Here is a 44,603-nt window from a genome sequence, read left to right on the forward strand (position 1 = left end):
GATTTCAATCATCTTGCCATTTATTTTTCGCATCAAAGGTATATGGCCGTAATTTTTGCTATCAATACTGGCGAGTGCGCTAGCCGGGTAAGCTTCACCCGTAAAGACCATATTGGCGGGAATAGGTAGTATCACCGCCATATCCCTAATGTCTTTGTCTAGTGCATTGGTATAAGTTGCTTTGTATTGAACGATGGTGCCAGTGGGTGCGGTGCGTATCGGTATATAGCTGGTTTGACCTTCAGCATCCTTCATCACTTTGGTTGCTGTTAGTGTCATCTTTAATGCATTATTAGCCTGAGCAGTATTTAATAAAAATATCGATGCTAAACTTGTTAATACAGCACCACGTAAAATATCAAAACCTTTCATATCGTGTTCCTTGCATAACATACATTGTTACTATTCATACAATCCCGTTTTGTGCATCTTAATATAGGTATTTGTAGTTCAGCAATAGGGCGCTAGTCTAGGGCATGTCCTTAATTCAATCGATAGTTATCTAAATGGGTTAAAAATAGCTAAATCTTGCCAAACGGCGTCAAATAGCTGACTAATATCTCGATATTATCTGCGCTATTTTCCTTGTTTGACGGCAATTTATCTCATTTTTATCACCATTTCTAAAATGAGGACACGCCCTAGTAAGGATAAGCGTTTTTGAGTGTAACAAAAAAAATATAAAAATCTATAATGAATAAGATAGGTTGCGTGTTGAGGTCACCGAATGGCAGAGTTTCGATTTGATACAGTCTAAATTTAGACACTTTATCAATGACTTTATTCTAACCAAATTTATTGAGAGAAGTGTTGCTCTTGTTAGCGATTAAGCACTCTATTTGTATTCAAATGCAATGTAGTTTTAATGTAGGACTTGTGGAACTCAGACATGGACAAATTAAAAGTATTTATTGCAGCAGTGCATTGTTGATTATGAAGAAGTAAAGATTTACTAAGGCATATAAGCAGCCAAACCAGTATTACTTTATGACTATATCTTAGGTGTTGTCGAGTAGGTAGCAGTTGCAGGCAGGTTCAAAGAGTTAGCTTTTGCATTAATAGTGACTAATATAGCCATAATAAAAATAGCAGCAGTTGTGATGGCAAACATGAGCGTAGAGCCGGAGTAATATTTGCAGCCACGAATTTGACTTTTTTGCATTTAACTTCCTGAAATAATATTCACTGTAACAACAGTTCTGCTATATAAAAGACGAAATTTATTATATCTGTATGATAAGGATTTTATGGTTTAGCCCATAGCTAAAAAAGATGAAAGGTGTGATTAAGCGATAAAATGTCATGCTGTAAAACAGTTAACAGTAGTAAGACCAAAGACATGTTATTTTAGTAAATATTTACTTAGCAACTAATCATTATTTATTTAAAAAATACTTGTCATATTACCATTTCTCTACAGCTATAAACATCTATGTCAGAAGAGCCTATAATGAAGAGTTATTATCATCTGATAATTGACTGTAGAGGCCAAAGGCAACTTTGCCTTTATTATCTAGCTGTTCCATTTATAAGGAATAAGAGACACTGCTGTTTTCTTTTTGATTGGTTATGTTGGGCAGCTATCTATTATGCAGCGACTATGTTTATGAAGCCGTTAAATACAGCCCTATAAACCTAACCTGTGAAATGTCATTTCTTAAAATTAACAAGGAAGTCATTGAGCAAACGATTTATGTAAGACAGTATTGATTGATACTTGATTTAATAACTCCCTGCCACTATGCAGGGCTGACTGATAAAAAAGGACAATAAGATGAACTATTATAAGGATGCTGATAGCACCGAAACACAGGAATGGCTGCAAGCCTTTGAGTCTGTACTCAAACATGCGGACAAAGATCGTGCTCAGTTTTTGCTAAAAGCTCTATACAACATGGCGGTTCAAGAAGGACTGCCATTCAATCGTTTGGATACCGCTTATATAAATACGATCGCGGTCGAAGATGAAGCGATGTATCCTGGTGATTTGACCATTGAGCGTAAAATTCGTGCTTTGATTCGTTACAATGCATTGGCCATGGTGATGCGTGCGAACAAAAATGATGATGACTTGGGTGGTCATTTGGCGACATTTGCCTCTAGTGCAACGCTTTATGAAACTGGTTTTAACCATTTCTTCCGTGCGGCTAGTGATCATTTCGGTGGTGATATGATTTATTACCAAGGTCACTCAGCGCCAGGTATCTATGCTCGCTCTTATTTAGAAGGTCGCTTGACTGAAGATCAGCTCGATAATTTCCGTCGTGAAGTCGGTGGTAAAGGTTTATCAAGCTATCCTCATCCATATTTAATGCCGGATTATTGGCAGTTCCCAACGGTATCGATGGGACTTGGTCCAATCATGTCTATTTATCACGCCCATGTACATCGTTATATGGAAAACCGTGGGCTGTTGGAAAAAGAAGGCCGTAAAATTTGGACATTCTTAGGCGATGGTGAAACTGATGAGCCAGAAAGCTTAGGAGCGATCTCTCTTGCTGGCCGTGAGAAACTGGATAACTTAATTTGGGTCGTCAACTGTAATTTGCAGCGTCTTGATGGTCCGGTACGTGGTAATGGGAAAATCATCCAAGAGCTAGAATCTGTATTCCGCGGTGCAGGTTGGCGAGTAATTAAAGTTATTTGGGGTGGTAAGTGGGACAGTCTACTAGCCAATGACCATACAGGTGTGTTGAAACAGCGTATGGAAGAAGTGGTTGATGGTGAGTATCAGTTATATGAAGCCCGTACGCCTGAATTTACTCGCAAGCACTTTTTCAACAAGTACCCAGAGCTAGAAGAAATGGCTAATGCGTTATCTGATGAAGATATATCACGCCTAAACCGTGGTGGTCATGATCCAATGAAGGTATATGCTGCCTTTAGTGAAGCTATGAAAACCAAAGGTCAGCCAACCGTTGTCTTGGTCAAAACTGTGAAAGGTTACGGCTTATCTACTCAAACACAAGCTGTCAATAAGTCACATCAGATTAAGAAACTGGATCAAGAAGCTTTGATGTATTTCCGTGATCGTTTTGATCTGCCATTTACCGACGAACAGCTAGAGACTCTACCATTCTACCGCCCTGAAGAAGGTTCAGCGGAGATGAAGTATCTCAAAGGTCGTCGAGAAGCATTGGGTGGTCACTTGCCTAATCGCCGTAGTGGCCATATTCCATTGAATATCCCTGAGCTATCGATTTTTGATCGAGTACTAAAAGGTAGTAATGGCAAAGAACAATCCACCACGATGATGTTTGTACGTTTATTGTCAGCAATGCTAAAGAATAAAGACATTCAAGATCGTGTTGTACCAATCGTACCTGATGAAGCACGTACTTTTGGTTTGGAAGGTATGTTCCGTCAATTAGGCATTTACTCAGCTGTTGGTCAAAAGTATACGCCTGAAGATAGCGAAGCGTTAATGGGCTACAAAGAAGCTATTGATGGTCACATGTTAGAAGAAGGCATCAATGAAGCAGGCGCCATGAGTACTTGGATTGCATTGGCAACCAGTTACTCTGTAAACGCATTACCGATGATTCCGATGTATATTTATTACTCCATGTTCGGTTTCCAACGTGTGGGTGATTTGGCTTGGGCAGCAGGTGATTGTCAAGCACAAGGTTTCTTGTTAGGGGCTACGGCTGGTCGTACAACGCTGAATGGCGAAGGCTTACAGCATCAAGATGGCCACTCACAAATTCTATTCAATGTCGTACCAAACTGTGTCAGCTATGATCCTTGCTTTGGTTATGAGCTAGCAGTCGTTATGCATGATGGGCTACGCCGTATGTATGGTGAAGGCGAACGCGTTTATTATTACTTGACGTTGATGAACGAAAACTACGAGCAACCTGCTATGCCAGAAGGTGCTGAAGAAGGTATCAAACGTGGTATGTACCTGCTTGAAGATAATGGCTCAACGCAAGTACAGCTATTGGGCTCTGGTGTTATCTTACGCGAAGTACAAAAAGCGTCACAGATTCTAAAAGATGAGTTCAATATCACCTCCAATGTTTGGAGTGTGACTAGCTTCAACGAGCTGACTCGTGACGGCATGGTTTGTGATGATTGCAACCGTCTACATCCAATGGAAGAAGAGAAAGTGCCTTGGGTTACAGAGCAGTTGGCACCGCACGAAGGTATCGTGGTTGCAGCGACCGATTATATGCGCAACTATTCTGAGCAAATCCGTGCTTGGTTGCCAGACAACCGTCCTTATACCACTTTGGGTACTGATGGTTATGGTCGTTCTGATACGCGTGAAAACCTACGCAGCTTCTTCAACGTTGATGCTGCACACATTGTGGTGGCAACGCTGAAACGTCTAGCTGATGAAGGTGAAGTTGAGATGCGTTTGGTGAAAGACGCGATTTCAAGCTTAGACATTGATGTGGATCATCCACCTGCATGGCAACAACAGTCTTATTATGATCATTCTCCAGATGCACCAGCACCAGGTAATGTAAACCCAAATCCGGTACCTGAGTTTATCGCTGAAGACGATGATGAAATCAGTAATGAAAATCAAGCGGATGCAAATTTACCGAATAATGGTGATGTCAAAGAATAATAATCATAAGACAAGGAGATAACCCATGGATATTAAAGCCCCAGATTTGGGTGTTGATAGCGCTGAAGTCAGCGAAATTATGGTAGAAGTTGGTGATGTTATCGCAAAAGATGACAACATCGTGTTATTAGAATCAGACAAGGCATCGGTAGAAGTACCAAGCTCTGCTGCTGGCAAAGTCACCAAAATTAGTATTGCTGTTGGTGACCAAGTTAGTGAAGGCATGGTACTGATAGAGCTTGAGAGTGATGAAGGTACTGCCGAAACAGCAGCGGTAACCAGTAGTGACTCTTCTAGCGATGAGCCTGCTGAAAGTGAACGCGCTCCAGAAAGCCAAGCGGTTGAAGAGAGTCAGACTGAGGAAGCTGATGACAGCAGTAGTGATGAGCCTGCAGCAGCGGCTACTTATGCCTTGCCAGATTTAGGTGTGGATGAGGCACAAGTTGCTGAAATCATGGTTAGTGTTGGCGATACTGTTAATGCAGATGAATCGATTTTATTGATTGAATCTGATAAAGCTTCAGTCGAAGTGCCTGCACCTGTGTCAGGTACGGTCGAGAAGATTTTGGTTCAAGCTGGTGACATGGTTGCCAACGGTCAAGATTTCATTGTGATTGTAGGTAATGCACCTGCTGCTAAAAAAGCCAGTACAGAGACCTCTAAACCAAAAGCGCCTACATCAGAGCAACCAAAAGCTGAGAAAGCAGCGGCTGATACTGTTGCAAGCGAACCAAAGCAAGCAACAAAATCGTCAACGCCTACTACAGCTGCTAGCAATAAAAATGACAAGCTGACAGAAGCCCAAGTAAATGAAAAGCTAGTCGATGTCTATGCAGGTCCAGCTGTACGTAAGCTGGCACGTCAGTTAGGTGTGGATATCACGAAAGTGAGCGGTTCGGCACTGAATGATCGTATTCTAAAAGAAGATTTGTTTGCGCATGTTAAAGAAAGTCTAAGCACTCAAAAAGCTGCACCTGCCAGCGGAAATGTGGCTACTTCAAGCCTGCCAACATTACCAGACATGAGTAATACCGAGATTTGGGGTGAAACATCGACGCAAGATCTTAGCCGTCTACAGAAGGTCTCGATACCTCAGCTCAATTACAACACATTGTTGCCGCAAGTAACACAGTTTGATTTGTCTGACATCACTGAGACCGAAAAGCTACGTGGTGAACTAAAAGGTGGTATGAAAGCAGAAGGTATTGGCTTCACTATTTTAGCCTTTGTGGTCAAAGCGACTGCTTATGCGTTAACCCAACATCCACGCTTTAACAGTCACTTAAGTGATGACAACACTCAAGTTATCTTGCGTAAAAGTGTCAATATGGGTATCGCAGTGGCAACAGATGATGGTCTCATTGTACCTGTTATTAAAAATGTACAAGACAAGGGTCTGAAGCAAATTGCTATTGAGATTGGCGAGCTGGCAGTTAAAGCTCGTGATAAGAAGCTCAGCACCAAGGATTTACAAGGGGCGAGTTTTACCATATCGAGCCAAGGCAACTTAGGCGGTACAGCATTTACACCATTGGTAAACTGGCCACAAGTAGGTATATTAGGGGTGTCAGAAGCGAGTATGCAGCCACGTTGGGATGCTAAGAAGCAAAGCTTTGAGCCACGCTTGATGCTACCGTTATCACTGTCTTATGATCACCGTGTGATTAATGGGGCAGATGCTGCAGTATTTACGCGTTATATTGCAACGTTACTGGCGGATCCACGTCGTATTTTGCTATAAACTTAACGATATAATAGTACTGGTTCAAGAAAGGCTATCTACGGATAGCCTTTTCTATTGATACAACTCTCATTCTATTAGGGCGTGTTGAACATTGGGAATAAAACGATGGCAAAAAAATAGCAAACGGTTAGTCTTTAAGTTCTCACACAAAAAAGACATCGTTTGCTATGCCTCGTACAATGCTCAAAGATCAACACTGGACAAGACTAAGACCTATATTACTAGAACTTAATATCTATGACAAAGGGAATCTTAGACAAACAGTCGAAGGCGTATTATATCGTATGCGTGTTGGCTGTCCTTGGCGTGATCTGCCACCTTGCTTTGGTAAGCCTAATACCGTCTACAAGGCTTATCAGCGCTGGTTTCGCAGCAATAAACTGATTGCACTGTTTGCTTTATTAATGAAAGACTCAGACTGTGAATGGGTATTTATCGATGGCACACACATTAAAGCGCATCAGCACAGTAATGGTAGCAATGAGGTGGAACAAGCCATTAGTAAAAGTGTGGCAGGACGTGCCACCAAGATTCATTTAGCGGTTGATGCTCATGGCAACCCTATTACTTTTATCTTATCAGATGGTACGACTCACGATGTAAAGGTGGCTCCAGACTTAGTTGATAAGATTAATTTAAGTGGTACAGACATGCTATGTGCCGATAAGGGCTATGATTCTGATCCGCTGCGAGCGCATATTGAACAAGCGGGTTGCTTCAATAATATTCCTCGAAAACAGAACACTAAGTCCACCAATAACCATATGGACTGGCACTTGTACAAGGCTCGACACTTAGTAGAAAATGCTTTTGCTAAGTTAAAAAACTACAGGGCGGTTGCAACTAGATTTGATAAGCTCAAGCAAAGTTATGAGAATACGGTGGCTCTCGCTTGTGCCTATCTTTGGCTGAAACTTTGAATGTTCAACACGCCCTAAATGATAAATAAAAAAGCCAGCTATTAAGCTGGCTTTTTTATTTATGAAATATTTAGTACATTAGAAGCTTTTCACGTAAGCAACACCATATACCCAAGGGCTGATGTCTACTTCGCCAAGGTCATCACCATTTAGACTGACATCTGATTCGATGTCGATATAGCGTGCATCAATACGGAAGGCATCTGTTGACGTTAATGGGAAGTCAACACCGATATGACCAGCAACACCTACACTATCATCAATATCTAAATCAGCTGAATCACCAGTATAGAGCTTTTCTTTAAAGAACGTAGTGTAGTTAACACCAACCCCAACAAAAGGTTTGATGTTCATCGGCATATTGTCATAGTCGAAGTGATATTGTAAAGATAGAGTTGGAGGTAAGTGTTGAGTTTCGCCTTCAATTTTGTCGCCATCAGCAGTTGTCAAGGTAATATCATGATTGAAAGGAATTGCTGCCAATAATTCAACGCCAACATTATTAGCGACAAAGTACTCACCAGTAAGTGTTGGGCGCGCATCGCCGCCAACATCAACAGAGAGTGCACCATCTGCAAGAGTACCATTGTCACTCTTAGGGTCTACATAGTGTGCACCGGCAGCGACAGACCAAGTACCAGCAGGTACAGCAAAAGCAGTGGTCATCGTAAGTGCAGTAGCAGCGGCTAAAACTAGGGATTGTAGTTTCATCGTTTGGTTCCTCAATGTGAGAGATGATTATGGGTCAGTTTCTAATGAGGGATAACATTAGTCACCGATACACAATGTTATGATTATTGATTAACCTGTAACATTATAGGTCTATTATAATACAAATCCACTTTAACTGTAAGGTTTTAAACGTGTATTCAATTCTTTTATTTCATAAGCTACAATAAGAATTGTTTATGCATCATTTGTTGAATAAATGATTATGGTACAAAAATAGGCGTAATATATTATGATCGGCTATTGTAGTAATTCTCCTTTGCGCTGTAAACATGCGCGTTCTATGACAATGTTGAATCGTATAGATTCTTGTTGTCCAGAGTGCAATTTATTTCTACTGCCTGCACAAGATGTCAGTCAGCAACTACATGCTGATGAGCAGTTCTTACAATTCGCTATTATGGCCATTGTTTTTATATTATTTACGGTAGTTTATATTTATTATTTAGACTTTGTATAACAATTTACCGTATTGTCTAATCAGTATTGATTTTCACTACGGGCAGTACTCTTAGAGCGCTATACTGTTCAGTATATTACTAATATAAGACCGGTGTTTCACCGCATAGGGATGGCATGCTACTTCAATATATACGGCGCTTACGTATTTTTGTTTATAATATTTTGCAGAATGATGAGCATGATACGCGCTTTAGTCGTTATGTTGATTATTTTTTGATATTTCTCATCATGACCAATGTGGCCGCAGTTATTGCAGAGTCAGTTGATACTTGGTATTACCCTTATCAAGACTATTTTACATGGTTTGAAAATTTTTCAATTGTGGTATTTTCTATTGAATATCTACTGCGTTTGTGGAGCGTTGCTGAAGTTAAGCCAGATGATACGACTTGGCGACAGCGATGGAATTGGCTAAAAAGTCCGTCTGCAATGATTGATTTGATTGCTATTATTCCTGCATTTTTGAATTTCTTTGTCTCTATTGATTTACGTTTCTTACGTATTCTGCGTTTATTTCGTATTCTCAAACTCACGCGCTATTTTGCTTCTTTACGTATTTTGTTAGTGGTTATCAGTAAAGAAAAAGGCTCGTTCCAAGCAGTTATCTTTATTTTGATTATTATGATCGTAACCGCATCTAGTGGTATTTATTTGGTAGAAAACCATGCCCAGCCAGAAGAGTTTGAGTCGATACCCAAAGCAATGTGGTGGGCGGTAGTTACGCTAACAACAGTGGGGTATGGTGATGTCACGCCAATTACTAATGCTGGTAAAATACTGGGTGCAGTCATTACTATATTAGGTGTGGGTCTAGCGGCACTACCTGCCGGTATTCTCGCGACCGGTCTAGCCGATGAACTTGCTCAACGCCGTGAAGAGCTTGAACAGCATTTTCGGGAGCAATTAATCGATAGTGATTTTGATTTGGTACAGAATCAGATGATGATTGATAAAATTCGTCGCAAGTTAGGGTTGGATAAAGAGCAAGCGCAAAATATTGTCTTGCAAGTATTACGTGAACAAGCATTGGAGCGCCGTGAAAAAGCAGTGGAAGTACGACAAAAGAATTTTTGCCCGCATTGTGGTGAACCATTGTAAAGCATTGGCTCTCGGAGATAGTCTTCTTTTTGCCATTTTATTGTTAAAGATAGAGGCTTAGAATGACTAAGCTGACTATTTTGGCAGCAAGTGGTCTAATAACAGTTTTTATCAGTGCTATGCTCGCATGCTCAACACCCCATAAATGAATGTAATACCATTACCTGTATTTTGGATGTTTGATGTTATAAGCCCTGTGATGGAAGTGCACGTGCTAGCTCATATGCTACTTCTTGTGCGGCAGTTGCTAGGTTTTCGGCAGGCAGTGGTAAGTTTTGTAATGTTAAATGCCAGTCTTCTACTTCTCGACGTAAATGCGCTACCCAAAGTGTGGTGCAGTCACGCGGTAGTTTTTTTAGGTTAACTTCAAAACAGTGATTACCTTCATCATCGCTCAAATGAATTTCGCCTTTCTGAACTCTAGAAAATGGATTACCATGGTAAGAGTTGGCAAGCATAGCGATATGAGTGATATGAGCTGGAATTTTATTTAAATACAGTCTGATTTGCTCCTGATCCAGGGGTGCTAAGTACATGGCTTGTTCGCCGCGATCTTTACCGTTCAGGCTATCACCCTGATGTTTAACTGATTCAGCTGTATCACGTAATTGTTTGAACCAAACGATGTCACTAATATTACAGTTCTTGTCATACAGTACGCATGCTAAATCAATATCAATCGCACTTTGGTTTTTTTTAAAGCGCTTAAACATCCCTTTCGGCTCAATTTTTGTAAATTCATAGTTTAGCGCAAAAAACAAAGTTCCCGAATCTAAGCCCAGTCCTCTTAAACTGTCTGACAGTAATGGTGATGGGGCAGTGATTGACATAATAGTCCTTATTCGTTTCTAATTTTTTAAATGATCGTAAAATCTGCATATTGGTAAAATTTTTGACAATATGAATATCGGCTGTTACTTGTTATCGAGAGACTTGTCTAATACGGCTTGATATAACAGCTTAGGCTTAGCGTTTAGTAAACCACTACCAAAACCACGTAACCACCAAACCAGCTGCGAGGTTAGGTTAACTGTTGCTTGAATAGTTAGCGTATTATCATCCAATATGACGATTTGATCGTCACTGAGCTTGCTTTCAGTAAGGCTCTTGCCTGCTTGCTTAGTGAATTGTAGCTCGATAGCGGTGTTTTTCCCATGGTCAGGTAACTCACCGAATAATGGATGACTAAAGCCCATACCACCTGCATCTAGATAAGTATCGAGTTGAAATTTATCAGGCGTTTTTGCGGCGCTTTCAAGTATCTCAACGCTAGAGAAACGGTGTAAGGCAAAGGTGCGAATGACCACTTTAGGATCGTCGATACGAGTCGCTAGCAAATAGATAATGACGCCACGTTGGATGATGGCGATGGGATTGAGTGTGTATTCGCTCGATTGAGATTTATCGCTGCGTGTATAGCAGGCTTTAATCTGTAATTGATAAAATAGGGCGTGATAAATATTGTCTTTGCTATCCAAATCAATATGCGGCGCGATGAGTGGTTGAGTGGCAGGTTCGATACGCACTCTGTCTATCCACGAATGAGTGACTTTACTGTTCTTGAGCTGGCGACGTGCTAAGTCAAACCATGGAAAAAGCTCATCTAAAATCACAGGCGGTAGCAGCTGGGTTAGATTTGCTTCAACCATGTTAAAAGCAACTGCTTGTGATAAGTTCATGTGCGGCAAGCTTTGTAATGGTGCGTCATCACACCAGCGCCAGCCTTGCGGATTGGCATTGTTTTTTTCGATAGGAAAACGTTTTGCTAGGGCATTTAAATCACGCTGTACGGTACGTAGGCTGATATCGAAACCTGCCATGATAAGCTGCTCGTAAATATGTGTGGTGCCGACCCAACGATTACGCTGTAGCTGTGACAATACTTGCCATTGCCGAGCAGTCGTCGCTGCGCCATGTCGATTATCACTATTATCTGCTGAGACACTATTTTGCTCAGTCGCTAGCATTTTGGCTTGCTCATTAGATTTTGTCTGAGTTTGAATATGGTCGGCGTCAGTCGGATGTACAGTCATTAGGAGGTAGCCTTTATGAAGTATCGAGTCAGTTTTTATTTGTCAATTTTATACGTCAATGGTGGGGTAGTAACCCTGTATCATCGCAGAAAATCCCCGTAGCGTCTAGCAACTGAGATGATTCAATAATTTTTCTGTATCGTCACTCCACTATAAAAGTATTACAGCGTTAACTTCGTTTGAAGTATCACCTCTACACTCGGTTGCCTTATATTACTTTCAAATTGAATCGACTGTATATGAACTTATATAGCATCAAGCATCAAGCATCAAGCATCAAGCATCATTATCGTGAGTGCTCGGTTCTTTATTGATATCTGCTTCACTATCAATGGTTAAGTTTTCATTTTTTTTGTTCTCATTGCTATCGTTTTCATTTTCATTTTTAAGTTTGTCTTTTTTGCGCTTGTCCGTTTCTTTTTGACGTTTGGCTTTCTGTTTTTTCTTGTCTTTCTTTTTTACTTTTTTATCTTCAATGCCTTCGTAGTCATCTTGGTTGTCGTCCCATAGCATCAAACGCTCTAAGATTTTGCCAAACAATGTGCCTTTGCGATAGCGTCCTTTTTTGTTCATAGTATCGATAGGTAAGCCAGTCATCAGTGTCAATGCTTCACTTAATGTATGGACGCCATAAATGTGAAACATACCAGCCTTGACCGCAGCAATAATATCATCACGCAGCATGAGCTGTTTGACGTTGGCCATGGGAATGACCACACCTTGCTGACCATTGAGCTCTTGCTCTCGGCAAGCATCGAAAAAACCAGCTATTTTAGAGTTGATACCGCCAACCGCTTGGACTTCGCCCAACTGATTCATGGATCCGGTAATAGCAAAAGATTGATCAATAGGGACGTTTGCTAAGGCAGACAATAGCGCACAGCCTTCACTGACAGTTGCACTATCGCCATCGATATGGGCGTAGCTTTGTTCAAAAGCGAGTGAGGCACTAAAGTTCAGTGCATGATGCTGACTAAATAATGCCCGTAAATAGCTGGTCATAATCAGCATGCCTTTGGCGTGTAAGCTCCCACCCAAATCTACGTCACGCTCAATATCGAGAATTTCACCAGTACCGATGTTTGGTTGGATAACCGCAGTCAGACGGGCTGGCATGCCGAATTCACTATCAGCATAGCTGACTACGGTGAGTGCATTGACTTGTCCGATAGCGTTGCCTTGTGTTTGAATCAGTTGCTGACCATTTTTGAGTTCATCCCAATATAAGTCACGTAAGTATCCTGAACGTTCGTCCATATCATCGATGGCTTGAGTGACATGATAGGCCTCGACGATATTGTTACCGCTCAAACGTGCATGGCGGTTAGATTCATGTAGTAGCTTAATCAATAAATCACTATGTAGACTGAGTCGGTCTTGGTCTTCGGCCTGTAAGCTTAAATGCTCAAGTAGGGCAGCTTGTGCACTACGATCAAACGGATAAAGATTTGCATAGTCAATGATATCAGCCATTTTTGCCACTAGAGCCAATTCGTGCTCACTGGTACGAACCACATCATCATGAAAGTCGGCGCGAACTTTGAATACGGCATCAAACTCAGGTTCAAGTTCTAATAGTTCATAATATAAGTCGGCTTCGCCCAATAAAATTACCTTGATATCAAGGTCAATGGGTGCAGGCGCTAATGATAAACTCCCTGTTAAGGTAAGCATTTGCTCTAGGCTAGAGAGTTTTATTTTTCGTGACTGTAACGCGCGTTTGAGACCTTGCCAAGCATAAGGATGCTCTAGCAAGTGACTGGCTTCTAATAGTAGATAACCACCATTGGCACGATGTAAAGCACCAGCTCTAATCATACTGACATCAGTGGTTACTGTGCCTAATTGGGTGATTTGCTCAACATGACCCAGTAAATTCAAGTGCGTTGGCAAATCCTCAAAAATGACGGGTGCACCACTATCTGGCGTATGACTAACAATAACATTGACTGCGTAACGACTTGGTGTCGTGGTCAAAACTGCTTTTACAAACTCTTCATCATCACCATTAACGATACGCTCTACATGGGTCACCATATCGGTAAATACTGATTTTAGATAGTCAACGATCAGCGGTTGGTTGGCAAACTGTTTATAAATAGGAGTGAATAAAGGCTGTAGTGTGCGGCGTGCGATATTGCGATGTAGTGTTTCTATAGCATCGTTGGCCTCATCTTCTAATCGCTCTAAAGCAATAGTTAGCTGGCTCAAGCGTTTTTGCATATGGTTCTTTTGCACAAAATTATTCAGTTCAGATTCGTATTCACTGTTGCCGGATTTGGTGCGGCTATCATCGTTTGTATTATTGGAGTTGTTATCAGCACTGTCGTTCAGACTGGCTGTATTATCGTGATGATCGTCTGCTATCGTTGATTTGTTTTTATTATCGTTAGATATTTTGTCTATTTCGGTTTCCTGATCGTTATCACTGTCTACCGTTAGCTGGCTTGGGTGTACGAACATGGCTTTATTATCAAATGAGCGAAACGTCAATGCTAAGTCGTACTGCTTACCTTCAGCATTGAGTGCTTCGTAAGCATGACTTTCTTTTTGATGCGTATCGTTTTTTATGGCTTCGATTTTGCTTTGATATTGATCGCTACGAAAGCGTTGGCTCAGCCGTTTTTTTGCTTGTTGCCAAAGATTGCTTACCTGCTGTTGAAGTAGTAATGCTTGACCAGCAGGCAGGCGCAACGCTAAAGGGGTGCGCGGATCGGTAAAATTATGCACATAAACCCAATCATCTGGTGTTGGTGCATCAGCTGCAATGCGCGTTAGCAAGCGGCTGATAACAGTGCGTTTACCTAAGCCGTTTTCTCCTGCAGCAAACACATGATAACCACTGGCCCGTATATCTAAAGCAGTGTGCAAGGCTTTTAGTGCCCGCTGCTGACCAAAACCAACATCTAAATCAGGTGCTGTACGTGTGTCTGTCGGCAGCTCGTTTGGCTCGCTATAACGCTTTAACTGGTCAGCGCTAATAAGGCAGCGTTGTTTTACTTCTATAAACAGTGGGTGCGGTGTATTTGTTTTTTCTTGCTCATCGTTTGTCAATTTAGCAGTGGGTGTTGCCATATTATTGGTATCTTTTTTATTAGTGTTTCGTGATATTTGAGAATTGGGTGCAGGTATCTGTTCAATCATAGGTATATGGTATATCGTCTTGAGAGGGTAGAGTAGCTATATTCGTTATGGATTTTGTGCCAGTTACTATTTATGTTGCACTTTGTGTGACTGAGATTGGCTATTTTGATCACTATTTTTTAAAATGAGGACGTGCTCTAGTGAGATGAGTAAAATAGATGGAAATTAACAGTGAGTTTACGACTACCGAAGTAGAATAACGTCTCAATCTAAGTGTAGATAGTATAAGATGTCTAACATTGGTGTAATCTGCAACTATTCAATGAGCAAAGTGCGTGATAAAATAGACGGTTAACATGTTAAAACTGGGTAACTCGTTGTATGTCAGATTCTGCTAAAAATACTTTGTCGTCTGCTAGTATCGGCAATATCCGTATTGATCCGACTGGCTTTGTTAAGCTTGGCTCACAATTACCAGCGTTAGCCAATATTTTAGCAAAGGCAATAAATGAGCTGGGTCTATCTTTAAGTGAGACACAGCAGCGCACATTATTATTGTACTTAGACCAGCTTTTGTTGTGGAATAAAGCGTATAATCTGACGGCGATTACCGATCCTGAAGAAGCTTTAATCAAACACGTGATTGATTGCCTGGCTATTATAACGCATTTGCCATCGGGGTCGTTACTTGATATCGGTACTGGTGCAGGATTACCTGCGGTGATTATTGCTATTTGTCAACCTGAGCGTCAATGTAGCGCACTTGATAGTAATCAGAAAAAAATCCGTTTTATTAAGCAGATTAGTAGCGAACTTGGTTTGAGTAATATGACGCCTATTGCTTCTCGTATTGAAGCGCATGAAGCGAGTTATGACGTGGTTACCTCTAGGGCCTTTGCTAGCTTGATAGATTTTGTTGAGGTGGCACAGCCAAGGCTGGCAAAAGACGGTTATTTATGTGCCATGAAAGGTAAGGTGCCGAGTGATGAAGAGTTACAGGTACTAGACAGTGATTGGCAGTTTAAAACCATTAAGCTAAAAGTGCCACGTTTGCATGACAGTCGTCATTTAATTGAATTGTTTCGCAAAAATGTCTAAGCTATGAGCACCTTTTAGTTAGCAAACAGCCATTACTTTTTTTGTGAACCAGAGTTTATGTCTGTATGACAACGACATAATGATTGAATGGCATTGATATCAAGCGAGCTGTTTGTATAATGAAGAGTTGATATGTCTTATGTCCCAAGGGACGATGCCTTGGCTTGACAGATTGAAATATTTGTAGCAAATATTGTAGTGGCTAAAGTAAAAATAATAGTAATAAATTCTAATTAAACTGAGTGAGTGTATGGAAATCATAGCAATCGCGAATCAAAAAGGCGGTGTGGGGAAAACCACGACAGCGGTAAATTTGACCGCTAGCTTGGCTGCTAAGCGTAAGCATGTATTACTGATTGACTTAGACCCACAAGGCAATGCGACCAGCGGCACAGGTGTAGATAAAAATGAGCTGACTCTGACCATCGCTGATGTCTTGCTTGATGGTGTCTCACTGTCGGAGGCGATTGTGACCAGTCCAGCAGGATTTGATGTGATTGGTGCTAATCGTGATTTGGCTGGTATGGATATCACCTTGATGAATAAAACTAATAGTCATGAACTGTTCAAGACAGCGATGGCGACATTAGTCAGCGATCAGATAGCGGCTAAAAAACCCGCTTATGATTATGTCGTGATAGACTGTGCACCCAGTTTGAACTTGTTGACGATTAATGCGCTGGTTGCCACCGATGGTGTTATTATTCCGATGCAGTGTGAATACTATGCATTAGAAGGTTTGGCAGATTTGTCACAGACGATTGAGCGACTAACTGAGCTAAATCCGAAACTGTATATACGCGGTGTCGTGAGGACGTTATTTGATGCGCGTAACACCTTGGCTCGTGATGTATCTGCTGAATTGGAGTCTCACTTTGGCGATATCATGTATAAGACACATATTCCAAGAAATATTCGCTTGGCAGAAGCACCTGCACATGGTTTACCTGTTATCGCGTACGAAAGATGGTCAAAAGGTGCTCGCGCTTATCAAAAGCTGGCCGCTGAAGTGATGAAACAAAGCTGACAGTTGTTAGTAATCAAAAAAAGTCTGGTTATAAGTACACAGAACAAATTAGACAAATAAGCATCGAATATCATATTTACGAGTAAGCCGCATCAATCATTATTTGGCTTTTATTTTAGCGTTAGAGGATAGGTAATCATGGCGAAGAAAAGAGGGTTGGCTGCCAACCGAGGCTTAGATGCCTTGTTAGGGTCAATCAAAAAAGAAAAGCAAATCACCGCCTCCGCCTTGCAAGATGATGTAGTGGCACGTGATAAGACTTTGCCAGCTGAAACACCAGATATTGATACGCGAAATGCGACTAACACGCCAGTCAATGAGAAACGGACTGCACAGCCCACAGAGACTGATACCGTAGCGAACGATACTGCTGAAAATGGCAATCGTAAGACACGAGCGGCACGCACTATTAATAAAAACGTTGCTAAAAATACTGCAAATAAGAACCGTGTGAATGCAACAGAGGTTAGTAGTGAAGACCAAATTAGCTTGGTACAAATCGATGTAACGCTTTTGCAAGCAGGAAAGTATCAGCCGCGCCGTGACATGAGTGAAACGGCACTTGCTGAATTGGCATCTTCGATTGAGCAGCATGGTGTTATGCAGCCTATCGTGATTCGACCATTATTGGCCAATGAAGATAAGAGTGAAGCGTTTGTTACCCATGAAATTATCGCCGGTGAACGTCGCTGGCGTGCTGCAAAAATGGCTGGTAAAGCCGTTATCCCAGCAATTGAGCGTGCATTATCTGATGAGTTGGCTATTGCACTTGCCTTGATTGAGAATATCCAACGTGAAGATCTGTCTGTGATTGAACAAGCAGCAGCGTTACAACGTTTTCATACTGAGTTTGGTATGAGTCATGCGATGATTGCGGAAGTTGTTGGCAAGGCACGTACAACAGTATCGAACTTGCTGCGCCTGAATCAGTTACACGACACGGTAAAAGACCATTTAGCAACCAGCGCACTAGATATGGGTCATGCTCGCACACTTCTAGCTTTATCTTCTGAACAACAGCCGATTATTGCCCAAAAAATAATCGATGGTGGGATGACCGTACGTGAAGCTGAAAAACTTGTTAAGTCAATTTTGCAACCGGTCTCTAAAACTAATCGTACCGAACAAGCACAGTCTCGTGATGCTGAGCGTTTGACACAGAGATTAACAGACATGCTTGGCGCTGAAGTTAAGCTTAAACATAAAAAAGATGGGCATGGTAGTGTTGAGATATTCTTTCAAAATGAAGATCAGTTAGCAGCTTTGATTAAACACATAGAAGCACAGGCTTAAGATATTTATCAGGTTTGTCATAGTTATACAAAGTTGAGCTATCTTAGTTACCACTATTTTTATAAAAGTATAAAAGAGAGTTAGTATGTGGGAGTTGGTAAAAGCAGGTGGTTGGTTGATGACGCCTATCGTAGTGTGCTCAATATTAGCACTAGTTATCATTATTGAGCGCAGTCATACTTTACAATTTAATAAAATTGTACCTGGCCGGTTACGCGAACAGCTGATAACTCGCCTACGTGAAAATGGTAGTATTGGCCGTACGCAATTGATGAATGTCAAAGAAAAGACACCTTTGGGTGATATTTTGGCGACTGGTTTGCTGTATCGTGAGTATGGTTTAGAGTCTATGACAATGCATATGCAGAACCGTGCGAGCGTGCAAGTGCATCAGTTAGAAAAAAATATTAATATGCTTGGCACCATAGGTGCAATCTCGCCGTTGCTTGGGTTGTTGGGTACGGTATTGGGTATTATTTCTTCGTTTTTGGCAATCACTGATGGCGCAATGCAAGACCCAACCATGCTTGCTGCTGGGGTGTCACAGGCATTGATTACTACTGCCGCTGGTATGATTGTGGCTATTCCTGCATTGGTTGGTTATCGTTATTTTCAGCGCCGTATCATTGATATCAATGCCCAGTTTGAGACCCAAGCGGGATTAATGATTCAAGAGCTGTATGATTACCATTTGTTAGGAAATACACAGAGTTTTGGTGCTAAAGAGTCTGATTCTAATGCATCGTTGGAAAATATCGTAGTGAGTACGCCTGCGTTAGATGCCTTAAGCTCAAAGCACAAAGATGCAGCAGCGACTTCTTAATATTCTTGTTTATTTTATAAAAACCCCAAAAATACAATTGGCTGTGTCAAAATCGTTTAGCCTATAATGCATAGCATTTGCACTCGTTTTTATTACTGTTTTTTTCTAGAAAATAGTATTTGTAGACGGTTGTAGATGTCAAAGCACAGTAAAATATTAAAGAGAGTGATATGCGCTTTAGAAAACCAACCGTTGAACCACTTGAGATTAATCTAACACCAATGATTGATTGCTTACTATTTTTGATCGTGTTTTTGCTGCTTGCAACGTCGTTTAATCATTTTAGTCGTTTAAATATTATTCTTCCTGAAGCAGAAGGTGTTGAGCAAACAGAACAACAAAATAGCATCGAAGTAGCCGTTCAAGAAGATGGTAGTTATTTGGTCAATGGTATCACGCTTGCTAGCAGTAATGAGGCTGAGTTGACCAGTATGCTACAGCAAGAAGCGGGTAGTAATCGTGACATGCTATTTGTGATTGCTGCAGATGCCAATGCCACTCATCAATCTGTTGTACGGGTGATGGACATTGCGGGAAAATTAGGATTCTTGAACCTTAATATCAGCACAGTTGTGCCACTTGGTCAGCCGTTACCGCAGTAATATATAGTCAATTTCTTATGAATCAGATACGGTGTTATTTTTGTTCAGTCTACTGTCTGTAGTGCTGTTACTCACTTTTTAATATCTGAATTATTGTGAATTGACGATTGCTGTTTTAGTGTCACAAACACTCCTATAAAACTGTACTTTGAGTACAGTCCATTCATACCAAGATACTCAAATTGAGGCTTTTATGAGCCAAGCATACCAACCCAACGCTAATAAAAATGCTGCTAAGAAGTTGTCAGCAAAGCCATCAAGCACCCCTAAACATCAGACGCTACTGCGTCTACTACGTTATCTCAAGCCTTATTGGTGGGCATTGATACTGGTTATTTTAGGTTTTGCTATTAATGCGGGGACAGAGATATGGGTTGCTAAACTTTTACAGTACATCACTGATGCTATCAATCAAGGTGATCAGAGCAAACAGAATTTGTTTCCATTATTGATTGTGGTGGTGTTTTTTGTGCGTGGTTTAGGTAGTTTTTTGGGTAACTATTATTCTGCTTTGGTTTCGCGCAATTTGGTTTATGAGTTGCGAGTGGAAGTTTTTAATAAATTGTTGCGTCTACCAAGCTCATTTTATTTGGCCAATCCAGCAGGTACGATCTCGTCGAAGCTCATATTTGATGTTGAGCAGGTAACTGCTGCTAGTACAGAGTCCATGAAGACTGTACTACGTGATGGCTTGACAGTATTAGCATTGATAGGCTTTTTGCTCTATAGCAATTGGCGCTTAACCTTAATTTTGTTTCTCGTATTGCCGCCAATTCTGTGGCTAATTCGTATCGCATCCAAGCGCTACCTTAAGCTGTCTAAAGGTATTCAAGAGACGATGGGTGATGTCAGTCATATTACCAACGAAGTCATTGGTGGTTATCAAGTGGTCAAAAACTATGGGGGACAAGCATACGAGGCTGAACGTTTTAATAAAACATCAAAAAAGAACTTACGCCAAGGTATGAAAATAGTCGTTACAAATAGCATTAATACACCAGCCGTACAGCTGTTGATGGCAATAGCTATGTCGGTTGTTGTATGGCTCGCACTGCGTCCATCGGTGATTGATAATATTTCAGCTGGTGAGTTCATCTCCTATATAGCCGCTGCAGGGTTGCTCAGTAAACCTGTGCGTTCGCTAACGGATGTCAATCAAAAGCTACAAAAAGGTATCGCGGCAGGTGAGTCAATTTTTGCTTTGCTCGATGAGCCAGAAGAAAAAGATACAGGCACTCTTAGCTCGAACTTATCAGGTGAGATGAAACTGAATGATGTCAGCTTGGTGTACCCAGATTCAACAGTGGCACTGAGTGACTTCACTTTAGATATACGTGCAGGAGAGACCGTTGCATTAGTAGGACGAAGCGGAGCTGGTAAGTCATCCTTAGTTAATTTACTGACACGTACCTTATCAACTTCTTCAGGGCAGATTACGTTAGATGGTATGCCTATTGAAAATATTAAGTTAGAGAGTTTACGTTCTCAGATTGCGATGGTTAATCAACAAGTGGTGCTGTTTAATACCACAGTATTTAACAATATCGCTTATGGCAGCCTAGCCAATAAAACACAAGCTGAAGTTGAGCGTGCTGCTAAAGATGCTTTTGCTCATGATTTTATTATGCAAATGCCAAACGGCTATCAGAGTGAAATCGGAGCTGAAGGATTACAGTTATCTGGTGGGCAACGTCAACGTTTATCTATTGCTCGAGCGCTATTAAAAGATGCGCCAATTTTGATCTTAGATGAGGCGACCAGCGCGCTAGACAATGAGTCAGAGCATTATATTCAGCAAGCACTTGATAATGTGATGAAAGACCGCACGACCTTGGTGATTGCTCATCGATTAACGACCATTGAGTCAGCTGATCGCATTGCTGTGTTAGATGCTGGACAGATTGTAGAGTTAGGTACGCACCAAGAGTTGATGAAATTACAAGGCTATTATGCACAAATGTATGACCGCGACTTTGAATAAGTGTGTTTATTAGGGCGTGTTTAACCCTTCGAGTATGGCACTGACAGTGTCTATTTGCGAATAGTTAATAGGGTCTAATATTTTGGAACGGTTTTACTATTTTAGCCATACTGAACTTATAGAATAAGTAGTCAATAATTATGAGCTTTGAGACGACAGTAACGCGAGCATGGCAACGCCAAGCTGGTTGGTTATGGTTATTGCTACCCATCAGTTGGCTGTACGGAATCATTTCGATGCTTCGCCGTCAGGCATACAAACTAGGTCTGTTAAAAAGTTATCGAGCCCCTGTCCCAGTGATGGTTATTGGTAATATCAGTGTTGGTGGTAGTGGCAAGACACCATTGATTATTGCTTTGGTAAATAAATTGCAAGGAGAAGGTATCAAGGTGGGTGTCATTAGCCGTGGTTATGGTGGTGATACTAATAAGATGCCATCATTGGTTAGTGCAGATAGCTTGCCTAGTGTGGTCGGAGATGAGCCCTGTTTAATTGTTAATACGACCAATGTGCCAATGGCGGTATGTCCCAATCGTAAACAGGCAATCACTACTTTGCTGGATAAGCACCCAGATTTGCAATTGGTTATTGCTGATGATGGTTTGCAGCATTATGCCTTACAACGTGATATCGAGTGGATTGTCGTCGATGCGTCACGGGGTTTTGGTAATGAACAATTACTCCCCACTGGATTTTTACGTGAACCTATTTCACGTTTAAAAGGCGCAACTGTTATCTATCATGAAAAGCTAAGCGCAGATTTAGATGATAGCAACGATGGAAATAGCCAGTATCAAAGCAGCCGTTTGACAATGCATCTGACAGCTGAAAATATGCAACGCTTGTGGCAACCTACTGTAGTCGCTCCTCAAGTAACTGATGTTCAAATAATTAGTATTAAGGCCAGTGCTGATGCGCCTAGTACTGGTAAAAAAGTACATGCTGTGAGTGGTATCGGCTATCCGCAGCGGTTTTTTGATACGCTAAGTTCACTGGGTTTTGATGTCATTGGGCATGCATATCCTGATCATCATGATTTTAGTTTGGCTGAGCTGTTGCAGTATCACGATTATCCGATTGTTATAACCAGCAAGGATGCAGTAAAAATAAAAGCCTTGTTATTCGAATATACAGCTAAGCAACCACTTAACGATGATTGCGAAAATCTGGTGAATAGGCTGTGGGTATTGCCGGTAACGGCTGCACTTTCTGATAGTTGTTATGATGCATTACAACAGCAGCTACAGACATTAGACATCAGGACTGCACCGATATAAATACAATTGAGCCTGAGGAGTTTTTAGCCTAAGGCTTTGTGTTCATACGATCAGCAGTATCTATTTGTAACGGTTCAACACGCCTGAGTCAAAATATTGGAAATACCGTTTATTATAAAAGTAAAGATTTATAGTCATATAAAAAATTCTATAGGAAGTAACCATGTCATCAGTTGTTATGCCGGCTAAAACTCATATTGTCATTCCTGCTCGTTTCAAAAGCACACGATTACCTGGTAAACCACTGCTAAAAATACATGGTAAGCCAATAATTTTATGGGTCGCTGAAAAAGCACAAACAGCGAAATTTGCTGATGATATGTGTATTGCCACTGATAATGAGCAAATAGCAAAGATCTGTATGGAAGCGGGTTTTGATGTGGTCATGACTAGTGCTGAACATGCATCAGGTACCGATCGTTTGGCAGAAGTTGCTGCCATAAAAGGGTGGGCTGATCATGATATCGTGGTCAATATGCAGGGCGATGAGCCACTGGTTCCACCTTTGTTATTGGAGCAAGTCAAAGCACTCTTGGTAGCAGATAGTGATAGCGTAATGGCTACGTTATGTGAGCCTATCGATGACTATGAAACCTTTATGCGTCCGTCGGTAGTAAAGGTGGTGAGTCAACAGTCCGCTAATGTACAGCGTGCGCTTTATTTTAGTCGAGCACCTATTCCTTGTGACCGTGATGCTGTGTTAGCTAATGAAGAACAAAAACAAACACCAAAAAACGCCTATCGCCACTTAGGATTATATGCGTACCGCGTGCGTCTATTGCAGCAATTTGTACATTGGTCACAAACACCGCTGGAAACGCTTGAGAGCTTAGAGCAGTTACGTGTTTTGGAAAATGGTGGACATATTGCGATTGCACAAGCAGATTGTCACTTACCTGCAGGTGTTGATACACAAGAAGATTTGGATCGCCTAAACAGCATGAGCTTGGCTGACTTTCAAAACCCCATTAAATGATAGCCTAACCAAAATATCATCACTGTATTTATAGCGTACTGACACGCTATCTCTTAAATAATCGAGCAATGTGACAGGACGGTAACGATGAGTGATATAACAGATAATACCAGCGTTGCAGATGATGTTTATTTTGCACCTTTATTACCATGGCAGCAAACGTTATGGTCACAACTAACGCAACGAGTATTACAGCAGCAACCTTTGCCACATGCATTATTGGCAGCAGGTATGCAGGGCATGGGTAAGCGAGCTTTTGTATGGCGATTGGTCGCTTGGTTGTTATGTCGTACCCGTAATAGCCATCCAACAGGTGCTTGCGGCGTGTGTGAGAGCTGTCAATGGCTAAGATCAGGTACACATCCAAGCTTACAAGTCTTGCCATTGGTCAGCACACCGATGAGTGTTGATCATACTGCTAAGAAGGAAAATCTGAGCAGCACTGCCAAAAATAAAAAAACTAGTAAAGCAGCTAGTCATAGTGTTCTAAAGACTAAAGTAGATGATATCCGAGCCTTGCAACCTTTTATCTATCAAGGTGGACAAGGACTGCGGATATGTGTGTTAGATCATGCTGAAAAAATGACTATTGCTGCAGCTAATGCGCTACTCAAAACCCTAGAGGAACCGCAAGCACAAGTTCATTTGTTTTTGATCAGTGATACACCTTCGCAGCTATTACCAACTATTAAAAGCCGCGTACAGCAATTGGCGTTACAGGCGATTGAGCCGAGGTTAGCTGCTGATTATGTGACACAGGCATTAGGACATACGGTCAACCGAGAAGCAGTTGGTACAGATGCCATTCATCAACTGATACAATTAGCTAATGGTGCGCCTTTAGCGGCGATAGCATTGGCGCAAGCGGTGTGGTATAGCAAGCGTGGACTATGGCTGACGACGTGGCAAGCATTGCGTAGTGGTAAGCGTAGTAGTATAGCTGCCAGTGATTATTGGCAAAACCAGTTAAGTATCGTTGAATTTATTCAGCTATCTGAATTGATGTTGCTTGATATACGCCGTGTTTGTTTAGGGCTTGATGAATTGCAAAAAGACGTCAATCTATCTGGCTTATTAGAGTCTTATCAACCGGCTGCTAGTGGTTTAGAGGCATTTGCGAATAGCTTGCAACAGACCAAAATTTCTCTGCAACAAAATGTGCAAGAAAAATTTGCCTATGATAAGCTAATGCAGGAAATGGCATATTTATAAAGTAGTTTTTATGCTGTTTGGATATAGTTTAATATATCACTGATGCTTTAGTTTACATACCGTTAGTCACTCATAACAATATAATCAACCTAATTAATAAAGGAAGCTAACTATGGCAATGCCAGGACGCGGCGGAGTATTGACCTGCCATATGGAAAGTATCGAGACGTTATATGCCAGTTACTTATCCTTTGTGAGTAATGGAGCCTTATTTGTACCCTCTAACCAGTCGCATCAGTTAGGTGATGAGGTATTTATCGCTGTGACTTTACCGAATTCAAGCGAACGTTTACCTATGAATGGTAAGGTGGTGTGGATAAACTCTAAAACACAAGGTAGTCGTCCAGCAGGTTTTGCGGTACAAATTGGTACTGACATTGCTGGTCAAAGAATTAAAAATGAAGTTGAGCGATTGTTGGCTGGTAAAATAGATGGCTTGCAGTCGACTTATACCATGTGATATTAATATTGATGACTATTTTCTCTATTACGATTGGTTTTAAATAGATATCACCATAAAAAAGCAGCCCTATATTTTGATATAAGGCTGCTTTTTTGATGAGCTGTTTTTAAATAAATTTGGAGAAATATCGACTGTTGATGAGGCATGTTAATAACGAGGCGGCACATACATATCATTTGGAATAGGCTCACGATAATATTCATCATCGCGTTTACGGTTGGGTAACTCAACCTCATCACGAGGCACTTCTTTATAAGGAATTTGGTCGAGTAAGTGTGCGATGCAGTTTAGCCTTGCACGTTTTTTATTGTTGCCTTCTACGACCCACCATGGAGCTTCAGGAATATGGGTACGTTCAAACATGGTCTCTTTTGCTTTGGTGTAGTCTTCCCACCGCCGGCGTGATTGCAAATCCATCGGTGAAAGTTTCCATTGTTTGAGCGGATCATACATTCGGCTCATGAAACGCGCATGTTGTTCGTCATCGGTAATTGAAAACCAGTATTTCACCAGACGAATGCCAGAGCGTACTAACATACGTTCAAAATCAGGCACCGATTGAAAAAACTCCTCATACTGTGCGTCTGTACAGAAGCCCATCACGTGCTCGACACCACCGCGGTTATACCAACTACGGTCAAACAGTACAATTTCACCTGCGGCTGGCAAGTGGGCGACATAGCGTTGAAAATACCATTGCGTTTGCTCACGTTCTGTTGGCGCGGGTAGGGCTGCAACACGACAAACTCTTGGATTTAGGCGCTGAGTGATACGCTTAATAGCACCACCTTTACCAGCAGAATCTCGTCCTTCAAAGATGACGATAATGCGCTCACCGCGATCTACTACCCAATCTTGTAGTTTGATAAGCTCTCGTTGTAGTCGTACCAGTTCATGGAAGTATGTACGACGATCTAGCTTTTCTTGATCACTCATTTCGCGTCCGTCAAAACGAAAGTCACGCGCATAGTCATCTATTTCATTTTCTAGCTCTTCATCATAGGTATCGATTAAGTCTTGGTGCATTTTTCGTCGCAGTTCATCATCAAGCACTTCTTTTTCGATACGCTCAGATAGAATTTCTTGTTCGCGATTATATTGATCAATGTGTTCTTTGGTTGTTAGAGACTGAAAATCAGCTGTTGTATTGGGCTCGGTTATGTTGATTTTTTCAGAACCAAAAATGATTTGCCGTAGTTGTTTTAACAAATATTTAGTTTTACCCATAAATGTTACCTTTGGTTGGCATATCAAGTTTTGTAAAATGCTACTCCCTAATTCACTTTTATAATAACAAACTATAGGCAATAAAAAATGCCCTTTACATGAATTAAAGGACATTTTTTATGGTATGTACTGAGTAAGGCAATAACTTAGTGCATTCCTGTTATTTTAGTATTTATAAAGCTAATGGGTGACCTCAATTCACTCGATAGTCATCTCAATAGGCTAAACACAAGGTATCTTGATTATTTTTCTAAGATACACGTTACTCCTTGACCACCTGCTGCACAGATAGAGATAAGCGCACGACCAGAGCCTTTTTGATCCAGTAGTTTAGCTGCAGTCGCTAATATACGACCACCAGTAGCTGCAAATGGATGACCTGCTGCCAATGATGAGCCATTAACGTTGAGCTTACTACGATCAATAGAGCCAAGTGGTGCATCCAGTCCTAAACGCTCTTCACAGAAACTTTCATCTTCCCAAGCTGCTAATGTTGACAGTACTTGTGATGCAAAAGCTTCATGAATTTCATAAAAATCAAAGTCTTGTAACGTTAGGCCAGCTCGTTTCAGCATACGTGGTACGGCATAAGCAGGTGCCATCAGTAAGCCTTCAGTTGTGCCAGATTTGCCAATGAAGTCTACCGCAGCTGTTTCTTGATAGACAATATAAGCCAATGGTTTAAGGCCGTGTTCTTTTGCCCATTCATCAGTACCTAATAGCACGCAAGAAGCGCCATCTGTTAATGGAGTAGAGTTGGCTGCTGTCATCGTTGGTTTGGCATTCTTTTTGCCAAATACAGGCCTTAGTTTGGCCAGCTTTTCTAGCGTTGTGTCTGGGCGCAGATTATTATCACGAGTCAGACCTTTATATGGTGTGATTAAGTCATCAAAAAAGCCTTCATCATAAGCGCGTGCTAGGTTTTTGTGACTGTTAAAAGCAAGCTCATCTTGGGCTTCGCGGCTAACGTTCCACTCAAGCGCAGTGATTGCTTGATGCTCACCCATTGATAGACCAGTGCGTGGCTCTCCGTTTTTCGGTGAGTCTATTAAGTCTTTTGGATTCAAACCCATCAGTGCTTTTAGACGCTGCTTGTTGTCTTTCGCTGCACCCAATTTAATCAGGACTTTACGTAATCCATCGCCAATCGCGATAGGGGCGTCAGAGGTGGTATCGACACCACCAGTAATGGCTGAATCGATAAGGCCCAATGCGATCTTATTGGCAGAAGCGAAAGTCGCTTGTAAGCCAGTACCACAAGCCTGTGAAATGTCATAAGTTGGTGTGTGTGGATTTAGGGCTGTATTTAATGTGGCTTCACGAGTAAGGTTGATATCACGGCTCAGTTTCATAACTGCACCAGCGACCACTTCACCTAACACTTCATCTTGCAAGTTGTAGCGTTCAATCAAACCATCCAAAGCGGCTGATAGCATATCAGTGTTGCTGACGTCAGCATATGAACCATTCGAGCGAGCAAATGGGATACGGTTACCACCTAAAACAGCCACGCGTTTTAGACTTGAGTTAGGTTTGGTTGAGTGGGTTTTTTTGGCAGTATTAGCTGCTTTTGGAACAGCAACTTCTTCCGCAACGTTCTCTTTTTTTGAATCACTAACAATGGTATTAACGGCTGCCTCTTTTTGAGTGCTGTCAGTAGAGGTTGCTTTTGCCTCTTTAGTTTTTACATCACTGACTTTTACGACAGTGCTTTCGATAACAGGACTATCAGGGTGATTGTTTTTATTACTCATAATATTATCCTTAAAAAATACGGGTAGAAGAAAGGTGAAGTAACGATAAAAAAGACAATTAACTTTTAGTATTTGGTGCAATATTTCAAGATGATAAATCAATATTATCATTTATTGCGCAGTATGGCTGTTTATGGCAAGTCGTTTTTATGACCTTACTGTATATCTTTAGCAAATTATGTGACGTTTGTAATGAGGTTAGGGTGTGACCTCATTTTGATGATAGAGATGGGATAAATTGCTGTCTAATAAGAAAGGTCGTAAAGATAGCATGGAAGTAATAGTATCCAAGTATCAGCAAGCCATTTGACTCTGTTTCACAAAATTCAGCCCATTTAAAGTGTAATGTTTAGATTGAGTAAATAGCCCAGTAAATGCATATATTTGATGATCTTGACATAGTTTAATATCGTTAGAATTTTGCCAGTATGTTTGTATTCACGGTTATTTTTTTATTTTAAGTGTTTCAATCTACATGATGATACGTCCTAGATTTGCAAGCTGAAGATAGGGCTTGTAGTATCACTCACCATACGGCGTTCAAAATAGTTTCTGTGGACAGGTTGATATTGACCGTTAGCATTGCATAAAAGCTAATTTGATAATATATTGTTATCGATAAATAAACTTTCTATAACTTATAGGTCTAATTCTAGCATGATACGATGCTTTTTTAGTCTACAAAAAGTTGCCATCTTGTGTACTAGCTTGTTTACAGATTTTTGTAGACATTCTCAGTTTTTGGACTTGTTTATAATGGCAGTGTATAGTTAGGCCAGTTTTGTACGCACTTACTAAATATCAATAATTATAATGTTGCCGAGTCTATATGATAGGAACATTGCATTTTTAATTTACGATTCTAGTTATTTTTTATAAGGATTATATTATGTCAGACCATTATGGTGATTTTGTTCAATCTTCTATTGGTAAAAAGGTTGCGAAAAACCTAGGCTTACCATTACCAGTGACACTTGATCGTTTCGAAAGTGGTGAAAATCTAGTACGTGGTAGTGTTTTGGTTGGCCGTGCTAGTGGCGATGATAAAAGCGTGAGTGCGTCAGTATCACGTATTTTGTCAGACGTACATGCGGATGTTTATGTAAATAGCAGCGACGATATCAAAGATACGCTTGCTGATGCGAGTATTGAGACAAAGATTAATACTGATAGTGATGATAAGTTTAAAGTGCTGTTGTTTGATGCTAGTAATATTAGCAATGCTAAGCAGCTAAAAGAGGTGTATGAATTTTTCCATACTGTGGCTCGCCGTGTTGAAAAATCTGGTCGCGTTATTATTGTGGGCCGCCCACCAGAAAAAATCTCTGATATTGATACAGCACTTGCTCAACGCTCACTTGAAGGCTTTGTAAAATCTGTAGGCAAAGAGTTCAAACGTGGTATCACGGCACAGCTTGTCTACGTTGAAGAAGGTGCAGAGCAAAACTTAGATTCAACGTTACGTTTTTTCACCTCAGCTCGTTCAGCTTATGTCTCAGGACAAGTCGTACGTGTTAGCAAAGGCACGTCAATTGAGGTAGATTGGACGCAGCCTTTAGGTGGCAAAACCATGCTGGTTACTGGCGCAAGTCGTGGTATTGGTGAAGCGATTGCTCGCGTGTTGGCTCGCGAAGGCGCTCATGTTATCTGTCTTGATGTGCCGCAGCAACAAGCTGACCTGCAAAAGGTCGCTAGTGAAATCAGTGGTTCAGTATTGACTGTTGATATTACCAGTGACGATGCAGGTGCTGAAATTGCAGATGCGGCAGAAAAACGCGGCGGCTTGGATGCAGTGATTCATAATGCAGGGGTGACCCGTGACAAGACCTTAGCGAAGATGGATGAGCAAAAATGGGATATGGTTATTAATATCAATCTTGCCAGTATCGCTAAATTAAACCGTTATATGCTTGATAATAATGTCTTAAATGATGACGCTCGTATTGTCTGTGTGTCTTCAATTTCTGGTATCGCGGGTAACTTAGGTCAAACCAACTATGCCACCTCGAAAGCGGGTGTTATTGGTCTAGTTAATGCGACTGCTAAGCAACTAGAGGACAATGCCAAAGGTATGACAATTAATGCCGTGGCGCCAGGATTTATTGAAACCCAGATGACTGAAGCCATTCCATTTGCTATTCGTGAAGCGGGGCGTCGTATGAACTCAATGAGCCAAGGTGGACTACCAGTAGATGTTGCAGAAACTATCGCATGGTTTGCATCACCTGCTTCTGGTGGTTTGAATGGCAATACTGTCCGTGTATGTGGTCAAAGCTTACTAGGTGCATAGCACTAGTTTCTAGGTAGGCAGGGGTAATATTTTTTATTAAGTAATTGATATTAATTGTTATTTTTTATTTACCTTACACATGCTTACGAAAAAATTGATGATAATTTGTAATAAAGCTGCCCGAGGGTGGCTTTTTTATGATAAAAACATAGAAACTTTATAATAAAAAAAATAGAAACTATAAACCCAAAAACCAGAAAAAAATTGCTGTAAAATAAGTGCTTGAACCACGCATTAAAACCACGTAGATTACTTATACTTTGGATTGAGTATAGCGCTTAGGACACTGTTGGATGGTCAGCCTTAACGAACGACTTTAATAGCATCTCTGTATGCACCAAGAAAATTTGCTCTAGCCCCACTTAGGATTTATTATGTCAGACAAGCATTATGATGCGTTGCCAAAAGCGCATACGACCTACGCCAATATCGTTAAAAGCTTATTACCTATTGTCAATAATGGCAAAATTAGTCGAGAACAGCTACCTCAAGCGACTTATTTTGTGGATGATCTGCATATCGACCAAGGGAATTTAAACGATTATCGTAAAATTTGCGGTTTTTCTGATAATGGTAAAGTCCCAATTACATATTTTTCAGTATTATCACAAACTTTGCAAATGAATATGATGGTCAAAGAGCCGTTTCCATTTGCCATGTTGGGTTTGGTACACGTTGACAATAGTGTAACTCAGTATCGTTCAATTGGTGAGCGTGAAACGTTTGCCATGTCGGTTACCTTTGATAATCTGCGTGATCATGCTCAAGGTCAGCAGTTTGATTTTGTGACGACTGTGAAATCAGAGAGTGAAGTTATCTGGGAAGGTACTTCAACTTATTTGTCTCGTAGCAAAACATCAAGTAATAGCAAAGATAAAAAAAGCACTCCACGTCAGATAGTGGCCAAACCAGATGTTAATCCGGAAGGCGTGCATAGTATCTTTGAAGTACCAGAGGATATCGGTCGTCGCTATGCCTTTGTATCGGGTGACTTCAACCTGATTCATTTACATCCGCTATCTGCGCGGGCTTTTGGTTTTCCAAAAGCTATTGCTCACGGTATGTGGTCAAAGGCCAAATGTTTGGGTATGATGGGCGAGTTACCAGATGCTTGTACGGTTGATGTCGCATTTAAGCTACCTATCTTTTTGCCAGCAGAGGTTGAGCTTATTGCTGAACCAGTTGCAAAGTTTGAGAGCACAGATGATACTTGTGAGTTTGGGTTATATAGCGCTAAAAATGACAAACCGCATCTGTTAGGTACGGTTAGATTGCAGAGTATCGATCAATAACCATCAGAAAATAAGATAACAGATGCTCATTACAAAAGTTTTCAATAGCAAACTTAACGAATAAATTTATAATTATGACTTCATATACAGAAGTAACAAGCCCAGAAAATTCAGCCGCCAATGATCATGTTGCTCATATCAAGACTACTGATAATAGGGCTGAGACTGGTAGCACCAGTACTGACTCTGACCAAAATATTCAGGATAACGGTATCGACCTTGCTAATATTTTTGAGCCTTATTTTCGTCCTGATGCAAACACCATTGTATGTGGTGCATTGGATGATGAAAAAGTGGCAGCATTAGCAAAGTCAGGCGTTGAGTTGGTTATCAATTTGCAGCCTAATGATGAGTTGAGTTTTGATGAAGCAGCAGCTGTCGAGCGTGCAGGTATGCATTATGAACATTTGCCTATTAGCGGTGCTGCTGACTTAAAGCAGCTGAAAATATTGGCATTTGATAATATTTTACGACAGCATCACGGCAAAAAAACTGCGCTGCACTGTGGTACTGGCAATAGAGCAGGTGCTGCGATAGCCTTGCGTGCAGGTTGGCTGCGTGGGCGTAAAATGGATACAGCGATGGAACGTGGGCGTAGTCATGGTTTGACTAAGCTTGCCGAAGAGGTTCATAATCGTTTACTAGTGCCGCGTTAGAATATAATCATGTTTGACGAACGAAAAGGCGACCAAATGGTGGCCTTTTTTGTGAGTAAATAATTGATTTTACGTTGATATAAATGGGTAAAACCACGCAAAAAATGATGGTTGTCAAGAAAACGAGGCTAGAAATCACTCATGGTAAGCCAATCGTGTTTTTTGATCTGCTACAATATCCAGCGCTAAGAGACTTTGAGACTTAGCTTTTTTATAAAATAAAGCAGGGCAGTCATGAGCGAGAACAATAAAAGTAATCAGCATATGCATAACGATATTAATATTAAACTTCAGCAAGGCTTGCAGCAATTACTCACCGACTTGCAACTTGATGATGCGCCAGCAGGTGGTGCTGTGGTTGTTTATCAGGCTGGCAAATGTATTGCTCAAGCAAGTACGGGTATGGCACGTTTAGATATGTCCTGGCAACCTGATACCTTGGCCATTAATTTTTCGACAGGTAAAGGCATATTGGCGACATTGGTACATGTGTTGGTGTCGCAGCAGATACTAGATTATGACACGCCTATTGCGCATTATTGGCCAGCATTTTCGGCACAGAATAAAGGGGATATTACGCTACGTAGCGTGATGTCACACCAAGCTAATTTATTTTCCATTCAAAGTACTAATGCTGATAGTGAAGCGTTGCTGGATTGGGAGCATATGCTCAATAAAATTGCTACGATGGCAATTACGCTACCGGAGCATAGCGAGTTATATGATAGCGCTTATAGTGCTTTGGTCTATGGTTGGATATTAGGCGGTCTAATAGAAGCTGTTACCAATCTATCTTTGGCTGAGGCGTTGCGCCGTTATCTAACCGAACCTTTAGGCATTGCCGACAGCTGTTATTTTGGTGTGCCAGATAATAAAGTCAACCAAGTGGCAAAGCTGGCCAAAGATTTTGAAGTATCAGATGAGGATAGTGAAAAACTGCGTCATAAGCGTCACAAACCAACTTTAAAAGCAGATTCACAAAGCACCTTAGATGCTTATGCTCGTCTGCCCAATTATACTTGTTGGCAGCAACAAGCCTTAGCTAATGAAAAAGTCGTAAACCCTAGTCAGGATAATGAGCAAAAAAACTTGCCTATATTAAGTACCGCCCATATCAATCGTTTGTACTTTGATACTAGTAAACTGAATCTAAAAAACTATAAAGCGGCGCTCATACCTGTTGGTAAAGAAGCAATCGATTACCATAGTCGCGAGATATTACAAGCCGTGATTCCTGCGGCCAATGGGGTAGCTTCAGCACAGGCACTGGCAACCATCTACGCGATGCTGGCCTGTGGTGGTCAATGGCAAGGACAAACCATTATTGATAGTGCAACGTTTGAGCAGCTCTCTAAACCGCATGTCACAGGTTTAGACTCCGTCATGCCAGCGTCTATGTATTGGCGCTTGGGTTATCATAGACTGTTTAGCCTTTGTCAAAATATCGATAGTGAAGTGATTGATATCAGCAAGCAAGGGTTCGGGCACATGGGTTATAACGGGTCGGTTGCTTGGTGTGATCCGAAGCGTCAATTGTCATTTGCTTTTGTTCATAACTTTGACGTTACGATGCTCAATGATATTCGTCAGTTTGCTCTAACGGAGTTTGTGATTAGCTCGGTTGATACAGCGCTCAAACAGTACTAAAAAATGTATCAATAATATCAATGAGGGTTGTTTGGCGTCATTTTTAGCAGTCTTTTGGCGCTGATACCATGTATAAAAATAGATATTAAAATGACAATTGAGCAGACAACCCATAGTTTTAGAGTATCCTCCTCACCGAAAAAGCCTTGGTTGATCGCGTAAGAGAGATAATATAGCGTACCAATACCACGGATACCTAATGCTGAGATAGCATATTTTTCGGTATGTGGTAGGTTCAGTCCTGATAACGCAATCAACCCGCCAATAGGGCGTATCAACAATAAGAAGGCAAAGCTGACGATATAAACGCGCCACGTGAGCTCTACATCCGACTGCAATCCCTGACCTAAAAACATGCCAAAAGTGACCAGTACTAACGACATCAGTAAACCTTCTGATTGCTCTGCAAAATCATGAAGCTTGTGATGGTAGCTGTGCTCATGCTCCGAACGCCGAAAGGCAAAGGCTGCGACAAATACGGCAATAAAGCCATAACTATGCACAAACTCTGCTAAGCCATAGGCTAGTAGTGTCAGGGCGATGACGACGTAACCTTGAGAAATAGTGGTGTCTTGGCTATATTTTGAAAAGACGAGCTTGGCCAGAACCTTACCAACGACAATACCAACCAGTAAACCTGCGCCAATTTTCCACAGTACATCATGGGTAAACCACGACCAAAGCATCTCACTGGTGAAACGATTGCCTTCATCAAATGCTTCCGCTATTTTTATTGCTAAATAAACAAAGGGGAAAGCCAGCCCATCGTTAAGTCCTGCTTCTGAGGTGAGGGTAAATCGAGGTGCGTCTTCACCACCGGTATTCGGTGGTCCTACTTGGATACTAGATGCTAATACTGGGTCCGTTGGTGCAAGTACAGCACCTAATAAAACGGCTGCCCCAAGACTCAGACCAAACGTGTAATAACCCAATACTGCCATCGAAAAGATACCAATTGGCATGGTAATCAGTAACAGTCGTACTGTCGGCCGCCATAACTGCCAGGATAGCTCAGTATCAATCTTGATACCCGCGCCAACCAATGATACTAAAACGACAATTTCAGTCAGCTTTTCGATGACTAAGCCATTATCAATAGGATTTAAGAATGATAGTGTCGTCCAATAATAGCCCATTATCAGGCCTAAGCCGACTTGTAGCATAGGCAAAGAGATGGGCGTGCGTTTAAAGAGAATAGGAAACAACGCGCCTAATAAAAAAGCGACACCACAGACTAATAAGAATAAATTATAGTTTTCGATCATAAGAGTCACGCACGAGAGTCAGTTGATTGTTATTTTTTTATAAAAGAAAGCCCACTATCGAGCCATACTGAGGATCGATGACTAATGACTTGTCGGTCTGTCTTTTATCATGACAACAAAACATGATGGTTTCCGCAAAAAATAGTTATCAAACGACGGTCTACGTTGTTTTTTAGTGAAAAAAAGCCTGCACAATATAGGCAGGCTTTTTATAATTTCAATATTTGTGACTCTTAAAACAAACAGAGTTTTAAAGTCTGAGCTGTTTCTGTACTTAGTGTTTAGCGCTCTACTTGGCTTACGTCACGTATTGCACCAGTATCGGCACTGGTAGTCATGGCTGCATAAGCACGTAATGCAGGAGTAACGTAACGCTCACGGCTTACAGGTTTCCAAGCATCACGACCACGAGCTTCCATAGCTTCACGGCGTTCTGCCAAAGCTTCATCGCTCACTTGGATGTTGATAGTACGGTTAGGAATGTCAATATGAATGGTATCACCTTCTTCTACCAGACCAATCGCACCACCTTCAGCAGCTTCAGGGCTGGCATGACCAATAGATAGGCCAGATGTACCGCCAGAGAAACGCCCATCAGTCAGTAGCGCACATTTTTTACCCAAACCTTTTGACTTCAGGTAAGTTGTTGGATAAAGCATCTCTTGCATACCTGGGCCACCTTTAGGGCCTTCGTAACGAATGATTACTACATCACCGGCAACGATTTGGTCATCCAAGATAGCTGCAACGGCATCATCTTGCGATTCAAATAGACGCGCGCGGCCAGTAAATACCAAAATACTGTCATCAACGCCAGCTGTTTTTACCACACAGCCACGCTCAGCAATGTTGCCATACAGTACTGCTAAGCCGCCATCTTGTGAATAAGCATGAGTAACGCTACGGATACAGCCTGATTCGCGATTAACATCGAGATTAGACCATTCTTTGGATTGTGAAAAGGCTTGTGTCGTACGAATACCACCAGGTGCAGCAACATATAGTGCTCGCGCTTCAGCATTGTCTGGATTCATGATATCCCATGTGTCGATGGCTTCTTTCATCGTTGCACTATGGATGGTTGGAAGGTCAGTGGTTAGTAAGCCTGCACGGTCAAGCTCAGCAAGCAATGCCATTACGCCACCAGCTCGGTGCACATCTTCCATATGATATTTCTGTGAGGCAGGTGCGACTTTAGAGAGGCAAGGCACGCCGCGGCTTAGACGATCGATATCGGCCATTTTAAAATCAACTTCCGCTTCATTGGCCGCTGCTAGCAAATGCAAGATAGTATTGGTTGATCCACCCATCGCGATATCTAAGCTCATGGCATTTTCAAAAGCCGCTTTGGTCGCGATAGAGCGTGGTAGCACTGAGTCATCATCTTGCTCATAACGGCGTTTGGCCAAAGAGACAATCGTACGACCAGCCTTTAAGAACAATTCACGGCGCATCGCATGAGTTGCTAGTAATGAGCCATTACCTGGCAATGATAGCCCTAATGCTTCGGTCAAACAGTTCATTGAGTTGGCAGTAAACATACCAGAGCAAGAGCCACAAGTGGGGCAGGCTGAGCTTTCGATGGCCAAGACATCTTCGTCACTGATATTATCGTCAGCAGCATCCATCATCGCATCGACTAAATCAAGCTTACGAATCGCATTACCTTTATTGTCAGTGGTATGTGTACCGTTGCCACCATCGTTATTGTGGCTTTGTGCGACAGTACTGGCAATGACTTTACCGGCTTCCATAGGTCCGCCAGAGACGAACACAACAGGAATGTTTAAGCGCATCGCTGCCATTAACATGCCTGGGGTGATTTTATCGCAGTTAGAAATACAGACTAAAGCATCTGCGCAGTGAGCATTGACCATGTACTCGACAGAATCGGCAATTAAGTCACGACTTGGTAGCGAATACAGCATACCGCTATGGCCCATCGCAATACCATCATCGACAGCAATAGTATTGAATTCTTTGGCCACGCCACCTGCCTGCTCAATCTCACGTGCGACCAGTTGACCTAAGTCTTTTAAATGCACGTGACCTGGTACGAACTGGGTAAATGAGTTGGCAATAGCAATAATAGGTTTGCCAAAGTCGCCATCAGTCATGCCAGTTGCACGCCATAGTGCGCGTGCACCTGCCATATTACGACCACCGGTAGAGGTTTTTGAGCGATAATCCATGTGATATTCCTTACAAATAGGCTAGGTTCGTTAAAATGTGCAGCATCAGCCGTGATGTCAATAGTGTGCTTTTTATACGGTTTGAGGACTAGTGAATAATACTAGGTCGCTACCATACCATTAGCTATGAATAGCTGAAAATAATTCGCTGCTTGTGATAAAAAATAGGACGGATAAGTACTACTCCAAACGTTCTAATATGGCTGTTTCAAACCAAGGTAGCTCGGCTTTATCTTTGTCCAGTTTGGCGATAATCGCTAAAGCATGAGTGGCCGGTAAAAGTTGATAGTCTGTACTGGTCTCAATCGTTAATATCGATTCCGTGCCATTGTGTTGTTCGTCGATACTAATTAAGGGTTGACGGTTGTTTTTATAGAGTACATCTATACGGCCAAAAAACTGCCAATCTTTAAATGCGGTAGTGAGCGCGTCTGTTGCCTCTTTAGTATAAATTTGCTGTGCGTCTTTGCCCGTATTGGTCCAATGCAGCCGTACAGCCAATTGCAATGTTTCACTGAATACGACCAGTGAGCCGACGACCTTTACCTGCCAAGGGTTAGCAAGCAGTGTGGCATCAATCCCGATGAGCTTAGCAGCTGCTTGAGCCGTCATCGGTGTGTTAAATTGCGCTAATAGAGCAGGTGTCAGTGGATGTGTTTGTTTGATACTGTCTTCTAAGCTGTCATAATGATACAGAAAAGGTAGCGGTAAATCTTGAGTGACGGTTTTTTTGCTGATTTTACAGTTATGAATTCGCCATGCAATGGTTTTGTCAGTCAGTACGTCTGCTAAAATAATACTGTTTGGCGCAAGCATTTGAGTCGCATTCTGCGTGCTTGTTTGTTCAGTATTACTAGCAGATATCATATCATCGGATGTGGTCGTTGATAGTGTGGTATCAAGATGTACATTAGCGTAATTGTTATTTGATTGAGAGGTCAAAGTAGGCGAGTCCATAAACATGGTGTTATTAAAATAGAGGGTTAATATAACATTTTAAGGGCATGGCTCGCCAATAAATTGCTTAATTGTTAACGTAATTTACTGGTATTATTTTTTATAGTGAGCATGGTAGTAACTTGTGCTTAGCCTATATTTCGTCCACTATATTACGCACGCTTCAATCTGTTTTAAACAATAAACAGGGCGTGTTGAACATTCAAATGTGGTGCTGGCAGTCACTATTTTTTAGACAATATGCAGTGAAATTTTTGATACCTAGTCATTCTAGGTGAAACAATTTCGCCATGTATTGGCAAAAAAGAGTACTCCCCTCCACTCGAGCATAGCTCTCGCCTTGCAAACGGGCAAAGCAGTGCTTTGCTGGATCCGTTCTCAAGGCTGATGCTAAAATGCTTCCAAACATTTTTGCAAACGTTGTTACAAGCCTAGTTAAGGTCTCGACATTATCGTCGGCTTGCGCCTAGTTTGGTGTAAATTTAGCGATCAGCAGCCCTAATATTTGAATGTTCAACACGCCCTAGTAACGACAACATTACATTGAAAGGAATAATAATGACTGATATTAATCAACAAGCCACAGCGTACGATGACAACAATATTTTTGCCAAAATGCTAACCAGTGATATTCCGTGTCATAAAGTGTATGAGGATGATAAAACCCTAGCCTTTATGGATATCATGCCGCAAGCGGAAGGTCATGTATTGGTAATACCGAAACAAAAAGCTGTTGATTTGGCCGACCTTGAACCAGAGTATGCAGCTGCTGTTTTGATGACATCTCAAAAAGTCATGCAGGCGCAGCGCCAAGTGTTTGCGCGTGAAGGAATTATTCAAATGCAGCTAAATGGTGCGCAAGCAGGGCAAACAGTGTTCCATTATCATGTACATCTTATTCCTACCAATATCCATGAGCTAGGTCATCATGCTGCTGTAATGGCCGATCATGAGCAGTTGGCCAAACTTGCCCAACAACTAGCTTCTGCTATTACTGGTTAGTATTTAATACACCATATTCGTTATTAGTTGCTTTTAATAGCGATTATCAGCCCGGTATGAAAAAGGTCGCCTGCAAGCGGCCTTTTTTGTTATTTGGTAATAGTCAGGTAACAAATGTTAAAATAATGTTACATCTTAGGTCGAATATTAGGGTCATCACGATAAATATGCTACATATAACCGCATGTTGTTCCATTGTTATTTTAATAAACGTCAAAAATATTTTTTATACCTATATTGCAGGCGTTGTTTATTAATAAGCCATTATTTGCGTATTTGCTATTTATGATAATAAGCAGTTTTTTCTAGTTTTAGTGATTCTATTTGATGACTCGCTTTAACGGCTATCTTTAACGATTGTTATCTTAATAACGGAAACTCCTATCGTCTTAGGTCTCTTGTTAGAGACTGATTTTAAATAATAATTGAAAACCTATTTTGTGAGATCACTTTTATGAAAGATAAAACTGCTCGATCCACTATTTTACTGCCCGTATTTTTGCCAGCTGCTATCGTCATGATTTTATTGGTTGTTGGTACTGCCATTAACCCAGAAGCTGCAGGTGAGTTATTTAGTTCTGTACTAACCTTTACGACCGAGACTTTTGGTTGGTTTTACATGTTGGCGGTTGCCATATTTTTACTGTTTATCATTGTGTTGGCATTTTCATCATATGGCAATATCAAGCTTGGACCAGACCATGGAGAGGCTGAATATAAGTTTCTAGAATGGTTTGCCATGCTGTTTTCAGCAGGGTACGGTATCGCTTTACTATTTTATGGGGTAGCAGAACCTGTTATTCATTTTGCCAGTCCACCTTTATCTACGCCCGAAACCATTCATGCAGCAAAAGAGGCAATGCAAATTGCTTATTTTCATTGGGGTTTTCACATTTGGGCTATTTATGGTGTGGTGGGGCTGTCGCTCGCTTATTTCGCGTTTCGTCATGGATTACCATTGTCTATGCGTTCCACCTTGTATCCATTAATTGGTGAAAAAATCCATGGACCTATCGGTCATACGGTTGATGTATTCGCTATTTTGGGTACGTTGTTTGGTATCGCCACCAGCTTAGGTTTGTCAGTATCGCAAATTAATGCCGGTCTTAACTATTTGCTACCCGATATTGTTCCAGTTAATACCACAGTACAGGTGATAGCCATTGCTGTCATTACAGCGGCTGCCTTAGTATCGGTGCTAGCAGGTATGGATAAAGGTGTTAAGCGGCTGTCGATACTCAATATGGTACTGGCCACATCACTGATGGTCTTTGTATTCATTGTGGGTCCTACCATATTTATCCTAAATGCCTTTATGGAAAATACGGGCAGCTATTTAGGTAATATTGTTGAGCGTACCTTTAGTTTACAAGCTTACGAGAGTAGTGACTGGATCGGTAGTTGGACGCTGTTTATCTTTGCATGGACGATTGCTTGGGCTCCGTTTGTTGGGCTATTTATTGCCAAAATCAGCCGTGGTCGTACTATTCGTGAGTTTGTGCTAGGCGTTATGCTGGTACCTACCTTTTTCACATTCTTTTGGTTTGCTGTGTTCGGTGATACGGCTCTACATATGATTATGATGGATGGCTATACTTCGCTTATTAGTGAGGTACAAAACAACCAAGCCATCGCTTTGTTTAAATTGTTTGAAAACTTGCCATTTACTCAGTTTGTGTCGTCGCTGACGATATTGCTCATCATCACGTTTTTTGTGACTTCATCAGATTCAGGATCATTGGTTATTGATTCACTCGCTGCTGGTGGCCGTAGCGATACACCATGGTGGCAGCGTACTTTTTGGGTAGTGACAGAAGGCGCTGTAGCGGCAGTGTTACTATTGGCAGGCGGTCTGACAGCATTGCAAACTGCTGCTATTGTCAGTGCGTTGCCTTTCGCTGTTATCATATTGATTTCTATCTTTGGTATGTGGCGTGCGTTACGGATTGAAGGTCATCGCGATCAAAGCTTAGATAACGACAACCGATTACCACCACATCTACTTAAGCCGTCAGCATGGCGTGACCGTATTGATTATATTACTGAGCAGCCAACTCGTGACAAGGTATTGATGTATATCAAAAATGTGGTTATGCCGTCGATGGTAGAAGTATCAGAAAAGTTTGCAGAAACGGGTTGGATTACTGATGTTAACTATGATGCGATAAACAACCGTGCCGTACTAGAATTACATCGTGGCGATGATGTCGAGTTTTGGTATGAGGTACGTCTATCTGAGCACGAAGCGCCTGATTATACCGAAGCGACTGCAGGAGAATTGCCACAAGAGCATCATCACCGTGCTGAGGTATATTTACGCCGCGGGGGTCAAACCTATGATTTGTATGGTTATAAAACAGAATCGGTTATCAATGACATCATAGATCAGTTTGAAAAGTATCTGCATTTCTTAAATGTATCGCCTGACAGTTTACCGTGGCGCATGCAAGAACACGATGAAGATATTACTTTAGAGCAGGGTAGTGTGTTTGATAAGTAATACGCTCAATGATGATAAAGTAGTGTTTATTGATGCAAGTTATTCACGTGAATAGCTTGCAATACGCGTACGAACCCTTAGAATAACGGCTTGTTTTCTTCGTAAATCAAGCCGTTTTTTTATGTCTATAGATTCTCCTATTTCACTCTCGTCTTTGCCAGTATCTGAGCATCCATTATTACAGCCGTTAAATATTGGTGGTCTTACGATTGAAAACCGTTTGATGATTGCTCCTATGGCAGGCGTGACCGATAACCCATTTCGCAAGTTGTGCAAATCATTTGGTGCAGGCCATGCCGTCAGTGAAATGATTATTGCCGATACCGCGCTATACGCTCGCAAAAAATCATTATACCGTGCCAATTTTGATGGTGAGATTGCTCCTATTTCAGCGCAAATCGCAGGAGCTGAGCCTGATAAGTTGGCGGAAGCGGCGCGTTATCAGATTGATAATGGCGCGCAAATCATTGATATCAATATGGGTTGCCCTGCCAAAAAAGTCTGCCGCAAGCTGGCAGGGTCTGCATTATTACAAGATGAAGATTTAGTCGCTCGTCTGTTAGATGCCGCTGTGAATGCGGTTAATGCACCCGTAACGCTAAAAACCCGACTGGGTTATGAGAACGGCCGAGAAAACATTTTACGAGTGGCAAAGCGGGCAGAGCAAGCAGGTATTGCTGCTATCGCTATACACGGGCGTACACGAGAGGATATGTACACTGGAGAGGCGCGCTACGATCTGATACGTGAAGTCAAAGAAAGCATCAACATCCCAGTGATTGCCAATGGTGATATTGATAGCCCTCAAAAAGCACAACATGTCCATGAGCTGACTGGCTGTGATGCGGTTATGATTGGCCGCGCCGCTCAAGGTCAGCCATGGTTATTCCGTGATATCGGGCATTTTTTACGGACAGGTGAGACGCTAGAAGCACCTAGCATCAGCGACATCAAAGAGATTGTACTGGCGCATTTGCAAGAGTTATATGGCTTCTACGGCGAATACTCTGGCTGCCGCATCGCGCGCAAGCATATTGCATGGTATACCACTGGTATCCCCAATTCTAATGCGTTTCGACAAGCCATGTATAGCGAAGAGAGTACTGCAGGACAGTTTCAAGCAGTTGAAGACTTTTTAAAGGCACATGAATAAACCACCAAAATTTTAAATCAGATCATTATTCATGCCGTTATTTGCTTTTGAAATTTTAAAGCCATCACCTTATCTGAATAAGACCGTAGTTTTATTATTCACTTTACCTTAATTCACTTTATCTTATGTTTTCTTGTTATTCTATGATCGAATGATCATAGGAATGTGACAAACAAAAAGGATTTTTTATGGCCAATCCCTCAAAGACAGCAATCACTAGCGTTGTTAAAGACAAAATTATTATTATTACTGGTGCCTCAAGTGGTATCGGTGAGCGTACTGCTTTTTTGCTTAGTGAGTGCGGTGCACATGTTATTTTATTGGCACGTACCGAAGACAAGCTAAAAATGGTCAAAGATAAAATAGAAAGATTGGGGGGCAAGGCAAACTACTATGCGTGTGACCTCACTGATATGGTTGCCATTGAGGCTACAAGTCAAAAAATCCTAGCTGACTTTAAGCATATCGACATATTGGTAAATAACGCAGGTCGTTCGATTAGACGTTCAGTCCATGAGTCAGTCAATCGTTTTCATGACTTTGAGCGTACCATGGAAATTAATTATTTTGGAGCAGTCAAAATTATTTTAGGGTTTTTACCAACGATGATTGGACGTCAAACGGGTCAAATTGTCAATATTTCATCGATTGGTGTGCTAGCCAATAGCCCACGGTTTGCCGCTTATGTGGCTTCCAAATCTGCATTGGATGCTTTTAGCCGTTGTTTGGCTGCTGAAGTGAAAGGTGACAATATTAAAGTCACAAATATCTTTATGCCGCTGGTTCGTACGCCTATGATTGCCCCAACTAAGCTATATCGCTATATGCCAGCGTTGATGCCTGATGAAGCAGCGATGATGGTAGCAAGGGCCATTGTGTATAAACCAAACAGCATCGCTAGCAATATGGGTAAGTTTGCATCGGCCACTTATTCATTAGTGCCTGCATTTAATGTTGGTATTCAATCACTTGGTTATCGTATTTTTCCAAGTTCGACGGCTGCTCGAACGAGGGATAAAAAGCCCAATCTAGCACAGCGGATTTTTGCCAAAATTCTTCCTGGCGAGCATCACTGATGTTGGGAAATGTATGCTCTGAAATGAAGTGAAAATAGTCGGTAAAGCGCTTTTTTGATGTTTTAAAAAATATGAGTGCTAAAGTTAAAGTGTGTATACTCGAGAAGCATTAACAATCACACAAATATATATTGATGATTGACTCTCGAAGGGTCAAAAAAACCAAATAATATAATTTGAAGAGGTAAAGATGT

34 protein-coding genes are annotated in these 44,603 nt (G+C 41.4%); 23 read left to right on the forward strand and 11 right to left on the reverse strand.

What is annotated here, in order from left to right:
* The coding region (locus ACT3SX_RS02380; protein ID WP_444519137.1) for a hypothetical protein at window positions 1-372 on the reverse strand (372 nt) is incomplete at its 3' end.
* Between the two features lie 619 nt (window positions 373-991).
* Window positions 992-1,162, reverse strand: coding sequence for a hypothetical protein (locus ACT3SX_RS02385; protein WP_192518747.1), 171 nt, complete (start codon window positions 1,160-1,162; stop codon window positions 992-994).
* 612 nt (window positions 1,163-1,774) lie between these two features.
* On the opposite strand from ACT3SX_RS02385, the gene aceE reads away from it, so the two are divergent.
* The 3 genes from aceE (at window position 1,775) to ACT3SX_RS02400 (ending at window position 7,240) form a co-directional block, all read left to right on the forward strand.
* On the forward strand, window positions 1,775-4,576 hold the full coding sequence (aceE, locus tag ACT3SX_RS02390; RefSeq protein ID WP_442063143.1) for a pyruvate dehydrogenase (acetyl-transferring), homodimeric type: 2,802 nt from the start codon (window positions 1,775-1,777) through the stop codon (window positions 4,574-4,576).
* A gap of 25 nt (window positions 4,577-4,601) precedes the next feature.
* Window positions 4,602-6,317 (forward strand): 2-oxo acid dehydrogenase subunit E2, encoded by a 1,716-nt coding sequence (locus ACT3SX_RS02395; RefSeq protein ID WP_442069500.1) that lies wholly within the window; start codon window positions 4,602-4,604, stop codon window positions 6,315-6,317.
* A gap of 170 nt (window positions 6,318-6,487) precedes the next feature.
* Entirely contained in the window at window positions 6,488-7,240 is a 753-nt protein-coding gene (locus ACT3SX_RS02400; RefSeq protein ID WP_442069502.1) for an IS5 family transposase, read from the forward strand.
* A 78-nt stretch (window positions 7,241-7,318) separates the two neighbouring features.
* Here ACT3SX_RS02400 and ACT3SX_RS02405 read toward each other — a convergent pair whose 3' ends face one another.
* On the reverse strand, window positions 7,319-7,951 hold the full coding sequence (locus ACT3SX_RS02405; RefSeq protein ID WP_442069503.1) for an OmpW/AlkL family protein: 633 nt from the start codon (window positions 7,949-7,951) through the stop codon (window positions 7,319-7,321).
* Between the two features lie 301 nt (window positions 7,952-8,252).
* On the opposite strand from ACT3SX_RS02405, the gene ACT3SX_RS02410 reads away from it, so the two are divergent.
* Both ACT3SX_RS02410 and ACT3SX_RS02415 read left to right on the forward strand, forming a co-directional pair.
* The gene (locus ACT3SX_RS02410) at window positions 8,253-8,429 is read left to right on the forward strand and encodes a hypothetical protein (protein WP_442069505.1); all 177 of its coding nucleotides are present in this window, start codon (window positions 8,253-8,255) and stop codon (window positions 8,427-8,429) included.
* A 116-nt stretch (window positions 8,430-8,545) separates the two neighbouring features.
* On the forward strand, window positions 8,546-9,529 hold the full coding sequence (locus tag ACT3SX_RS02415) for an ion transporter (RefSeq protein ID WP_442074682.1): 984 nt from the start codon (window positions 8,546-8,548) through the stop codon (window positions 9,527-9,529).
* Window positions 9,530-9,714: 185 nt separating this feature from the next.
* Here ACT3SX_RS02415 and ACT3SX_RS02420 read toward each other — a convergent pair whose 3' ends face one another.
* The 3 genes from ACT3SX_RS02420 to ACT3SX_RS02430 all read right to left on the reverse strand — a co-directional run bounded on the left by ACT3SX_RS02420 (window position 9,715) and on the right by ACT3SX_RS02430 (window position 14,637).
* Complete coding sequence (locus ACT3SX_RS02420; protein ID WP_442069510.1) at window positions 9,715-10,359, reverse strand: TerD family protein; 645 nt, start codon at window positions 10,357-10,359, stop codon at window positions 9,715-9,717.
* Window positions 10,360-10,443: 84 nt separating this feature from the next.
* Window positions 10,444-11,562 (reverse strand): helix-turn-helix transcriptional regulator, encoded by a 1,119-nt coding sequence (locus tag ACT3SX_RS02425; RefSeq protein ID WP_442069511.1) that lies wholly within the window; start codon window positions 11,560-11,562, stop codon window positions 10,444-10,446.
* Window positions 11,563-11,838: 276 nt separating this feature from the next.
* A complete protein-coding gene (locus ACT3SX_RS02430) occupies window positions 11,839-14,637 on the reverse strand; it encodes an AAA family ATPase (protein ID WP_442069512.1) in 2,799 nt (932 codons plus the stop codon).
* 390 nt (window positions 14,638-15,027) lie between these two features.
* Between ACT3SX_RS02430 and rsmG the strand changes: the two genes are divergently transcribed.
* The 10 genes from rsmG (at window position 15,028) to ACT3SX_RS02480 (ending at window position 25,395) form a co-directional block, all read left to right on the forward strand.
* Window positions 15,028-15,744 carry a 16S rRNA (guanine(527)-N(7))-methyltransferase RsmG gene (rsmG, locus tag ACT3SX_RS02435; RefSeq protein ID WP_442069513.1) on the forward strand — a complete coding sequence of 239 codons (717 nt, stop codon included), beginning with the start codon at window positions 15,028-15,030 and terminating at the stop codon, window positions 15,742-15,744.
* Window positions 15,745-15,994: 250 nt separating this feature from the next.
* The gene (locus tag ACT3SX_RS02440; protein WP_192518756.1) at window positions 15,995-16,771 is read left to right on the forward strand and encodes a ParA family protein; all 777 of its coding nucleotides are present in this window, start codon (window positions 15,995-15,997) and stop codon (window positions 16,769-16,771) included.
* A gap of 138 nt (window positions 16,772-16,909) precedes the next feature.
* Window positions 16,910-18,064, forward strand: coding sequence for a ParB/RepB/Spo0J family partition protein (locus ACT3SX_RS02445; protein WP_442069514.1), 1,155 nt, complete (start codon window positions 16,910-16,912; stop codon window positions 18,062-18,064).
* An 85-nt stretch (window positions 18,065-18,149) separates the two neighbouring features.
* Complete coding sequence (locus ACT3SX_RS02450) at window positions 18,150-18,887, forward strand: MotA/TolQ/ExbB proton channel family protein (protein WP_225739103.1); 738 nt, start codon at window positions 18,150-18,152, stop codon at window positions 18,885-18,887.
* Window positions 18,888-19,057: 170 nt separating this feature from the next.
* Window positions 19,058-19,489, forward strand: a complete 432-nt coding sequence (locus tag ACT3SX_RS02455) for an ExbD/TolR family protein (protein WP_192518758.1) — start codon at window positions 19,058-19,060, stop codon at window positions 19,487-19,489.
* Window positions 19,490-19,682: 193 nt separating this feature from the next.
* Window positions 19,683-21,470, forward strand: a complete 1,788-nt coding sequence (msbA, locus tag ACT3SX_RS02460; RefSeq protein WP_442069515.1) for a lipid A export permease/ATP-binding protein MsbA — start codon at window positions 19,683-19,685, stop codon at window positions 21,468-21,470.
* A 140-nt stretch (window positions 21,471-21,610) separates the two neighbouring features.
* Window positions 21,611-22,747: a tetraacyldisaccharide 4'-kinase gene (lpxK, locus tag ACT3SX_RS02465; RefSeq protein WP_442062335.1), complete on the forward strand. Its 1,137-nt coding sequence runs from the start codon at window positions 21,611-21,613 to the stop codon at window positions 22,745-22,747.
* Window positions 22,748-22,910: 163 nt separating this feature from the next.
* The gene (gene kdsB / locus ACT3SX_RS02470) at window positions 22,911-23,723 is read left to right on the forward strand and encodes a 3-deoxy-manno-octulosonate cytidylyltransferase (RefSeq protein WP_442062332.1); all 813 of its coding nucleotides are present in this window, start codon (window positions 22,911-22,913) and stop codon (window positions 23,721-23,723) included.
* An 87-nt stretch (window positions 23,724-23,810) separates the two neighbouring features.
* A complete protein-coding gene (locus ACT3SX_RS02475) occupies window positions 23,811-24,935 on the forward strand; it encodes a DNA polymerase III subunit delta' (RefSeq protein WP_192518762.1) in 1,125 nt (374 codons plus the stop codon).
* Window positions 24,936-25,047: 112 nt separating this feature from the next.
* Window positions 25,048-25,395, forward strand: coding sequence for a PilZ domain-containing protein (locus ACT3SX_RS02480; protein ID WP_192518763.1), 348 nt, complete (start codon window positions 25,048-25,050; stop codon window positions 25,393-25,395).
* 150 nt (window positions 25,396-25,545) lie between these two features.
* Here ACT3SX_RS02480 and ppk2 read toward each other — a convergent pair whose 3' ends face one another.
* Window positions 25,546-26,625 carry a polyphosphate kinase 2 gene (ppk2, locus tag ACT3SX_RS02485; RefSeq protein WP_263972657.1) on the reverse strand — a complete coding sequence of 360 codons (1,080 nt, stop codon included), beginning with the start codon at window positions 26,623-26,625 and terminating at the stop codon, window positions 25,546-25,548.
* Between the two features lie 242 nt (window positions 26,626-26,867).
* Window positions 26,868-28,379, reverse strand: coding sequence for an acetyl-CoA C-acetyltransferase (locus tag ACT3SX_RS02490; RefSeq protein ID WP_192518764.1), 1,512 nt, complete (start codon window positions 28,377-28,379; stop codon window positions 26,868-26,870).
* 889 nt (window positions 28,380-29,268) lie between these two features.
* Here ACT3SX_RS02490 and ACT3SX_RS02495 point away from each other — a divergent pair.
* The 4 genes from ACT3SX_RS02495 (at window position 29,269) to ACT3SX_RS02510 (ending at window position 34,264) form a co-directional block, all read left to right on the forward strand.
* Window positions 29,269-30,669 carry a 3-oxoacyl-ACP reductase gene (locus tag ACT3SX_RS02495; protein WP_192518765.1) on the forward strand — a complete coding sequence of 467 codons (1,401 nt, stop codon included), beginning with the start codon at window positions 29,269-29,271 and terminating at the stop codon, window positions 30,667-30,669.
* A gap of 374 nt (window positions 30,670-31,043) precedes the next feature.
* On the forward strand, window positions 31,044-31,961 hold the full coding sequence (locus ACT3SX_RS02500) for a MaoC family dehydratase (protein WP_442069516.1): 918 nt from the start codon (window positions 31,044-31,046) through the stop codon (window positions 31,959-31,961).
* 74 nt (window positions 31,962-32,035) lie between these two features.
* A complete protein-coding gene (locus tag ACT3SX_RS02505) occupies window positions 32,036-32,617 on the forward strand; it encodes a beta-lactamase hydrolase domain-containing protein (RefSeq protein WP_192518767.1) in 582 nt (193 codons plus the stop codon).
* Between the two features lie 234 nt (window positions 32,618-32,851).
* Window positions 32,852-34,264, forward strand: coding sequence for a serine hydrolase domain-containing protein (locus ACT3SX_RS02510; RefSeq protein WP_442069517.1), 1,413 nt, complete (start codon window positions 32,852-32,854; stop codon window positions 34,262-34,264).
* A 17-nt stretch (window positions 34,265-34,281) separates the two neighbouring features.
* On the opposite strand, the gene ACT3SX_RS02515 is transcribed toward ACT3SX_RS02510, so the two are convergent.
* From ACT3SX_RS02515 to ACT3SX_RS02525, 3 genes are all read right to left on the reverse strand, one after another.
* Window positions 34,282-35,529, reverse strand: coding sequence for a cation:proton antiporter (locus tag ACT3SX_RS02515; protein WP_192518769.1), 1,248 nt, complete (start codon window positions 35,527-35,529; stop codon window positions 34,282-34,284).
* Window positions 35,530-35,810: 281 nt separating this feature from the next.
* Window positions 35,811-37,721, reverse strand: a complete 1,911-nt coding sequence (gene ilvD, locus ACT3SX_RS02520; protein WP_192992595.1) for a dihydroxy-acid dehydratase — start codon at window positions 37,719-37,721, stop codon at window positions 35,811-35,813.
* A 180-nt stretch (window positions 37,722-37,901) separates the two neighbouring features.
* Window positions 37,902-38,663: a hypothetical protein gene (locus tag ACT3SX_RS02525; protein WP_226945175.1), complete on the reverse strand. Its 762-nt coding sequence runs from the start codon at window positions 38,661-38,663 to the stop codon at window positions 37,902-37,904.
* Window positions 38,664-39,236: 573 nt separating this feature from the next.
* On the opposite strand from ACT3SX_RS02525, the gene ACT3SX_RS02530 reads away from it, so the two are divergent.
* The 4 genes from ACT3SX_RS02530 (at window position 39,237) to ACT3SX_RS02545 (ending at window position 44,409) form a co-directional block, all read left to right on the forward strand.
* Complete coding sequence (locus ACT3SX_RS02530) at window positions 39,237-39,680, forward strand: HIT family protein (RefSeq protein WP_192518772.1); 444 nt, start codon at window positions 39,237-39,239, stop codon at window positions 39,678-39,680.
* Between the two features lie 454 nt (window positions 39,681-40,134).
* The gene (locus tag ACT3SX_RS02535) at window positions 40,135-42,180 is read left to right on the forward strand and encodes a BCCT family transporter (protein WP_192520468.1); all 2,046 of its coding nucleotides are present in this window, start codon (window positions 40,135-40,137) and stop codon (window positions 42,178-42,180) included.
* Between the two features lie 121 nt (window positions 42,181-42,301).
* Window positions 42,302-43,333: a tRNA dihydrouridine synthase DusB gene (dusB, locus tag ACT3SX_RS02540; RefSeq protein ID WP_442069518.1), complete on the forward strand. Its 1,032-nt coding sequence runs from the start codon at window positions 42,302-42,304 to the stop codon at window positions 43,331-43,333.
* A gap of 188 nt (window positions 43,334-43,521) precedes the next feature.
* Window positions 43,522-44,409 carry an SDR family NAD(P)-dependent oxidoreductase gene (locus tag ACT3SX_RS02545; protein ID WP_442069519.1) on the forward strand — a complete coding sequence of 296 codons (888 nt, stop codon included), beginning with the start codon at window positions 43,522-43,524 and terminating at the stop codon, window positions 44,407-44,409.
* Window positions 44,410-44,603: the final 194 nt, after the last annotated feature.

Source organism: Psychrobacter sp. AOP31-B2-9 (assembly GCF_052378005.1).
In the GTDB taxonomy this organism is placed as follows: domain Bacteria; phylum Pseudomonadota; class Gammaproteobacteria; order Pseudomonadales; family Moraxellaceae; genus Psychrobacter.

What these genes read in the sequence shown, in the direction of transcription:
- ACT3SX_RS02400 (WP_442069502.1), top strand. Translation starts at nt 6,488, where the DNA reads ATGCCTCGTACAATGCTCAAAGATCAACACTGGACAAGACTAAGACCT.
- ACT3SX_RS02500 (WP_442069516.1), top strand. Translation starts at nt 31,044, where the DNA reads ATGTCAGACAAGCATTATGATGCGTTGCCAAAAGCGCATACGACCTAC.
- ACT3SX_RS02530 (WP_192518772.1), top strand. Translation starts at nt 39,237, where the DNA reads ATGACTGATATTAATCAACAAGCCACAGCGTACGATGACAACAATATT.
- ACT3SX_RS02420 (WP_442069510.1), bottom strand. Translation starts at nt 10,359, where the DNA reads ATGTCAATCACTGCCCCATCACCATTACTGTCAGACAGTTTAAGAGGA.
- lpxK (WP_442062335.1), top strand. Translation starts at nt 21,611, where the DNA reads ATGAGCTTTGAGACGACAGTAACGCGAGCATGGCAACGCCAAGCTGGT.
- ACT3SX_RS02515 (WP_192518769.1), bottom strand. Translation starts at nt 35,529, where the DNA reads ATGATCGAAAACTATAATTTATTCTTATTAGTCTGTGGTGTCGCTTTT.
- ACT3SX_RS02510 (WP_442069517.1), top strand. Translation starts at nt 32,852, where the DNA reads ATGAGCGAGAACAATAAAAGTAATCAGCATATGCATAACGATATTAAT.
- ACT3SX_RS02535 (WP_192520468.1), top strand. Translation starts at nt 40,135, where the DNA reads ATGAAAGATAAAACTGCTCGATCCACTATTTTACTGCCCGTATTTTTG.
- ACT3SX_RS02450 (WP_225739103.1), top strand. Translation starts at nt 18,150, where the DNA reads ATGTGGGAGTTGGTAAAAGCAGGTGGTTGGTTGATGACGCCTATCGTA.
- ACT3SX_RS02480 (WP_192518763.1), top strand. Translation starts at nt 25,048, where the DNA reads ATGGCAATGCCAGGACGCGGCGGAGTATTGACCTGCCATATGGAAAGT.
- ACT3SX_RS02505 (WP_192518767.1), top strand. Translation starts at nt 32,036, where the DNA reads ATGACTTCATATACAGAAGTAACAAGCCCAGAAAATTCAGCCGCCAAT.
- ACT3SX_RS02475 (WP_192518762.1), top strand. Translation starts at nt 23,811, where the DNA reads ATGAGTGATATAACAGATAATACCAGCGTTGCAGATGATGTTTATTTT.
- ilvD (WP_192992595.1), bottom strand. Translation starts at nt 37,721, where the DNA reads ATGGATTATCGCTCAAAAACCTCTACCGGTGGTCGTAATATGGCAGGT.
- ACT3SX_RS02445 (WP_442069514.1), top strand. Translation starts at nt 16,910, where the DNA reads ATGGCGAAGAAAAGAGGGTTGGCTGCCAACCGAGGCTTAGATGCCTTG.
- msbA (WP_442069515.1), top strand. Translation starts at nt 19,683, where the DNA reads ATGAGCCAAGCATACCAACCCAACGCTAATAAAAATGCTGCTAAGAAG.
- ACT3SX_RS02395 (WP_442069500.1), top strand. Translation starts at nt 4,602, where the DNA reads ATGGATATTAAAGCCCCAGATTTGGGTGTTGATAGCGCTGAAGTCAGC.
- ACT3SX_RS02385 (WP_192518747.1), bottom strand. Translation starts at nt 1,162, where the DNA reads ATGCAAAAAAGTCAAATTCGTGGCTGCAAATATTACTCCGGCTCTACG.
- rsmG (WP_442069513.1), top strand. Translation starts at nt 15,028, where the DNA reads ATGTCAGATTCTGCTAAAAATACTTTGTCGTCTGCTAGTATCGGCAAT.
- ACT3SX_RS02490 (WP_192518764.1), bottom strand. Translation starts at nt 28,379, where the DNA reads ATGAGTAATAAAAACAATCACCCTGATAGTCCTGTTATCGAAAGCACT.
- ACT3SX_RS02405 (WP_442069503.1), bottom strand. Translation starts at nt 7,951, where the DNA reads ATGAAACTACAATCCCTAGTTTTAGCCGCTGCTACTGCACTTACGATG.
- ppk2 (WP_263972657.1), bottom strand. Translation starts at nt 26,625, where the DNA reads ATGGGTAAAACTAAATATTTGTTAAAACAACTACGGCAAATCATTTTT.
- ACT3SX_RS02495 (WP_192518765.1), top strand. Translation starts at nt 29,269, where the DNA reads ATGTCAGACCATTATGGTGATTTTGTTCAATCTTCTATTGGTAAAAAG.
- ACT3SX_RS02410 (WP_442069505.1), top strand. Translation starts at nt 8,253, where the DNA reads ATGACAATGTTGAATCGTATAGATTCTTGTTGTCCAGAGTGCAATTTA.
- kdsB (WP_442062332.1), top strand. Translation starts at nt 22,911, where the DNA reads ATGTCATCAGTTGTTATGCCGGCTAAAACTCATATTGTCATTCCTGCT.
- dusB (WP_442069518.1), top strand. Translation starts at nt 42,302, where the DNA reads ATGTCTATAGATTCTCCTATTTCACTCTCGTCTTTGCCAGTATCTGAG.
- ACT3SX_RS02455 (WP_192518758.1), top strand. Translation starts at nt 19,058, where the DNA reads ATGCGCTTTAGAAAACCAACCGTTGAACCACTTGAGATTAATCTAACA.
- ACT3SX_RS02430 (WP_442069512.1), bottom strand. Translation starts at nt 14,637, where the DNA reads ATGGCAACACCCACTGCTAAATTGACAAACGATGAGCAAGAAAAAACA.
- ACT3SX_RS02415 (WP_442074682.1), top strand. Translation starts at nt 8,546, where the DNA reads ATGCTACTTCAATATATACGGCGCTTACGTATTTTTGTTTATAATATT.
- ACT3SX_RS02425 (WP_442069511.1), bottom strand. Translation starts at nt 11,562, where the DNA reads ATGACTGTACATCCGACTGACGCCGACCATATTCAAACTCAGACAAAA.
- ACT3SX_RS02545 (WP_442069519.1), top strand. Translation starts at nt 43,522, where the DNA reads ATGGCCAATCCCTCAAAGACAGCAATCACTAGCGTTGTTAAAGACAAA.
- ACT3SX_RS02440 (WP_192518756.1), top strand. Translation starts at nt 15,995, where the DNA reads ATGGAAATCATAGCAATCGCGAATCAAAAAGGCGGTGTGGGGAAAACC.
- aceE (WP_442063143.1), top strand. Translation starts at nt 1,775, where the DNA reads ATGAACTATTATAAGGATGCTGATAGCACCGAAACACAGGAATGGCTG.